We start from the raw sequence: 53,988 nt of genomic DNA on the forward strand, positions 1-53,988 counted from the left end.
CGACCATGCCTGCAAAGGCTGTTCGCTGGTGGCCGATCAGGTCGCCCACGTCTCGCATCTGAACGCCCGCGACACCACGCTGGCCTTCGCCTCGCGGGGCACGCAGCCGGACATCGCGCGGCTGAAGGCGCGGATGGGCTGGACGATGCCGTGGTACACGATCACCGGCGGCTTCGACGCCGACTTCGGGGTCCGCGAATGGCACGGAACCAACGCCTTCATCCGCGAAGGCGACCAGGTGTTCCGGACGTACTTCATCAACGACCGCGGTGACGAGACGATGGGGAGCACGTGGAGCTACCTCGACATCACCGCGCTGGGGCGGCAGGAGACGTGGGAGGACTCGCCGGAGGGATACCCGCAGAGCCCGCCGTACGAGTGGTGGGACTGGCACGACTCGTACGAGGGATCCTGTTCCTCGGGCGGAGGGTGCTGCTCGGGGTCGTGAGCCTGGGTTAGGGTCCGGCCGGTGGAGAGTCTGTTTCTGACCCGGGTGCTGGACGCGCTGCGCTCGGGCGGCGAAGAGGTCCTGTTCGTCCAGGACGGTGCGGAGACCGGGTACGGGCAGGCGTTCGAACTGCTGCGCCGGCTGTACGCGGGATTGCCGGAAGGCGGGGTGGTCGCCATCGACGCCGGTAACCGGCCTGAAACCGTCCTCCTGCAGATCGCCGCACAGCTCCGGGGTTCGACGGTCCTGCTCGTCGCCGCGTCGGCGAGTTCGCCGGATCGCCTCGCCGCGGTCGGGATGGCCGGTGTCACCACCCTGGTGGCGGAGAACCCGGAAGACTGGCCTGCCGGCGACGCGAGGGTGACCACGTTCGGCGAGCTGGTGGACCGCGACGGTACCGACCCGGCGGGGCTGCCGGGGTCGGTCACCGTCGTCTTTCCCTCCGGTGGCACCACCGGAACGCCGAAACTCATCCGGCACAGCGGGATCTACGACGGGATGGCCCATATCTTCGCGCCGGATCCGGCGGGGCCGGGGCGCACACTGCTGATCGCGCCGATGACGCATATGACCGGCAACGCCACCGTGCTGGGGGCGATCCTGCGGCGGGAAAGCGTGGTGCTGCTGCGGGGCTTCGACGCGGGCGCCGTGCTGGACGCGATCGCGGAACACCGGATCACCACGTTGTCGCTCACCCCGGCGCGGCTGGCCGCGGTGCTCGATCATCCGGCGATGACGTCGTGCGACGTCAGCAGTGTGCGCGGGCTTTCGCTCGGTGCCGCACCGCTTTCGCCGCGGCGGCTGGCGCAGGCACTCGACGTGTTCGGGCCCGTGGTCGGGCAGGGCTACGGGCTCACGGAGGCGCCGATGATCGCGAGTATCTCCGCGGCGGAACTCGACGGCAGGCCGGAGCGGCTCGAGTCCGTGGGGCGGATCGTCCCGGGCATGGAGGCCCGGATCGACGACGGGGAGGTCCTGGTGCGCGGACTGTCCATGATGGACGGCTACCACGGGGTGGAGCCGATCGGGGACGGCTGGCTGCGGACCGGTGATCTCGGGCGGTTCGACCGCGAAGGGTACCTCTACCTCCTGGACCGGGCGAACGACGTCATCGTCACCGGCGAGCATGGCACCAAGGTGCACTCGACCGTGGTCGAGAACGCGCTCGCCCGGCATCCGCTGGTCCGTTCCGCGGCGGTGTTCGGTGTGCCGGGCGACGACGGCGAGCTGGTCCACGCCGTGGTGGTCCCGGCCGCGTCAGGGGCGCTATCGGCCGACGAAGTCCGGGCACACGTCCGGGAGTTCTTCGGGCGGGAGCATTTCGTACCGTCCGATGTGGACTTCGCCGAGGCACTGCCCCTGACGGCGATCGGCAAGGTCGACAAGCGGGCGCTCCGGGCGCCGTTCTGGGCCGGGCGTCGCCGCCACATCGCCTGAGTCAGTACATGAAGGCCCCCTTCCTTGCGTCTAGCGCAAGGAAGGGGGCCTTCATGTACTCGGGGACCGTGACGTGTCAGTGCGCGTGCACCGACTCCCACGCCGGAAACGGATCCACGCCGGCCGAACCGGTGGCCAAGCAAGCCCGAAGCGAGTCCATCAGGGCGTCCTTCTCCAGCCCCACCCCGATGAACACCAGTTCCTGCCGAGGAGCGTCCTCGACACCCTGCGGCTCGAACCGCGCGACCGACCCGGCCTGCGACCACAACCCGGTCACCCCGGGCCGCGACGTCAGCGAGAAGAACCCCTTCGACCGCAGCACCGTCCCGAACTCCCCGGAATCGAGCCTGCCGACGAAGTCCCACAAACGCTCGGGATCGAAAGCGAGCGACGCGCGGAAGACCACGCTGGAGATCCCGTACTCCTCGGTCTCCGGCACGTGATCGCCGTTGAGTTCGGCCACCCAGCCGGGTGCTTCCTGCGCCCGTTCGACGTCGTAGCGGCCGGTGCCGAGCAGCTTGCCGAGCGGAACACGACCGTGTGTCGAGACGACGACCTCGGCGGCCGGGTTGAGCCGCCGCAGCACGGCGGTCAGCCGGTCCAGCGAGTCGGCCGAGACGAGGTCCGCCTTGTTGAGCAGGAGGACGTCCGCGAACTCGATCTGGTCCATCAGCAGATCGCTGACCGTCCGCTCGTCGTCCTCGTACTGGTCCAGCCCGCGTTCGGTCAGCGCGTCCCCGGACGCCAGTTCCCGCTCGAAGTTCACCGCGTCGACCACGGTCACCATCGTGTCGAGCCTCGCGGAGTCCAGCAGTGTGGCGCCGTCCTCGCGGGCGAAGGAGAACGTCGCCGCCACGGGCATCGGTTCGGAGATCCCGCTCGATTCGATGAGCAGGTAGTCGAACCGGCCGTCCGCGCAGAGCCGCGAGACCTCTTCCGGCAGGTCGTCGCGCAGGGTGCAGCAGATGCACCCGTTGGTCATCTCGACGAGCCGTTCCTCGGTGCGGGACAGGCTGTTCCCGTCCCGCACCAGCGCGGCGTCGATGTTGACCTCGCTCATGTCGTTCACGATCACCGCCACCCGCAGCCCGTCGCGGTTGGCGAGGACGTGGTTGAGCACGGTCGTCTTGCCCGCGCCGAGGAACCCGGACAGCACCGTGACCGGCGTCGTCATTCCCCACCCTGGTGGAAGTGCTTCATCAGCTTGCGGGGCACGAGTTTCGTCTCGCCGTTCACCTTGATCGGCACCAGATCCGGCACGGCCGCCTTCCATTGCGACCGCCGGGACCGGGTGTTGCTGCGCGACATCTTCCGCTTCGGGACGGCCATTACTTCGACCCTCCGCGACGGCCGTAACGGCGGTGGAACTTCTCGACCTGGCCCGCGCTGTCCATGATCCGCTGGTTGCCGGTCCAGAACGGGTGCGACCACGAGCTGATCTCGACGTTCACCACCGGGTAGGTGTTGCCGTCGCTCCACTCGATGGTCTGCTCCGACGTCGCGGTGGACCGCGTCAGGAAGGCGTCCCCGGTGGAGAGGTCCTTGAACACCACGGGGTGGTAGTCAGGGTGGATTCCCGGTTTCACTGCGTTTCGTCCTTTCGGTTCGACGCGTTCACGTCGTGCTTCTCGGGGTCGGTTTCCGTGTCCTCGCACGGCTCTTCGTGCCATTCGCCGAACGGATCCGGGTAGCGGAGCCATTCCTGTTCACCGGCGGCGAGTTCGTCCTCGGTCAGCAACGCCCCGTTCAGGGCGGCCTCGATCTCCTCGGGCGTGGCTTGATCGGTGACGACGACCAGTTCCTGCGCGCGGTCGCCGAACTGCGGGTCCCAGCGCAAGGAGGCGAGCGTGCGGCGTTCGGGGGAGACGGCGGCCCAGTCCGGTCCGCCGGGGGCGGCGAGCCACGCCCCGGCGTGCCCGACGCCGAGACCGCCGCCCGCGGACTCGATCCACAGCGCCATGTCCGGTTGGCTCGCCACCCACAAGCGTCCCCGGGTGCGGAGGACGCCGTCGAGCAGGACGTCGATCGCGTCGTGGAGCCGCTCCGGGTGGAACGGGCGCTGCGAGGTGAAGGTGAGCAGCCCGATGCCGCAGTCGGTGTGCAACGGCGGTTCACCGCGCAGCAGCGGTCCGTGCATGTCGGTGACCTCACCGCGCCGGGCGTCGGCCGGGACGGCGTCGAGCACGGTCTTCCCGTCCACGGCGGACAGTTCGACGCGGGGGATCGACGGCGCGACCCGGTCGAGCACCGCCGACGCCTTGGCCGCGGACCAGGCGTCCGTCGCCGCGCCGGCGAGGACGAGCAGGTCGGCGAACTCGACCTGGGAGAGCGCGACCTGGGCGACCGTGCGCTCGTCCTCGGGGCTGGCCCGCAGGTCGCGTTCGGCCAGGGTGTCGTCGCCGGTGCTGTCGGCGAGCCAGGTCGCACAGTCGACGACGGCCAGCACGGCCTGGAGATCGACGTCCTCGATCACCGGCCGCTCGCCGACCAGGACGTGGTGCAGCGCCCAGCTGACCGGCTCGGGCTCCATGGCCTCGTCTAGCCGCACGACGATCCGCCGCACCTGCGGCATCTGCGCAAGCTTGCGCAGCAACGGCAGGAGGTCTTCGCGCAGCGTGCAGGAGACACAGCCGTGCGCGAGTTCGAGCACCGTCAGCTGGTCGCGGTCGCCGAGCCGGATCCGCCGCCTGACCACGCCGGAGTGGATCTGCCGCAGGTCGTGGTGCACGACGGCGGTGCCGGGTCCGGCCAGGCGAAGCCGCTCGGCGAGGTCGGCGTTCGGTCCCGGTGCGAGGCCACTGATCAGGACGAGGGGCACGCGGGGGTTGTCGGTCACTGAAGCTCCGGGGCGTCGATGGCGGTCTGGTTCGGCTGTGTACAGTAAATGAAAACGACTATCGATATCAACTCGGGAGGGTGTATGTCCGCCGTGTGCCAGGTCACCGGCCGCAAACCGGGCTACGGGAAGCAGGTGTCGCATTCGCATCGGCGCACGTCCCGGCGCTGGGAGCCGAACCTGCAGGCCAAGCGGTACTTCGTGCCGAGCGAAGGGCGCTGGGTCCGGCTGCGGGTCTCGGTGAAGGGCATGAAGACCATCGACAAGCGCGGGATCGAGGCCGTCGTGGCCGAGCTCCGCGCGAAAGGGGTGAAGCTCTGATGGCCAAGAGCACCGACATCCGGCCGATCATCAAGCTCCGCTCGACGGCGGGCACCGGCTACACCTACGTCACGAAGAAGAACCGCCGGAACGACCCGGACCGCATGGTGCTGCGCAAGTACGACCCGGTCGCGCGCAAGCACGTCGAGTTCAAGGAGGAGCGCTGATGGCCAAGAAGTCCAAGATCGCCAAGAACGACCGGCGCAAGGTGATCGCCACCCGCTACGTCGAACGGCGCCGCGAGCTGAAGGCGGTCATCGCGTCGCCGTCCGCCTCGCCCGAGGAGAAGGCGGCCGCGGTGTCGGCTCTCCAGGCGATGCCGCGCGACGCCAGCGCGACCCGGATCCGCAACCGCGACGCCGCCGACGGGCGTCCGCGCGGCTACCTGCGGAAATTCGGGCTCTCGCGGGTCCGGATGCGGCAGATGGCGCACAACGGCGAACTGCCCGGCGTCACGAAGTCGAGCTGGTGAGCGCGATGGCCAAGCCGAACCGGGACCGCCCCGCCAAGCGCAAGACGAACCTGTTGCACGCCAACAAGATCACCGAGGTCGACTGGAAGGACGCGGACCTGCTGCGGAAGTTCATTTCCGATCGCGGCAAGATCCGTGCCCGCCGGGTCACCGGGCTGACGCCCCAGCAGCAGAAACAGGTCGCCACCGCGATCAAGAACGCCCGTGAGATGGCGTTGCTGCCCTATCCCAACGCGGGCCGCTGACACCGCCGGTCCGGGCGGTGCGACACGCCGCCCGGACCCCGGTTCCTGTGGAAGAATCGACCACATGACGGAGAACCCCGGACAGGCCGAGGAAATCGATCCCGAACTGCTGGAGCTGTGGGCGAAGGTGTTCGGCTTCGCCCGCTCGGGGGCGACGGCGGAGATCATCGCCTACGTCGACGCGGGCATCTCGGCGAACCTGACCAACGACCGGGGCGACACCCTGGTCATGCTCGCGGCCTACCACGGGCACGCGGACACGGTCGCGGCGTTGCTCGAACGCGGCGCCGACGCGAACCGGGAGAACGACCGCGGTCAGAGCCCGCTCGCCGGGGCGGTCTTCAAGAACGAGCCCGAGGTCGTGAAGGCGCTCCTCAAGGGCGGCGCGGACGCGACGGCGGGGGAGCCGTCGGCGATCGACGCGGCCAGGATGTTCGGCAACACCGAACTGCTGGCCTTGCTCCAGGGCTGAGGCGGTTCTCACTCGGATCGCGGTCCGGGCCGCTGAATCCTTACACTGCCCCGCATGGATGACCCGCATTACCTCTCCGGCCTCGACCTGGCAGGCCGTCGTGTCGTGATGATCGGCGGCGGGACGGTCGCCCAGCGCCGCCTGCCGCGACTGATCGGCGCCGGCGCGCGGGTCGAACTGGTCTCGCCGCACACGACGCCGTCGGTGAGCGCCATGGCCGACGCCGGGGAGATCGTCTGGCATGAGCGCCGCTACACCGAGGGCGACCTCACCGACGCCTGGTACGCGCTGGCCTGCACAAACGATCCCGAGGTCAACGCCGCCGTCTGCGCCGAGGCCGAACGCGCGCGGGTGTTCTGCGTCCGCGCCGACGACGGGGACCTCGGCAGCGCGGTCACCCCGGCCTCCGGCAGGCACGGCGGACTGCTGGTCGGCGTCCTCTCCGGCGGCGAGCCGCTGCGGTCGGCGTCGGTCCGGGACAGCATCCTCGACGGCCTCCGCGCCGGCACCGTCGCCGACGGCCGAGTGCCGGACGCGCACGACGACCTCCCCGGCGTCGCGCTGGTGGGCGGCGGCCCCGGCGACCCGGAACTGATCACCGTGCGCGGCCGCCGTCTCCTCGCCAGGGCGGACGTCGTCGTCGCCGACAGGCTGGCCCCGCGCGAACTGCTCGACGAACTCTCGCCCGAGGTCGAGATCGTCGACGCCGCGAAGATCCCGTACGGCCGGGCGGCCAGCCAGGACGTGATCAACTCGACGCTGATCGAGCGGGCCAAGGCGGGCAAGTTCGTCGTGCGGCTCAAGGGTGGCGACCCGTACCTCTTCGGCCGCGGCTTCGAGGAAGTCCTCGCCTGTGCCGAGGCGGGCATCCCGGTGACGATGGTCCCGGGCATCACGAGCGCGTTCTCCGTACCCGCGGCCGCGGACGTCCCGGTGACCCATCGCGGTGTCGCCCACGAGGTCGTCGTGGTGTCCGGCCACGTCGCGCCGGACGACGAGAAGTCGCTGGTGGACTGGGGAATGCTGGCGAAGATGCGCGGCACCATCGTGCTGATGATGGGTGTCGAGCGGCTTCCGCTGTTCACCAAGGCGCTGCTGGAGGGGCGGTCGGGGGACACGCCGGTGGCGATCGTCGAGGACGGCACGATGCGCACCCAGCGGGTTCTTCGCTCCACTTTGGACAGTGTGGTCGAGGACGCCGCCGCGGCGGGTGTGCGCCCGCCCGCGGTGATCGTCTTCGGTCCGGTGGCCGGGCTGGCTCAGCCTTCGTCGCCGGCGACGTAGAGCCAGTCGATCCCGTCGTCGCCGGGGGTGTCGAGATGCGGGGCCCGGATCAGGCCCGCCCGCAGCGCCACCCGCTGTGAGGCGACGTTCTCCGGCCGGACCCGGGCGATCACGAGGTCGTCCGGGCGGTGGGCGCGCGCCCAGTCCACCGCCGCGCCGGCGGCCTCGCTGGCGTATCCCGAACCCCAGGTCGACGGGAAGAACCGGTAGAAGAGGTTCAGGACGGGACCGCGCCGGAAGCCGACGATCTTCACCCCGCAGACGCCCAGCGTCTCCGCGGAGTCGTGCCGCCGGACCATCCAGTACCCGAATCCGTACCGGTTCCACTGGTGCGACCAGCGGAGCAAGAGCAGCTCCGCGTCCTTGTGCGTTTCCAGCAGGTCCGACGGATTGTGCGCACAGGCCTCGGGATCGGTGTGGAGGGCGACGATCGCGTCGAGGTCTTCGGGTCCGGGACGGCGCAGGAGCAGCCGTCCGGTCCGCAGCTCCTCGGCGCCCGTGTCCCGGGTCGGCGCCGGTTCAGCGGTCATGGCACCGCGTCGCGAAGTCGGCGATGGCGTCGGTCAGGCGAGTCGGGTCGAAACGCAGCTCGACCGGGCTGCGGGCCTGGACGAACTCGGCCGCCGGCATGTCCGCGGCCAGCGTGTCGGCGTCGCCGAACGGATGGATCGGATCGCCCTCGTGCCCGATGACCAGGGCCGGGGTCTCGATGGCCCGCCGGATCGACTTGGGCGGCGCGATCCGGCCGAAGAGCACGCCGTGCAGGAGCGCGGCCATCGGCGCGGGCTCCTGGGACAGGGTGTCGGTGACGACGTCGACCCACTGGTTGCCGTGCGGGACGAGCTTCGCCGCCAGCGCCACGCCCTGCACGGTCACCGGCAGGAACCGGGCGGCCATGAGCAGCGGGGCGAAGGTGATCAGCCCGGCGACGATCGCGTTGTCCAGCACTGGCATCTCGACGACCAGGCCGAGCGCGCGATCCGGCGCGGAGACGCCCACTTCGAGCGCGACGTTGGCGCCCAGTGACGTCCCGCCGATGACGGCGGTGTCGATCTCCAGATGGTCGAGCAGCGCGACGGTCTGCTCCGCGAACGCGGGCATCGAGTACAGCCACGAGTCGGTGGGCCGGTCGGAATCGCCGTGTCCGAGCAGGTCGAGGGTCACGGCCCGGAATCCCGCGCGGGCCAGCCTGCGGGCGAGCGGCGCGTGCATCCGCCTGGTCAGCATGATGCCGTGGGTGAGCACGACGACCCGGTCGCCGGAGCCGAACTCGGTGTAGGCGAGCCGGTGACCCTCATGGGTGAAAGACCCCGACAGCTCGATCGGCCGGGAGGATCGCTCTCGCCGCCGCCCCGGGATGAGTGCGGGCAGGTCGGCGAGCGCGGTGGCGCTGCTGGCCGGGCTCATATCCCACCGTCCTTCGTCGATCGTCGGTACTCGCCGGTAGTACTCGCTGGTACCAGGAAAGCATCTCAGGTGCGGCCGGGCACAGTGGCCGTTGGCAGCCTGTCAATCACATGAGTCAAGATGACCTCATGACCGCTACAGCTGACAGTCTTCCCGATCTCGTTTCGCTCAAGGTGGAGATCGACGGGCACGTCGCCGAAGTGACGCTGCTCGGCCCGTCCAAGGGCAACGCGATGGGCCCCGATTTCTGGCGTGAGCTGCCGATCGTCTTCCGCGCTCTCGACGCGGACCCGCAGGTCAGGGCGGTCGTGCTGACCGGGAGCGGCAAGCACTTCTCCTACGGGCTGGATCTGCCCGCGATGATGCCCGGCTGGGGCGAAATGCTCGGCGGCGACGCGCTCGCGGGCCCGCGGACGAAGTTCCTGGACGAGGTCAAGACCCTTCAGGCGAGTGTGTCCTCGATCGCCGAATGCCGCAAACCGGTCATCGCGGCCATTTCCGGCTGGTGCATCGGCGGTGGTGTCGACGTGATCGCGGCCGCGGACATCCGCGTCGCGAGCGCGGACGCGAAGTTCAGCGTGCGCGAGGTCAAGGTCGCGATCGTGGCCGACCTCGGCAGCCTGCAGCGGCTCGCGCCGATCATCGGCGAAGGACACCTGCGGGAGCTGGCCTACACCGGCAAGGACATCGACGCCGCCCGCGCGGAGAAGATCGGCCTGGTCAACGACGTCTACGCGGACCAGGACACGGTGCTCGCCGAGGCGCGCAAGATGGCGGCGGAGATCGCCACCAACCCGCCGCTGGTCGTCCACGGCACCAAGAACGTCCTTTCGGCCAACACCGAACGCCAGGTCGCGGAAGGCCTGCGCTACGTCTCGGCCTGGAACGCTGCGTTCCTCCCCAGCAAGGATCTCGGCGAGGCCGTGCAGGCGTTCCTCGAACGGCGCGCGCCCGAGTTCAAGGGAGAGTAGAAAGAACCGGCGGCCAATCAGGACCAGGAGGACGATCGTGAGCGCTTCGGAGGCATACCGCACGTTCCGCGAGGCACGGGACTATCTGCAGGCCCATCGCGAGGACTACGAGACCGCCTATCGCGACTTCACCTGGCCCCGGCCCGCCGAGTTCAACTGGGCGCTGGACTGGTTCGACGTCATCGCCGCCGATCCGGCCAACCAGGAGCGGTACGCGCTGTGGATCGTCGAAGAGGACGGCATCGAGAACCGCTGGACCTACCCGGAGATGGCGCGCCGGTCCAATCAGGTCGCGAACTGGCTGCGCTCGCTCGGCGTCTCCCGGGGCGACCGGCTGATCCTGATGCTGGGCAACCAGGGCGAGCTGTGGCAGACCATCCTCGCCGCGATCAAACTGGGCGCGGTCATCATCCCGGCCTCGACCCTGCTCGGCCCGGCGGACCTCGCCGACCGGGTCGAGCGGGGCGCGGCGAAACACGTCGTGATCCGCTCCGCCGACGCGCACAAGTTCGAGAACGTCGAGGGTGACTACACCCGGATCGTCGTCGGTGAACAGGTCGAGGGCTGGCGGTCCTTCGTGGACGCCTACGAGGAGGCGGAGGACTTCACGCCCGACGGCCCGACGGCGGCGGACGACCCGCTCCTGCTGTACTTCACCTCGGGCACGACCGCGAAGCCGAAACTGGTGCAGCACACGCAGGTCTCGTACCCGGTCGGCCATCTGTCCACAATGTACTGGATCGGCCTCGAACCGGGCGACGTCCACCTCAACATCTCCTCGCCGGGCTGGGCGAAACACGCGTGGAGCAACGTTTTCGCGCCGTGGAACGCCGAGGCGACGGTGTTCCTCTACAACTACGCGCGCTTCGACGCGGTCGCCCTGATGGCTCAGATGGAACGGTGCGGCATCACCAGTTTCTGCGCCCCGCCGACGGTGTGGCGGATGCTGATCCAAGCGGACCTGACCGTGCTGAAGACCCCGCCGGTCAAGGTGGTGGGCGCGGGCGAACCGCTCAACCCCGAAGTGATCGACCGGATCGAAAAGGCCTGGGGCGTCACGATTCGCGACGGTTTCGGGCAGACCGAGAGCAGCGTCCAGATCGCCAACACCCCAGGGCAGGACGTCGTGCCGGGGTCGATGGGCCGTCCGCTGCCCGGGTTCGCCGTCGCGCTCGTGGACCCCGTCACCGGAGAGCGCGCGCAGGAGGGCGAGATCTGCCTCGACCTCGAGAAGCGGCCGGTCGGGCTGATGACCGGCTACGCGGACGACGACGAGCGCTCCGCCGCCGCCTTCGCGAACGGCTTCTACCACACCGGGGACGTCGGCTCGATCGACGAACGCGGCTACATAACCTACGTGGGCCGCACGGACGACGTCTTCAAGGCGTCCGACTACCGGATCTCGCCGTTCGAGCTGGAAAGCGTCCTGCTGGAACACGACGCCGTCGCCGAAGCGGCCGTGGTCCCCGCGCCCGACCCGATCCGGCTCGCCGTGCCGAAGGCGTACGTAGTCCTCGCGAACGGGCACGAGCCCACGGCCGACACCGCCGTGTCCATCCTGGCCTTCGCCCGGGAGCATTTGGCCCCGTACAAACGGATCCGGCGGCTGGAGTTCACGGAGCTGCCGAAGACGATCTCCGGCAAGATCCGCCGCGTCGAGCTGCGAGGACGCGAGAACGACGCGGCCGAGCGGCCGGCGGGGGAGTTCCGCGAGGAGGACTTCCCGCAGCTGAAGGGCTGACACCCGGCCCGCCGCACTCGTGTGATCAGACGGACGACACGCGTGCCTTGACGGACGACACGTGTGATTGGACGGACATCTCGCGTGTCGTCCATCTGATCACACGACATGTCCATCTGATCACGCGTGATCGCCGCACCGGAGCGGGTGTGTGGGTCGAACGACCCACAGCGCGCCAGCAGGAACCGCGTTAGCATCCCGTGCAGTGAATCGTTGACAACCCGTGGGGGTCACGGGTCTCACCTTCCCTGCCTTGAAAGGTGTTCCTGTCATGCGCATTCGTATCCTCCTGCCGATGCTCGCCCTCGTGGCCGGGCTCGGTACCGCGGTGGCCACCCCGGCCGCCGCCGATCCAGGCCCGGTGACGGCGGGCGACGTGTCCGCCGCCGACGCCTGCTACAGCTGGGGACGCACGTTGTCCGAGGGCGCGTCCGGTGAGGACGTCCGGCAGTTGCAGATCCGGGTCGCCGGTTATCCCGGTTACGGTGGCGTCCTCGCCATCGACGGCCAGTTCGGCGCGGGCACCAAGGCCGCGGTCACCCGCTTCCAGCAGGCCTACGGGCTGGGCGCGGACGGCATCGCCGGATCGGCCACGTTCACGAAGATCTACGCGTTGCAGGACGACGACTGCTCGCCGGTCAACTTCACCTTCGCCGAACTGAACCGGTGCAACTCCGACTGGTCGGGCGGCAACGTCTCAGGCGCGACGGCGAAGGCCAACGCGCTGGTGTCGATGTGGAAGCTGCAGGCGATGCGGCACGCCATGGGTGACCGGCCGATCACCGTCAACGGCGGCTTCCGTAGCGTCTCCTGCAACAACGCGGTCGGCGGCGCGACCAACAGCCGTCACCTCTACGGCGACGCGGTGGACCTCGGAGCGGGCTCGCAGGGCTTCTGCGGGCTGGCGAAGCAGGCCCGCAACCACGGGTTCAGTGAGATCCTCGGGCCGGGCTACCCCGGTCACAGCGATCACACGCACGTCGCCCACCGGTCCAGCCGGTTCTGGTCGGCTTCGGCCTGCGGGATCTGACCTCGTTACTCCCAGCGCCACAACGACGGCGGCCGTCCTCCTTTGGGGAGGGCGGCCGCGTGTTCCGTCGTACGCCGCAACCCGGGGACCCGCTCCATGGTCCGGCCCAGATTGGCCGGATACGGGCGGTCCCCGGTCAGCGCCTCGGTCGCGTCCAACGCCTGCGCGGTGGTGAAGATCGGACCCAGCAGCCCGGCGCTGAAGGGGACGTCCCGCCACAGTTTGTCCGCCAGCAGCGGACGGCAGTCCGCCACGATCCGGTCGTGGTCGAACGCCAGCGGGGGCACCTCGTCCAACGGCGCCCACACGACGTTCCCCGGATCGTCGAGCGCCGGGGAAGTGGTGGCCCACAAGGCGACCGACAGCGTCGGACCCCGGGGATCACGGTTCGGCTCGTCGAAGGTGGCGAGCTGTCCCGTCGCCGAAAGCGCGTCGGGCGGCAGCCCCAGTTTGGTGACCGCCGCCCGGCCCGCGGCGTCCCGCAGCCGTTCCCCGACCCCGAGCAGTACCCCGGGCAGGGCGAGTTCGCCCGCGAACGGCTCGGCGGCTCGCGGCGCGATTCCCAGCAGCACTGTGCGGGTGCTGGGGGCGAACCGCACCACGAGCACGTCCACGGACACCGGCGTCGACTCGATCACGCGTAGATTGTCGACCTTGCCTCCGCGACCCGGTAACCCGCCCTGTCCGGGCCGTACCCGGCGACGGCCACCGGCAGCCGCGCGCCGAACCACGCCAGTGGATCCGGCAGCTCGACGGCGGGGGAGCCCTCACCGGGCACGACCCGCAGGCCGGTCGCGTCGAGGTGGGTCACCGCGAGCGCGTCCACGCCGTCGCAGGCCGCGAGCGCGTAGTCCAGCAGCGCCGCGTCGAGGTGGCCCGCCCGCCACGCGCCCTGGAACTCGCCGGTTTCGTTGTGGACCTCAGGAAACCGGGCCAGCACGGCGGCGGACTCACTGGGAAGCGGCCCCGCGCCGTGCCGGGTGAGGTACGTCCGCGTGACCCCCAGTACGGCATGCGGACGCCCACCCAGCAGTGCGCGGGCGTTGTGCGGGGTGGTGGTGGACCAGGTCGTATGCGGATGGAACCCGTGGTGCTGGTCGAGGAGAACCCCCTGCGCTCCCTCGAAAACCAGCCGTCCGGCGTCCGCGAGCCGACCTGTTTCTTCCCCGTCGGTGATCCGCACCGCGCCCGCGAAGTCGCGGTACAGCGCCACCAGTTCGTCCACGCTGTGCGACGGTGTGGCGAGCGGCGCGTAGAACCGCGCGAGCGCGTCCAGTTTGCGCCGCAGCACCGACGGCCGAGCGCAGTCCGCGACCGTGGGCGCTTCCCCCGGCGTCCCGATCACCTCCTGGTTCTCCACCACCTCACCCGGCACGGCCCCGGCCAGCAGCGAGTACCAAACGGTCTCGCCGATGCCTTTCCCGCACGAGCCGTGCCGATCCACGCCACGAGCCTCCTCCCTGGCCCGGTTGGCGTGGATGTGGAACGGCGTCGTGAGCAGCGCCCGGCCGTCCACACTCAGCAGCGAAAGCGGATCCCGGACGCCGCCGGTTTCGAGCAGCCGGGCTTCCGCCGCCAGCGCGAACGGCTCGACCAGCACGAACCGCGACAGGTGGGTGGGCACGCCGGCGAACGTGCCCGCCCCGAACTGGCTGAAGGTGTGGTGGCGCCCGTCCACGACGACGTTGTGCGCGGCCTGCGCGCCCCCGTTGAAGCGGACGACGGCGGTGGTGGGCCGGGCGGCGCAGAGGGCGTCGACGACGGCGCCCTTGCCCTCGTCGCCGAAACCGAGCCCGACCACCACCACGTGCCCGTCCAGGAGGCTCACCGCAGCACCACGTCGCTCGGACCACCTGGCTCGGGGACCGCCGAGGTGACGACCGATTTGGTGCCCAGTTTCGCCAGCGCCTTGCCGACGGCCTTGCTCTCGGCGACCGAGCCGACGTCCGCGAGATCGGCGAGCGCCCTGTCGACGTCGACGACCCGTTCCTCCAGCCCGATCGTGGCCGCGATCAGCTCGCACACGGCGCCGGGGTCGTCGAGTTTGAGGAAGTTTTGGCCGAGCAGGCCACTCCAGTGCTCGCCGATCTGCGGGTCGTTGTAGTACGAGGACTGGTTCGGCAGGACGAAGTAGACGTGCCACTTGCGGGCCAGTTCCCGGTACACGGAGGCGGGGTCGATGTCTTCTCGCACGTCGTCGCCGATCACCCGGCGGATGTGGCGGGCCTCCAGTGCCGGCTTGTTCAGCTCGTCACCGATGAGGAACAGGTAACCCTTGCGGCCGCGGTTCTGCCAGGCGTCCGTGACCACGTGCCGCGCCATGAAATAGGCGGCCAGTTCGTAGGACTCGCTCTTCTGCCCGCCGCCACCGCCTTCGAGGAACATCGTGCGCAGCTGCTCGTCCATCCGGTTGTCCGATTCGAATTGCCCGACCTGCAACGGGACCCGGTCGCTGTCGGCGTCGCCGATCGCGCCGAACAGCACTTGCGGGTCGGCCAGGTAGCCGCGGCGTTTCAGCAGCCCGTGCAGTTTGCCGAGTTTCCCCTGCATGATCCGCGGTACCCGGCGCATCGAGCCGGTGACGTCGAACAGCACCGCGATCGGCGTCGAATCGCTGTGGTCGGCCGAATCCCGGCATTCCCGGACGGCGTTCTTCGGGTCGAGCGCGGGCGCGGCCTTCCAGTCCTTGGCGGGTTTGGCGCGAAGATCGGCGCTGTAGCCGAAATCGTCCTCGCCCTTGGCCGCGCGGAAGGTCTTCGCGGCTGCGTAGGCGTTGTCGTCCCAGTGTCCGTGTCCCATGGTCAGGCTCCTGTCTCGGGGATGGTGAACGGGCGGAAGGTGCGGGGGCCGTACAGCTCGCCGAGCAGGTCGTCGTACTCGTCGAGGAGGTCGACGGCGTCGGGTCGCTGTGCCGGGTCGTCCTGTGTGCACCACGTGGCGAACTCGCGTTGGCGGGTTTCCGCGGGCGCCAGCAGGGAAAGCATCAGGCGGTGGAGCATGTGGACGTCGGTGGCCGCGGTCATCGGCAATCCTTTGTGGACTTCCGGCGGATACTCGGCGGAGTTGTCCGCCGCCAGCGGAAGCGCCCCGGCCTCGACGGCGAACGACCAGCCGGCCAGGACGATCCCGTGCTGTCCGGGGTGGACGAGCACGTTGTCCGCGGTGAGATGGCCGTGAACGAGACCCGCGCGATGCGCGCCCGCCACGGCACGCAGCAGGCGACGGTGCATCCAGGCGTAATCGCGGCCGTCGAGCCCGTCCGGGAACGCCTCGCCGATGGCGGCGAGGGTGACGAACCCGTCGACGAGCGGATCGAGGACGCTGAACGCCCGGTCGCCCCGCGCCACCGGGCCGGACGTGTCGAGCAGCCGCGGGTAGTACGGCCGCAGCCAGCGGTGCCGTTCGGTGAAGCCGTCGAGCGTGCGCAACGCCGCCCACTCGGCGTGGATCAGCGGGTTGAGTGCCGGGTCCCGGACGAGTTTGACCAGATGCGGCCCGGTGGTCCGGTACGTCGTCGCGACACTGCCCACCGCGTGCGGAGCGGTCAGGGTGTAGCTCGACGTCGCCGTGGTGACGGTCTGGCGCCGGGCTCGTTTCCAGTCGTCGTAGCGGCGGTTGAGGGTCGCGGCCGCCTCGTGCGCCCGCGCGTCGCCGGGGTTGCGGTCGGGGTGGAGCGCGGCCGCGAGTTCGCGGTAGCGCCGGTGGGCGAGTTCGGGATCGGAGTCGAACAGAACCGCCGCGTCTTCGATCGTCTTCACGGCGTCGTCCCTGGTGAGCATAGTTTGAGTCTAGACGACTTTTACCTGGGATGGCAAGCGCGGGGTGGGCGCCGGTACAAATCCCATGCCGTTCCGCCGCTTCGGGAAATAGCCTGAAAAGATCGAACGGAGAGGAGATCCGTGCCGGGAAAACCGCGGTTTCCCAGGGTGCTTTTGGCGGTGCCTGCCGGGATCTCGTTCGTCGTCCTGTTGGTGGCCCTCGGGGGATTCCTCGGTGACCGCGTGGACAGACTGAACACCGGTGAGAACGTCACGGTCACCGGAATCTCGGGATGCGTCGGGGAGACGGCGCCGATGAGTGGCCAGATTCCTTACTGTGCGGGGAGCTGGCGGTTCGACGACGGGCGCGCCGGCCGCGGGAGGATCGAGGGCGAGAAGGCCGCGGTGGGTGACAGGGTCTTCGCCGGCGATGGCTTCGCCTACCGGTCGAAGTCCATGGTGATCTCGAGCCTGTCGGTGAGCGTGGCGATCGGCCTGGCGCTGCTGGGCATGCTGATCGGCCTTGGTGTCCTGTATCGGAAGGACCGGACCCGGCGGCGTCGCGAGAAGTGACGCCGCCGAGCAAGGCTCAGGAGCGAGTGGCTTCGATCTGCCGTTCGTCCTCGGTCGAGCAGCTCGTCACCGGATCGTTCGGCCCGCTTCCGCACGTCCAGGCGCCGATCACCACCGGACCGGGGCCCTGCGGCGACGCGACCTCGTCGGGCGTCAGTTTGGTGAAGTAGTCCTTGAGTACCTGGCCGGCTTCGGCGCAGTCGGTCTTCCCGCGCGTCACGACCTTGTTCTTCGCGCCTTGAAGCCCCGCGACCTCGCCGCAGGGCGTCCCGGCGGGAAGCTGTGCGACGGCGGGGGAGGACGGCGGCGGAGCGGCCGCGGGGGCGGGATCGGCGCCGCAACCGCTCAGCAGGACGACGGCGAACGCGGCGGGAACGATGGCGAGGCTCTTCATGGGCCCTTCTTCTCGAGGATGGTTCATTCGACGGGGACTACGGCGGCGAACACGTTCTGATCGCCCTTGCTGCAACTGGTGCCGCCTTGCGCGGCGGGGGCGCCGGAAACGCACAGCCAGCCGTCGACGGTCTCGCTGACCGGTTCGTCCGAGCCCGCGGACTGGCGTCCGGCGATCCTCTTGTGGAACGAGCCGACGATCCCGGTCGCGTCCGCGCAGGAGACCCCGGGCCCGTTGAGCACCTGCAGGGTCAGGCCACTCGCCGCGGTGACGGTGCCGCACGAGCCCTGTACCGGTTCAGCGGGTTTCGGCTGAGTCGTGGGTTTCGGGGCAGTGGAAGGACTCGGCGCGGTCTGCGACGGAATCGGGGGCAGCGACGTGACGGGCATGGCCGACGAGGGCGTGGGAGGCAAGGCCGTCATCGAGGTGACGGGCGGTGGCGGATCTTCGCCCGAACAGGCGGCGAGCGTTGCGACGATCGCGCAGACCGCGAACAGGCGCCGGCGCGTTCCCGTGGTCGTCGAGACGGGCAAGGCGATCCTTTCGTCGGCCGGTCGTGACCGGCCCATTCTGACCCGGCCGGGCCCGTTGTCGTGGCATTGAGCCACGTTCGATTCGCGGGAGGTTATCGCGCCTGCCGCGCGGCGATACGCGAGGACCGCCCAATCACTGTCCATTGTGGACGATTAACATGCCGTTCACAGGAAGACAACACCCCGTCGCCGCGGAAATCCGATCGGACGAATCCGGCGCCGGACCGTTAACACGCGGCCCCGTTCTGCCGAAAACAAAGGTAGCGCTCCGGCGTGTCCCAGTCCCCGTCACCGAAACCGTGAGAGCGATGAAGACCGACGAACAGACCGATCCCGCGTCACCCGAGGCCACCGCACCGGCGAACACGGAGCTGCCACCGACGGCACCGTGCACCGTCGTCTGGTGTGGCGGCCGCCCGTACGTCCTCGAAAGCTCGGCCGGCCACACGCGCTGGATGGGCACCGACCACCGAGGCAGGCCCGTGGCGCTGACCAGCGCGGACCTGCAACGCCGCGGCTGGACCCACACGCGGGCCAGCTGACGCGGGAGGACCTGCCGCCGCTGGATAGGCTGAGCGGGTGAGTACGCCCCCCGAACCGAGCGTGACCAGCGAAGAGCCTTCTCTGCTGCGGCAGGCCCTGAACGTTCCCAACATGCTTTCGATCCTCCGGCTCGCCGGGGTGCCGGTCTTCCTGTGGCTGCTGCTCGGCCCGAAGGAGGACGGCTGGGCGCTCGCGCTGCTCGTGTTCAGCGCCCTCACCGACTGGCTCGACGGCAAACTCGCGCGCTGGCTCAATCAGATGTCGCGGCTCGGTCAGCTGCTCGACCCGGCCGCCGACCGGCTGTACATCCTCGCGACGCTCATCGCCTTCCTGATCCGCGACATCATCCCGTGGTGGCTGGTGGTCCCGCTGGTCGTCCGGGAGGCCGTGCTGGGCGTCTGCGTGCTGTTGCTCCGGCGCCGCGGGTTCGCCCCGCCCGAGGTCACCTACATCGGCAAGGGCGCCACCTTCGTGCTGATGTACGCCTTCCCCTTCCTTCTGCTCACCCAGGGCGGCTCCGACATCGCCGCCATCGCCCGGCCGATCGGGTACGCCTTCACGGCCTGGGGCGCGGTCCTGTACGTCTACTCGGGCGTTCTCTACGTCATCCAGACGACGCGGGCACTGCGAACGGCCGATCCGGCGGGCTCGCGGGAGGCGCCGGGCGCGTGACCCGGCGGGATGCGAAACTGCGCGCGACGGTTTCGAGTGAGGGCATCAGAAAGGGGAGCGGCGTTGTCCACTCCAGAAGAACTGCGGTACACCGAGGAACACGAGTGGGTCTCCGTGCGCGACGGAGGGCTCGTGCGCGTGGGTATCACGGAGTACGCCCAGGACCAGCTCGGTGACGTGGTGTTCGTCGAACTGCCCGAGGTCGGCAAGCAGCTCGGCTCCGGCGACACGTTCGGCGAGGTCGAGTCGACCAAGAGCGTCTCAGAGCTGTTCGCCCCGCTCGACGGCGAGGTGGTCGCGGTCAACGACGCGGTGACCGATTCGCCCGAGCTGATCAACAGCGACCCCTACGGCGAGGGCTGGCTGATCGAACTCCGTCTCGACGACGCGAGCTCGGTGGAATCCCTGCTCGAAGCCGAGGCCTACCAGGCGCTGATCAAGGAATAGCCGCAGGCAGCGGCCCTTCGGGAAGAGTAGGGGGAGCCGCGGGCCGGAGTTTCGATCAGGCACGGTACGTTTGACCTCCACACGTTCTTGAGTAGTGGCAACACACATGCGTTAGGAGAGCTCAGGTGAGCACGAACGACGGGCCCGGCGTTCCCCCGGAGCAGTCTCCGGAGCGGACTTCTGTCTTCCGGGCCGACTTCCTGGCCGACGTCGAAGGCACTGAGGCTCCTCCGGCTGCCGAGGCCCCCGTCCAGGGTGTGGACGCGCTGCCCGCGGGTTCCGCGCTGCTGGTCGTCAAGCGGGGACCGAACGCCGGTTCGCGCTTCCTGCTGGACCGCGACACCACCAGCGCGGGACGGCACCCGGACAGCGACATCTTCCTCGACGACGTCACGGTTTCCCGGCGGCACGCCGAGTTCCGCCGTGAGGGCGGCGAGTTCGTCGTCATCGACGTCGGCAGCCTGAACGGCACCTACGTCAACCGGGAGCCGGTCGACCAGGCCGTCCTCGCCGGTGGCGACGAGGTGCAGATCGGCAAGTTCCGCCTGGTCTTCCTGACCGGCCCGGGTCACGGGGGCCAGGGGGCGCGGTGACGGCGGCCGGGCGGCCTGATCGGGATGCGTCGCAGCGCGATGGGTTGAGCATCGGGGCCGTGCTGGCACAGCTGCGCGGCGAGTTCCCCGATGTCACCATCTCCAAGATCCGGTTCCTCGAGGCGGAGGGTCTGGTCCAGCCGGGCCGGACCCCGTCGGGATACCGGCAGTTCGCCCCGGCGGACGTGGAGCGGTTGCGGTTCGTCCTGTCCGCCCAGCGGGATCACTACCTCCCGTTGAAGGTCATCAAGGAACAGCTGGACGCGGCCGATCAGGGTGCCGCGCCCTCGGCGGCGCTGCCCAAGCCGCCGCGGAAACTCGTGTCGCTCGAAGCCCCCGGGGAAAACGGCGGACTGCCGTCCCCCGGGGACTTCGAGACCGATCGCGAGATCAGGCTGACCGAGGAAGATCTGCTCCGCCAGGCCGGCATCGACGCCGCCACCTTGGCTGAGCTGCGGCAATACGGTCTCGTCCGGCCGGGAGCGGCGGGGTTCTTCGACCCCGACGCCGTCCTCGTGGCGAAGACCGTGAAAGCGATGACCGAATTCGGTATAGAGCCGAGACATCTGCGTGCCTTCCGGGCCGCCGCCGACCGCGAGGTCGGCCTGGTGGAGCAGATCGTGACCCCGGTGTATCGGCATCGTGACGAGGACGCCCGGGCAAGGGGCGACGAGGTCGTCCGAGAGCTCGCGGCACTGACCGTGGCGTTACATACGCTCTTGGTGAAGGCCGGAATACGGGCTGTCACGGGCGGTTGAACGGCTTCAGGAGCCGCGAACCCGTCGTGAGGCCACTTGTCAATGACTGAATGTTCGGCATCCAATGCCGTACCGTGGAGTTGGGTTTGCCACGGGCGAACCGAGAATGTCGGAGACAGCGAGCACAGCGCGCGGAAGACGGGTAGCGTCGGGACTGCCGTCGCTTGGTCGTCGAGACAAGCGTTGCAGCCCGTGCGCACGAGAGGGAGGCGAAGCCCGATGAGCGAGATGCGCGTCGTCGGCGTGCGGGTGGAGCTGCCCGCGAATCAGCCGATCTTGTTGCTACGGGAAACCGAAGGCGAGCGTTACCTGCCGATCTGGATCGGCTCGGTCGAGGCCACCGCCATCGCGTTGGAGCAGCAGGGAGTCCGCCCGGCCCGTCCACTCACCCATGACCTGCTCAAAGAGGTCATCGGAGCGTTGGGGCGCGAGCTGGAGCAGGTCGTCATCACGGATTTGAAGGAAGGCACGTTCTTCGCGGAACTGGTCTTCGACGGGGACATCCGGGTCTCCGCGCGGCCGAGCGACTCGGTGGCGCTGGCCCTGCGGGTGGGGGTGCCGATCCACGCCGTCGACGCGGTGCTGGAGGAGGCGGGCCTCATCATCCCCGACGAGCAGGAGGACGAGGTCGAGAAGTTCCGCGAGTTCCTCGACTCGGTCTCGCCGGAGGACTTCCGCGGCGCGGACACCTGATCACATCCCGGGAACTTGAAAGAAGGGGCGGCGCCAGTGGCACCGCCCCTTCTTCCTGTGCGCGGTTGGTCCTCTGAATGCGGGTTAGAGCCAACCGTCTTTCGGATACCTGCAGCCCGGTTTCTTGTGACCGGAGGGACGACACATGTGTCCAGGTGGACGACTCGCGGCGGACCCGGGCTGCGGGCGTGTCGTCCGTCTGATCACGCGAGTTCGCCGCTCAATCACGCGAGTCACGCCTTAAGGCCCGGCGATCAGGCTGGACACTCACGACCGTCCCCTCGCCCCGGCCCGCGTCTCAGGCCGCGGTCGCCTTGACGAACAGGTCCGCGAGTTCCCGGCCGTAGCGCTCCAGGTCCAGCTTCGGGTCCGCCGCGAACTTCGCGGCGACACCGTCGACGGCCTGCGCGATCGACAGCGCCATCACGTCCGCCGCGAAGTCGCCGAAAGCGCCTTCTCCCTGGCCCTGCTTCAGCTGGCGTTCGAGCCGCCCGGTCCGGAACTCCTCGACCATCGGCGCCGACATGAACCAGCCCTCGGCGTCGGAGCCGCTCGAAGCCATCTCGACCATGACCCGCACCAGTTCGGGGTACGAGCCGAGGAACGCGATCTCCGACTCGATATAGCCGCGCAGGAGCCCGGCCCGGTCGGTCGTGCCCTGGATGCGGTCCTCCAGGAACTTGTCCTTCATGCCGGTCGCGGTGGTGACCACGGCCTGCATCAGGCCGGCCTTGTTGGTGAAGTGGTAGGAGATGATCCGGGTGCTGGACAGCCCGGCCTTCTCCTTGATCTTCGCGAACGACGTCTTGTGGTAGCCGAGCTCGGAGATCGTGGCGATCGTGGCGCTGACGATCTGGGCCTGCCGCGCGGCCTCCGTGACCGACAGTCCCAGCTCCGCCTGAACCTCTTGGATGGCACTTTGGGTCGAGGGAGTTACTTGCATGAGTAAAAATTAACACGACTGAGTAAAATTGCCAAGCGTGCGGCCGAACGGGGGACTGTGGGCACGCAAGCCTCAAGAAGAGCTTGAGGCCGACCGCGCGTCGCGTTGACCGCTTTGCCGGACGCGCTTACCGTCAATGAAGGTGAATCGCCAAGGTGTGATTCGGATGTCTGGGGCATTCGTCTTGACGGTTCACTCCGGTGCGGACTCACGTGGGTCCGCGCGGCTTTGTTCGCCGGCCGCCAGGTCGGGCGAGGGGAGGCATGGCGTGGTCGAGGCTGGTAGCCCTCAAGAGCCGCTCGTTCCGGTCGCTGACGGCGAGCAGGGCGAGCTGTTCCCCGACTCTTCCCTCCCGGACGAACTCGTCGGCTACCGCGGTCCCGCCGCCTGCCAGATCGCCGGGATCACGTACCGGCAGCTCGACTACTGGGCCCGCACGAAGCTGGTCGCGCCGAGTATCCGGACGGCGCACGGTTCCGGTTCGCAGCGGCTCTACTCGTTCAAGGACATCCTCGTCCTGAAGGTCGTCAAGCGCCTGCTGGACACCGGTGTCTCGCTGCAGAACATCCGTGTCGCCGTGGACCACCTGCGCCTGCGCGGCGTCCGCGACCTCGCCAAGGTCACCCTGTTCTCCGACGGCACCACCGTCTACGAATGCACCTCGCCCGAAGAGATCGTCGATTTACTCCAGGGCGGGCAGGGCGTTTTCGGGATCGCGGTCAGCGGGGCGATGCAGGAGATCAGCGGCACCATCCACGAGTTCCCCGCCGAGCGGGCCGACGGCGGCGTGATCGAAACCGTCACGCCGGACGAGCTCACTCAGCGCCGTAACGCACGTCGCACCGGCTGATCATGAAGCCGCGCGCGCGGCAGGGTAGGCTCACTTCCGCGGTCGACGAATCCGCGCGGGAGAGACCGAGCCGATAACAGCTCGGCGCCGAAGGAGCAAGTCCTCCCCGGAACCTCTCAGGCACCCTGGACCGCGCGGACGAGACGCCTCTGGAAAGTGAGTCGCCAGGTCACCACCTGGCGGCCCCGCCGACGGTGCAAGCCCGAATCAACCCACGGGCGAAACTCTCAGGCGCCCCCGCGGGGGTACGGACAGAGTGGGGAGGGCCAGGACAATCCGTCCCGGCCCCACCCCCGCGTCTTGGGAGGTCCCCGATGGAGCCTGTTTCACTGGCCGCTCTCGAATCCGGAACCCCCTTCGCGGACCGGCACATCGGTCCCGGCGCCGAAGACCTCGCGCGCATCCTCGACGTCGTCGGCGTCGCCTCCCTCGGCGAACTCGCCGAGCGGGCCGTTCCCGCGTCGCTGCGGGAGTCCGCGATCCCGCCGGAGCTGCCGCCGCCCGCCACCGAGACCGGCGCGCTCGCCGAACTCCGTGCCCTGGCCGCGCGCAACCGGCCGATGGTCCAGATGATCGGCCTCGGTTACCACGACACCGTGACCCCGCCGGTGATCCGCCGCAACGTGCTGGAGAGCCCGGCCTGGTACACCGCGTACACGCCGTATCAGCCCGAGATCTCGCAGGGCCGCCTCGAAGCGCTGCTCAACTTCCAGACCATGGTCGCCGATCTGACCGGTCTCCCGATCGCCAACGCGTCGATGCTGGACGAGGCGACCGCGGCGGCGGAGGCGATGACGCTGGTCCGCCGCGCCGGCAAGGCGAAATCGAACCGGTTCGTCGTCGACGAGGACACCCTGCCCCAGACGATCGAGGTCCTGCGCACCCGCGCCGAACCGCTCGGCATCGAGCTCGTGACCGCGGACCTGTCCCAGGGCATCACCGGACTCGGCCTCGGCGGCGACTTCTTCGGAGTGCTGCTGTCGTATCCGGGGGCGTCGGGCGCCGTCCGCGAATGGGACCACACCATCGCCGAGGCCAAGGCGCTGGGCGCGGCCGTGGTGATGGCCGCGGATCCGCTCGCGCTGACCCTGCTCCGGCCGCCGGGCGAGCTCGGCGCCGACGTCGCGATCGGATCGACGCAGCGGTTCGGTGTCCCGATGGGCTTCGGTGGCCCGCACGCGGCGTACCTCGCCGTCCGGCAGGGGTTCGAACGCCAGCTGCCGGGGCGTCTGGTCGGGGTGTCGAAGGACGCGGACGGCGCGCCCGCGTACCGGCTCGCGCTCCAGACCCGTGAGCAGCACATCCGCCGTGAGAAGGCGACGAGCAACATCTGCACCGCGCAGGTGCTTCTGGCGGTCATCGCGTCGATGTACGCGGTGTACCACGGCCCCGAAGGACTGCGCGCCATCGCGAACCGCGCGCACCGGATGGCGACCGTGCTCGCGGCGGGACTCGCCGAAAGCGGTGTCGACGTCGTGCACTGCGAATTCTTCGACACCGTCCTGGTTTCCGTCCCCGGCCGCGCGGCGGGGATCGTCGGCACGGCCAGGGAACTCGGGGTCAACCTGCGGCTCGCGGACGCGGACCACGTCGCCGTCGCCTGCGACGAGACCACGACGCGTGAGCATCTTTCTCTGGTGTGGAAGGCGTTCGGGGTCGCGGTGTCCGATGTGGACTCCCTCGACGCGGACACCGCCGACGGCTTCCCGCCGGACCTGCGCCGCACGAGCGACTACCTGACCCATCCCGTCTTTCACGCGCACCGCTCCGAGACGGCGCTGCTGCGGTATCTGAGGGCGTTGTCCGACAAGGACGTCGCGCTCGACCGGAGCATGATCCCGCTCGGCTCCTGCACGATGAAACTCAACGCCACGGCGGAAATGGAGCCGATCACCTGGCCCGAGTTCGCCGCCCTGCATCCGTTCGCGCCCGCCGAAGACGCGGCCGGGCTGCTCGCGATCGTGCGGGACCTGGAACAGTGGCTGGCCGGTATCACCGGCTATGCCGCCGTTTCCCTGCAACCGAACGCCGGGAGCCAGGGCGAGTTCGCGGGGCTGCTGGCGATCCGGGCCTACCATCGCGAACGCGGGAACGCGGCGCGCGACGTCTGCCTGATCCCGTCCAGCGCGCACGGGACGAACGCGGCCAGCGCGGTGATGGCGGGGATGCGGGTGGTCGTCGTGCGATGCGACGACGAGGGCAACATCGACCTCGGCCATCTCAAGTCCACTGTGGACGAGCACGCGGACGACCTGGCCGCGATCATGATCACCTATCCGTCGACGCACGGCGTCTACGAGGACACCGTCCGCGAGGTCTGCGCGCTGGTGCACGACGCGGGCGGCCAGGTGTACGTCGACGGGGCGAACCTCAACGCCCTGATCGGGGTCGCGCAGTACGGCAGGTTCGGCGCCGACGTCTCGCATCTCAACCTGCACAAGACTTTCTGCATCCCGCACGGCGGAGGCGGGCCGGGTATCGGGCCGATCGGCGTCCGCGCGCATCTGGCGCCGTACCTGCCGAACCACCCGCTGCAACCGGATGCCGGACCGGCCACCGGAGTGGGCCCGATCAGCGCCGCGCCGTGGGGGAGCGCGTCGATCCTGCCGATCTCCTGGGCCTACGTCCGGATGATGGGGGCGGAAGGCCTCAGGCGCGCGACGCTGACGGCCGTCGCGAACGCCAACTACGTCGCCAAGCGCCTCGCGGAGCACTACCCGGTGCTGTATTCCGGGCACGACGGCCTGGTCGCGCACGAATGCATCCTCGACCTCCGCCCGCTCACGAAGCGGACCGGCGTCACCGTCGACGACGTCGCCAAACGGCTGGCCGACTACGGCCTCCACGCGCCGACGATGTCCTTCCCGGTCGCGGGAACCCTCATGGTCGAGCCCACCGAGAGCGAGGATCTCGGCGAACTCGACCGGTTCTGCGACGCGATGATCGCGATCCGCGGCGAGATCGAGAAGGTCGCCGCGGGGGAGTGGCCGGTGGACGCGAGCCCGCTGCGGAACGCGCCGCACACCGCGCGCTGTCTCGCCGGCGAGTGGGATCGCCCGTACAGCAGGGAGATCGCGGTCTTCCCGGCCGGCTTCGGGGCGGCGAAGATCTGGCCTCCGGTGCGGCGGATCGACGGGGCCGCGGGGGATCGCAACCTCGTCTGCGCCTGCCCGCCGCCGGAGGCCTTCGCCTGATGGTCAGCCGGGCATCTTGTCGAGAAAGCCCAGCACCTGCTTGATCCGCCCGTCCTCGACGGTGATGACGTCGAAGCCGATCGCCAGTGGCTCCTCCGCGCCCACCGGGGTGAGATACCACTGGAAACGCGCGATGTCGTGGTGCGCGTCAGGGGCCGCGGGGAGGCTGAACTTCAGTCCCCCGAACTGGGCCTGCGCTCCGGCGACCATGCCGTCGACGCCGTCGTGGCCGGTGACGGCGTTGAGCGGGTCGGTGTAAGCGGCGTCCTCGGTGAACACTTCGGCGATGAGAGCGCGGCGCTTGTCGGCGTCGATCTCGTTCCACACGGCGATGTACTGCTCGGCGACGCGCTGGATGTCCGACATGGTGTCCTCTTTCGTTGGTGGGTAACCGATGAGGTAACTCTGTCGGCCGGAGGCGGTGCCCGTCGATTACGCGTGAGGTAATGGCGGACCGGCGGGGTGGTGCGTAGGTTCGTGATCGTGACGACCACAGTGACCGCGAGCCGACCTGTCGGCGAACTCCTGCGGGAATGGCGCGATCGCCGCCGGATCAGCCAGCTCGATCTCGCCCTCTCCGCGGAGATCTCCACCCGGCATCTGAGCTTCGTGGAGACCGGGCGGTCCAAGCCCAGCCGCGACATGGTGCTGCGGCTCGGCGAACACCTGGAGGTGCCCTTGCGGGAACGCAATCAGCTGCTCCTGGCGGCGGGTTACGCGCCCGCGTACGCCGAGAGCGGCCTCGGCGCCCCCGAGATGGCGGCGGTCCGCAAGGCCGTCCGCCAGCTGCTGACCAGCCACGAGCCGTACCCGGCCGCCGTCGTCGACCGCTGGTGGAATCTGGTCGACGCCAACGAGAGCGTCTTGATCATGACCGACCTGGTCTCGCCCGCCCTCATGACGCCGCCGGTCAACGTCCTGAAGCTGACGCTGCATCCCGAGGGGATGGCGCCGCATGTGCTGAACCTGGGGGAGTGGCGCGCCCATCTGATCGGCAGGCTGCGGCGCCAGGTGGCCCAGACGGCCGATCCGGTGCTGACCGAGCTGCTGGAGGAACTGCTCACCTACCCGTGCGCGGATCCCGTCCCCGAGGTGGAGGTCCCCGGACCGGGCGACATCTTCGTCCCGTTGCGGCTGCGGCACGAGGGTGTCGATCTCACGTTCTTCAGCACGGTCTCCACCTTCGGGACACCGCTGGACATCACGGTCGCCGAGCTGGTGATCGAGTCGTTCTTCCCCGCCGACACGGCCACGGCGGAGTACTTGCGCACGTAGGCCGGGCGCGGGATGGGATGATGCCGGTCAAGAAGCCCTGCCACAGACCCCAGTGAGGATTCCGCTTCCATGGCCGTGCCTTCCGTCGTCCTGAACAACGGTGTAGCCATCCCCCAACTCGGTCTCGGTGTCTGGCAGGTGCCCGCGGGCGACACGGCCAAGGTCGTCCGGACCGCCGTCGAGGCCGGGTACCGCAGCATCGACACCGCCGCGTCGTACCGGAACGAAGCCGGTGTCGGCGAAGCGATCCGCTCGGCGGGAGTGCCCCGCGAAGAACTGTTCATCACCACGAAACTGCCGAACCCGGCGCACGGCTACGACGAGGCACTCCGGGCGTTCGACGCGAGCCTCGCCGAGCTCGGTCTCGACCGCGTCGACCTGTATCTGGTCCACTGGCCGATGCCGACGCGCGGGAAGTACGTCGAAACCTGGCGGGCGCTGGAAAAGCTCTACGCGGACGGCCGCGTGCGAGCCATCGGGGTGTCGAACTTCCACGTCCCGCATCTGCGGCGGCTGTTCGACGAAACCGGGATCGTGCCCGCGGTCAACCAGGTCGAGCTGCATCCGCGGCTTCAGCAGAAGGCGCTGCGGGAGTTCCACGCCGAGCACGGCATCGTCACCGAGGCGTGGAGCCCGCTGGCCCAGGGCTCTCTGCTTTCGGACGCGACGCTGACCTCGCTCGCGGCCAAGTACGGCAAGAGCCCGGCGCAGCTGGTGCTGCGCTGGCATCTGCAGCTCGGCACGGTGGCCATCCCGAAATCCGTGACACCGTCGCGGATCCGCGAGAACCTCGACGTCTTCGACTTCGAACTGGCCGACGACGATCTCGCGGCCCTCGCCGAGTTCGACGACGGCACTCGCACCGGCCCGGACCCGGACACCTTCGACCTGATCTAGCGCCCGACAAGCGGCAAGTCTGTGAAGGCCTCCTTGAGGGACTCAGAGTCCCTCAAGGAGGCCTTCACAGACTTGCGTGGGAAAACTCAGGTGGCCTTGATCCCCGCGGCGGCGAAGTCGGCCTGCTGGGCCGGCTGCTGCAGGAACTGGCGGAACGTCTGCGAGGCGCGCATCTGGACCTCGTCGATGGTCTTGCCGGCGAGCCCGACGAGCGGGTAGTCGGCCGAACGGGCCGTCGCGACCGACTGGGCGGGCGAACCGATCAGTTCGGGCTTCGCGGTGTTCAGCTCGGTCACCCAGTACGACGACTCGGGGATCCAAGCGGCGGGGAGACCGCCGATGGCGTCCAGGTTCGTCCGGCCGACGAGACCGTCGAGCACGGCCCCGGAGGACAGCGCGTCGACCTGGATGACCACGCAGTGATCGCGGACCACGGTCGCGGCGTTGTTCCACCGCTCGGCCGCGGCTCGGACCGGCTTCTCGATGCTGGGGGTGACGACCACCCGCATCGGGGTGTCGCCCGCGACGCAGGCCTTGGCCTGGGCCTCGGCGCGGGTGCTCAGCTCCCCGTCCGCCCAGTTCCAGCCGAACACGCCGATCGCGATCAGCGCCACCAGGACCACAGCGGCGATGGGCCACTTGGCGACCTTGCGCCGCGGTGCCTTCTTCCCGACGATCCGGTGCGAACCGGTCGCCTCACCGCGGCCCTGAGGCCGCTTCGGCGGGTCGAGGGGATGCGGCACCGGCTCCTCGGCCACGCTGTGTCGCCCCATCGTTGTCCTTTCGAAACGTGCGCGCTCGCGCTGCGTATGCAATCAAACCGTTATCACTCTAACAGGGGAGAGTGTTACGGGGAATGCGACGACTCACAGTTGTTTTCCGCGTGTCGCGGGCACCTTCATTAACCCGGCCAGAAGCCGTTGGCAATGCGCTATCAGGTGCTCACGCAGCGGCGCGGCCCGGCGGGCGAAACCCGCCTGCGCGCGGGCGTACTCGGCCCGGCCGTCCGGGGTCTCGATCCGCACGGGCGAGTACCCGAACGACGCGAGGTCGTACGGACTGGCCCGCATGTCGAGCTCACGGATGTCCGCCGCCAGCTCGAAGCAGTCCCCGACCAGCTCGGCGGGCACGAACGGGTCGAGCTTGTACGCCCACTTGAAGAGGTCCATGTTGGCGTGGAGGCAGCCCGGCTGCTCGAACTCGACCTGGTTCTCCCGCTCCGGCCGCAGCGTGTTGAGCGGCCGGGCGGGCTCGGTGAAGAACCGGAAAGCGTCGAAATGCCCGCACCGGATCTCCAGCGACTCGACGACGCCGTCCGTTCCGGCCGAACCCAGCCGGAGCGGAAGTTGTGAGTGACGCACCTCATTCGCCGATTCCCGGTAAACCATTGCCCATTCGTGGAGCCCGAAACAACTGAGTCTCGGTGCCCGGGACGCGGTCGCGGAAAGCAGCCCGAGGACGAATTCGGCGGTCCGGGCCCGGCCGTCGGTGAAGCCCGCCGGGTCCAGCATGACGCCGTCCGGCGTCTCGGCGTAGCCCTTCCGCTCCAGGAACCGGCGCGCGGACGCGCCTTCGAGCACGACTCCCGGCCCCGGCTGCCAGCGTTCGACATGTCCGGGGCGGTGCGAGTAGTAGGAGAAGAGGAAGTCGAGCACCGGATGCTTCTCGCCCCGCGAGCGGCGGCGCTGGTGCGGTGTCGTCCAGCGCCGCATCCGCGTCACGTGGTCGTCCTCCCGAGCCCGCCACACGGGCTCGGGAAGGACGATCGTGCCGGTCACGACATGACGTGGGTGCCGTCGCGGACAGTACCCACGTATTCCTCGACGAGGTCCTCCAGCGCGACGACGCCGACGGCGGCCCCCGCCGGGCTCAGTGCCCGCGCCAGGTGACTGCCTTCCTTGCGCATCGCCGACAGCGCCTCGTCCAGACGGGCGTCGGCGTGCAGTTCGGTCAGCGTCCGGGTCTTGTCCGAGGGCACCACGGTCGTCGGATCCTCGCCCACGAGGTCGAGGATGTCCTTGACGTGGATGTAGCCGGTCAGCGTCCCGTCGTCGGTGCACACCGGGAAACGGGAGAACCCGGTCGAGGACACCGCGCGCTCGACGTCGCCCAGGGTGGGGGAGCAGGGCAGCGTGGTCAGCTGCGCCGTCGGGACGAGGACGTCGGCGACCGTCTTCTCCACCGACGACAGCGTCTTGCTCAGCCGCTGGTGCTCGGAGTGCTCCAGCAGCCCCTCGCGCCGCGACTCGCTGAGCAGCTCGGCGAGTTCGTCGGAGGTGTAGGCGGTTTCGAGCTCGTCCTTCGGCTCGACCTTGAACAGCCGCAGCAGCGAGTTCGCCACGAAGTTCAGCAGCCAGATGAACGGGTTGGCGACCTTCACCCAGGCCACGTGCACCGGGACCAGCCACAGCGCCAGCCGCTCCGGCTCGGCGATCGCGAGGTTCTTCGGCACCATCTCGCCGATGAGGACGTGCAGGATGGTGATGAACGCCAGCGCGATCGCGAACGAGATCGGGTGCAGCAGGACCTCGGGAATCCCGAACAGCTCGAAGAACCCGGCCAGCCGGTGCGCGACGGCGGGCTCGCCCAGCCGTCCCAGCAGGAGCGAGCAGATGGTGATGCCGAGCTGGGCGCCCGCGAGCATCAGCGAGACGTTCCGGCTCGCGTTGATCACGATCTTGGCGCGGGTCTTTCCCTGTTCCAGCAAGGCTTCGAGCCGGTCGCGCCGCGACGAGATCAGCGCGAACTCGGCGCCGACGAAGAACGCGTTGGCCAGCAACAGGACCACGACGAGGAAGATGTTGAACCAGTCGCTCATCGGGCGGGCTCCTGCTCGGCGGGCGCGGGGCTTTCACTGACCCGGCGTACTTCGACCTCGGCGATGCGCAGCCGGTCCATCTTGGTCACCGTGAGCCGCCAGCCGTCGAGATCCGTGGCGTCGCCGGGGGAGGGGATCCGGCCGAGGCGTTCGAGGATCAGCCCGGCGATGGTCTCGTAGTCGCCGTCGGGCATCCGGAACCCGGTCTCGTCGGTGACCTCGTCCGCGCGCAGCTGCCCGGACACGAGCCAGTTGTCGGCGCCGACCTGCTGGGAGGAGGGCTCTTCCCGCTCGTCGTGCTCGTCACGGACGTCGCCGATGATCTCCTCGACGACGTCCTCCAGGGTCACCAGCCCCGCCGTGCCGCCGTACTCGTCGACGACGATCGCGAGCTGGAACCGGGAATCACGCAGCCGGTTGAGCAGCGAGTCGCCCGGCAGGGATTCGGGCACCGTCGGGATCGGCCGCATGACCGAGCCGATCCGCACCGTGGCGCGCTGCGCGACCGGGACGGTGAACGCCTGTTTGATGTGGACCGCGCCCTGCACGTCGTCGAGATCCTCGGTGTAGACCGGGAAACGCGAGAAGCCGGTGCGGCGCGAGATCTCGATGAGGTCGTAGATCGTCTCGTCCACGGTCAGGGATTCGAGCTGGACGCGCGGCGTCATCAGCTCCTCGGCCGTCCGCTCGCCGAAGCGCAGCGACTTGTCCAGCAGTTCGGCCGTCGAGGTGTCGAGCGTTCCGCTTTCGGCGCTGGAGCGCACGATCGAGCCGAGCTCCTGCGGTGAACGGGCCGACCGCAGTTCCTCCTGCGGTTCGACGCCGAACTTGCGGACCAGGAAGTTGGCGCTGTTGTTCATCAGGGTGATGAGCCAGCGGAACAGCGACGAGAACCGCGAGTGGTACCCCGCGACGGCGCGGGCGGTCTGCAGCGGCCGGGCGATCGCGAGGTTCTTCGGCATCATCTCGCCGAGGATCATCGACAGCGACGTCGCCAGGATCAGCGCGACCGCCAGCGACACGCCGTCCGCGACGCCTTCGGAGAACCCGATGGCGGTGAACAGCGGGTGCAGCAGGTCGCCGATCACCGGTTCCGCGAGATAACCGGTGATCAGGGTGGTGATGGTGATCGCCACCTGCGCGCCGGAGAGCTGGAACGAGAGGGTGCGGTGCGCCTTCTGCACGGTGTGCGCGCGCCGGTCGCCGACCTGGCGGACGTTCGCGTCGACCGTGCTGCGCTCGAGCGCGGTGAGGGAGAACTCAGCGGCGACGGCGAGGCCGGTGCCGATGGTCAGCAGAAGGAACAGCAGGATGCCGAGAACGGCCAGCAGGATTTCCATCATTTCCTGCCGGCGGGGACGGGGTCGGCAAGAAGGTCAGCGGAACAGCCGGGTGTGCCACCCGGCTCGATACTGTCACCAGGTGACTGCGCGTCGCGCACGAAAAGAGTCACTCCTCGATCGGAATCAACAGACACCGCCGCTGTACTGCGGCGATAGGACAATCCTAACGTGTTCCCCCGGTCGCGTGGGCACGGTGCCGCCGCACGCTCTCCTCGACCAGGTCGAGGACGGGACCGAGATCGTCCCCGGGCTGGCCCATCGCGAGGTGGGAGACGAGTCCTTCGAGGACCAGTTCGAGGTACGCGGTCAGGACGTCGACGTCGACGTCGTCGCGCAGGATCCCCGCGTCGCGCTGACGCAGCAGGCGGCGGCGGGTCGCGGCGGTCAGCTGGTGGGATCGCTCGGCCCAGCGGGCGCGGAACTCGGGGTCGGTGCGCAGCCGCCGGGAGACCTCCAGCCGCGTGCCGAGCCAGTCGGCGGGGTGCTCGCTGCGGTTCGACAGCAGCTCACGCATCACCTGGACGAGGCCCTGTTCGGCGACGATGTCCGCCATCCGGACCGCGTCGTCCTCGGCCAGGGCCAGGAAGAGAGACTCCTTGTCCCGGAAGTGGTGGAAGATCGCGCCGCGGGAAAGGCCGGTCGCTTCCTCCAGGCGCCGGACGGTGGCACCCTCGTAGCCGTAGCGTGCGAAGCACACGCGGGAGCCGTCGAGGATCTGGCGCCGGCGTGCGTCGAGGTGATCCTGGCTGACCCGTGGCATCCTGGAATCCTGTCACCGGGAACCCGGTTATTGCAATCCGTACGTACGTACTGTGACCAGTTCGCGTGCTGGTTGCTCCGTCCGGGAACCGGGCGGACTCGAAACACGTCCGATCTCTCGGCCGGATCGGCTGACACGCCGTCGGCCGCTTGGCTACTCTTTGTCCATCACGGTGAGTGAGTGCTGAGGGGAAGGTACGGGCGTGAACATCATCGACAACGCCGCGAGCGCGATCAAGGCCGTCTGGGGTGACCTCACCACGCCGAAGGAGCCGACCGTTTACGGCGGTGGGGGCGGCGGTGGCGGTGGGTTCGAGATGAGCCCTGAGGAGCTGAAGACGGTCATCGGGCTCTGGGAAGACGAGCTGAAGAAAGTCGTCGACGACGGTGACAAGATCCGCCGGATCTCGGAGGACCTGATGCCGCCGGGACAGGACGAAGCCAGCGCGAGCTATGTCGATTCCGGCATCAGCTCCGTGATCTCGCTGCAAAAACAGAACGATTCGATGAAGGCCTACATCGAGGGCTACATCGCGAAGCTCGAAGTCGCCCGTTCGAAGACCATGGCGACAGACCAGGCCAACACCATGCGTACTACCTGAGGATGCCGAACGTGTTGAGGAAACGCGCCGCGGTGGCGGCGCTCGTGCTCGTTTCCGTCGCGGTCGCGGGTTGTGCCGGGGAGACTCCCGGTAAGGCAACGCCGACCCCGGAAGCCTCGCCGTCATCTTCCGCCGCGCTGAACGACCCGAACGTGCCGAAGGTCGCGGAACCGCTGGACGCCTCGAAGTACGTCGGTGACGTGTGCAAGCTGCTTCCCGCTGCCACGACCGCGGAACTGGGATTCACCGAGCCCGGCGAACCGAAGAGCGACACCAGTAATCCCGCTTGCAGCTGGGGGATTCGCGGGAAGGCCGACAGCCTTCAGATCATCCTCGGCAGCGGTAACCGCGAAAAGGGTATGGGCGGCTTGGCCGGACTGCACAAGGCCAAGAAATCCGGACAACTGAGGTTCCTGGAGCCCGGTCCTGAGGTCGACGGCTATCCGACCGTGTACTACGGACTCGCGGACCGGCGTGCGAGCGGAAACTGCGATCTTTCCGTCGGCGTTGCCGATGATCTCACGATCAGTGCCCAAGCCGAGGGTTACCAGAGCGAACAAGATTCCTGCGGGAACGCGCAGAAGGCCGCGTCGGCCATGATCAAGACACTCAAGGGGGCATGAGGGTGGACGGCAAACAGATCTACGAGAACTTCACCCAGGGCGACACCCGCAACCTGCGCAGCGCGGCCGACCGCGTCGCGGAGCTCTCGGACGCCTATGTCGAGCGCGGCATGGCCATCAAGTCCTTGCAGTCGCGGATGACGGCGTCCTGGACCGGGTCCGCGGCCGACGCGGCCAACGCCGGGGCAGGCCCGCTCGAACAGGCCTTCAAGGAGACGGCGGACCCGCTGTTCACCACAAAGGACTCGGTCACCGCTCAGGCCGACAGCTTCGACGACTCCGGGTCGACCGTCGTCCCCGTGCCGCCGAAGCCGGACAAGCCCAACCCCTGGACCACCGGCCTCAAGGGCGCGATCCCGATCGCCGGGCCGTTCATGGTCAACAACGACATCAAGAACTACCAAGAAGGCGTCGCGAAGCACGAGGCGGCGAACCAGAACAACGTCCGCGTGATGGACCAGTACGACTCGGTCACCAGCAGCACGCGCTCAAGCCTGCCGACCGACTACGGCGTGCTGAAGAACGACGGCGCGAACGTCAGCGTCAAGGTCGGTGGCGGTCCGCCGCCGATCAAGCCGCCGCCGATCGTCCCGCCGGTCAAGCCGGGCCGCAACGGTGGCGGGGACGACAACGACGGCACCGACACCAGTGGCACGGACAGCAACGGGACCAACCAGAACCAGAACAAGCCGGGCGGCGACCACAACCAGACCAAGCCGGGCTCGACCGACGACCGTCCGGTCACCCCGAAGGACCGGCCGAATCCCCCGGACATCACCACGCCCACGAGGAAGCCGCCGGGTCAGGACGACACCACGCGCCCGTCCGGCGGTGGCCGGGGCAAGACCGGTGGCGGGACCACGGAGCTCCCGGGCCGGACCCCCGGACGCGGCACCGGTGACCTGGACAACGTCATCGGCCTGCCGAACAGCACCGGTCAGAACTACGGCCCCGGTGGCGGCGGTCCCAACCAGCCCGGTGGCGGCGGCGGACGCAACGTCCCCGGCCCCAACAGTGCCGCGGGCAGGCTTCTCGGCGGCGAAGGCGGCACCGGCGGCCGCGCGGGCGGTCCCGGTGGAACCGGTTCCGGCGGTCTCGGCGGTGGCCGGGGCTCCGGTATGGGTGGCCTCGGCGGCGGCATGGGCGGCGCCGACCACCTGGCCGGTGGTCGTGGCGCGGCGGGCCGCGGTGGCGGTCAGATGGGCCCGATGGGGGCAGGCGGCAGGCGAGCCGACGGCGAAGAGGACGACGAGCACCAGCGTCCCGACTACCTGATCGAGGCCGACCCCGACGCGATCTTCGGCACCGACCAGCGCACCAGCCCGCCGGTCATCGGCGAGTAGCGGATGACCGTCAGAACAGGCCGGGTGGACGTCCCGGTCGAGGCCTTGGCCGTGCTCGCCGAACGCGAACGCGTCGGCGACCTGCACATCACGCTGCGTCCCGAACCACGCTGGCTGTCCAGGACGGCCCGCGCGGAGGCGGACAAGCGAGTGGAAGCCGCGCTGGCGCAAGCCGGGCTGCTGGATTCGAGCGGCCGCGCGTCGGTCGACTTCCTGGACTGGCTCCCGGTGCTCACGAAACCAGCCATCGAGTACTACGGCTGGGTGAACACCGGTGGCGAGACGTACGGCCTCCTCGCCGCCTCGCTGGGATTGCAGGCGGTGCTGGCGGTGTCGTCCGGCGACTGGGTCGGGATTCAGGAGATCGACCGGCGGCGGCTGCCCGAGACGCTGATCGAGCAGCTGCCGCCCGTTCCCGCGGGCGGCGGCAGGCTGCGCACGATCCGCGCGTACGAGCTCGAAGAGGCGGCCCGGCGTGGCCCGGACACGCATTCGCTGCCGCCGGTGATCGCCGACATCGTCAGTCTCGTGCAGCGCCCGGTCGGGGGGAGCGGCGAGCTCTACGTCGGCAAGCGGGACGAAGTCGGCAGGCACGTGGCCGTCGAGGATCCGCTCCACTTCGCCGACACCGACTGGGGCCGGTACCTCAGCTACACGACGGGGCAGGGCAACGACGCGGTGGTCCACATCGGACCCGCCGGGCAACCGGAGCTCGCGGACGCGCTCCGGCACATCACCGGAACCCTGGGCGTCTAAGGCGTCACCACGGGAAGCTCGCCTGGAGGGCGGCCGAGATCGGCTCGAGATCGGTGACCAGACGGCCGAGCTCGCCGGCGTCCAGAGTGTTGTAGGGCGCCTCGGCGAGCCGGTCGGTCATCGCCTCGACGCGTTCTTTCGCGGACCGGCCGGCGGAGGTGAGCCATCCGTCGGCGCCGACGAGACCGCGGTCGCGCATGCCCTCGATGACTTCGGTCAGCTGCGCGGCGCGGAGGTGGCCGACCCGGCCGAACTCGTGCGCGGGCATGTCGATGGACAGGGCGTGGAGGACGTGGGCCTCGGTACCGCCGATGCCCTCGGCCACGAGAGCGACGATGTGGCCGTCGCCGCGGTGCTCGCGCAGCAGCGTGGCCGCGTGCCATAGCCGGGCCGGCGGTTCCCGCGGTACCGGAACCGTGCGGAGGGCGGCATAGAGAGCGCGTCCCTCCGCGGGCGCGCTGGTGGCGGCCTTCAGCAGGAGGTCGGCGGCGCGCTCGACACCGGCGTCGTCGGCGAGGTCACCGAGGATCCGCCGTATCCCCGCGACACATCCCCGCTCGCGGGCGGCGAGCGCCGCCTCGGGCGTGGTCAGCTCCCAGACCTTCGGGATGTGCCGCGCCACCTCGCCCGGGGCGAAGTTGTAGAACACCGAGTGGATCACCTCGGCGGGCACGGACCGGCCGAACGGAGCGGCGCGTCCGGCGAAGTAGGCGTCCCATTGGTTCCGCAGGCCGAGTGAGATCAGGGCCTGGTCCGACTCGTCGGCGAGGTAGGGCACCAGACCGAGGGGCTCGATCAGGCCGTACATGCGGCGGGCTACGGGTTCCGGGTGCGACATCTCATCCCCTGTGGTTCCTGGCGGCGCTCTCGTGGCGGCCGCTCACCCTCTCCACGAACGGCACTCGCCGGATCCGACACCCGGGTTTCGAAAGAATCGCCGGCGGCCGCGTGCTCGGTACAGCGGGTCGTGAGTGGCAAGTCGTGTTCTAACCCCACTTGCCACTCACGAACACCCCAGCCCACCGCTCGCCCCGCGCGACAAATCCAGCGCGCTGGGGGCTCTCTAGCGCTATTGTGACAGCGCTGTTGTATTTCTGGCGGGTCTGGGAGGACGAGAACGTGACACGGCTGTATCCGGAAATCGAACCGTACGACCACGGGATGCTCGACGTCGGCGACGGGCACCTCGTGTACTGGGAGGTCTGCGGGAACCCTGACGGCAAACCCGCGGTCACCCTGCACGGTGGCCCGGGAACCGGGTGCAGCATCGGTCTGCGCCGCTACTTCGACCCGGCCAAGTACCGCGTCGTGCTGTTCGACCAGCGAGGCTGCGGCCGCAGCACACCGCACGCGGGGGAGCCCGAGGCGGACCTCTCGGCCAACACCACCGACCATCTGGTCGCCGACATGGAGCGGCTCCGCGAGCATCTGGGCATCGAGAAGTGGCTGCTGTTCGGCGGTTCCTGGGGTTCGGTGCTCGCGCTGGTCTATGCCGAGCGGCATCCCGACCGCGTCTCGGAGATGGTCCTGATGGGCCTGGCCACCGGACGCCGGAGCGAGACCGACCTGCTCATCCGCGGCCTCGGCGGTGTCTTCCCCGAGGCCTGGGCCAAGTTCCGCGACGGCGTTTCCGAAGAGGATCGCGACGGGGATCTGGCGGCGGCGTACCTCAAGCTGCTGATGGATCCGGATCCGGCGGTGCACGGGAAGGCGGCCGCCGACTGGTGCGCCTGGGAGGACGCGATCATCCCGACTTCCCCGCCGTACAAGAGCTTCGAGACGGCGAAGTTCCGGCTGGCCTTCGCCCGGCTGGTCACCCACTACTGGAGCCAGGGGTCCTTTTTGGCCGAAGGCGTGGTGCTGCGGGAGGCCGGGAACCTGGCGCACATCCCGGCGGTACTCGCGGAAGGCTGTCTCGACCTGGGCAATCTGATCGGGACCCCGTGGGAACTGGCGCACGCCTGGCCGGGCAGCGAACTGATCGTCATCGACGAGGTCGGCCACAGCACCCAGGACGAGCCGATGCGTGAAGTCCTCATCGGCGCCACGGACCGCTTCGCCTCCTGAACCATCGAACGCGCGTGAACGCTCCCTTCCCCTGACTGAGCCGGGGGAAGGGAGCGTTCACGCGCGAACTGTCAGGGAATGACCAGAGCGGGGGCGGTTTCCGGAGCCGCGGCGGCGTCCGAACGGGTGGTTTCGGCGAGCCGCAGGCCGGTGGTGCGCGGAGCGATCCGGTCGAGGTTCCACGAGCTCAGCAGCAGCGCCACCTTCGCCCGCATCTCCGTCCGCAGCCGCTGGAACGAGTCGGCGGGGTCGGCGCCGACTTCGCCGAGCAGGAGCCACCAGGCCCACGCCGCCGCGCCGGCGTTGGCGACGAAGTCCGGGATCACCGGGATGCCACGAGCCGCGAGACCCGCCTCGGCGTCGGGGGTGGTCGCCGCGTTGGCCGCCTCGATGACGACCTTCGCCTTGACCAAACCCTGGTTCCCGGCGCGCAGCGCGTAGGAGATCGCCGCCGGGACGAAGATGTCGGCGTCCGTCGCGACGATCTCGTCGCGGGGGAGCAGTCGAACGTCGGCGGGGAGCCGGCTCCGGTCGATCTCGCCGTACTCGTCACGCAGGTCCAGCAGCGCCGGGATGTCGAGGCCCTCGGGCCGGTACAGCGTCCCGGCGGCGTCGGCGACCGCGACGACGGTCATCCCGGCTTCGTGCAGGTACCAGGCCGCGCCGCCGCCCATCGTGCCGATGCCCTGGATGGCGACCGTGGTCTTCCCGGCGGCCCACTCCCACGCGTCGGCCACCCCGAGACAGGCCTGCGCGACGCCATAGCCGCCGATGACGTCGCCGAGCAGGAGCCCGCCGGGAACCGGGGTGCTCAGCCCGGCTTGCACCCGGCGAAGGGTGTGCGCCGGATCGGCCGAACGGCGGATGGCGGCGTGGTACGACTGTTCGAGCCCCAGCTTCGCGAACACCTCGTCGATCAGGTGCTGCGGCACGCCGAGATCCTCGGCGGTCACCCAGTGGTTGTCGATCCACGGCCGCAGGAACGCGCAGAACCGTTCCAGCACACCGAAAGCGCGTTCGTCCTTGGGGTCGAAGTCGATACCGCCCTTGGCCCCGCCGACCGGCAGGCCGAAGGTGGCGGTCTTGTTCGCCATCCCCCTCGCCAGGTCCTCGACCTCCGTCATCGTGCAGCCCGCGCGCATCCGGGTCCCGCCGGTCGCGATACCGGAAACCAGGCTGTGCACAACGAGAAAGCCGGTGGCGCCGGTGACGGGGTCGGTCCAGATGAGCCTCATCAGCGGTTCGGCGTTCCTCGCGGCCATACGGCCACCTCCTTCGGGATCTGGGGTCGTCCTGCACCACTTCCGAGGGTGCTCCCGGCCCGGCGCGGACGTCCATTTACCGAATCTGAACGATGGTGTGCAGAAAAACTGGTGTAACGCCGCTCGCCGCGTCATCCGGCACCGGTCACCCGGCCCGATTACGTTGGGGTCATGGAGCTTTCGTTGCACCGCCTCCGGATGCTTCGCGAACTGAGCCGTCGTGGCACCGTCACGGCCGCCGCGGCTTCGCTGCATTACACCGCTTCGGCGGTGTCGCAGCAGCTGGCGCAGTTGGAACGGGACGTGGGCGCGAAGCTGTTCGAGAGATTCGGCAGACGGGTGCAGCTGACCGAACTGGGGTTGTTGCTCACCGAACACGCCGAGGAGATCCTGGGGTCGGTCGAACGGGCGACGCTGGCTCTGGAGGAGGCGCAGGAGACCGTTTCGGTCCGGCTCATGGCCGGGGTGTGGGCCTCGGTCGCTTCCGGACTGCTGCCGCACGCGCTGGCCGCACTGGCGGGCGAGCATCCGGGGATCCAGGTCCGGACCCGCGAACTGGCTCCCGAGGACACCGCCGACGCCGTACGTGACGGCGAACTCGACCTTTCGTTCGTGATCGACTACTCCGACGCGCCGATGCCGTGGGACGCCGGGCTGGAGCGCGCGGTGATCGCGGTCGAACGGCTGCACGCCGCCGTGCCCGCCGGCGCCGTGCCCGCCGGCAGCGCTTCGCTGACCGAACTGGCCGAGCATCCGTGGATCCTCGCCAGCCCGAAGAGCCACTTCGGCCGCGCGGTGCGCACCGCGTGTCACCGCCACGGGTTCGAGCCCAAGATCAACCACGAGGTCGAGGAGCAGTCGACGGCGATGGCGATGGTCCGGGCGGGGCTCGGGGTAACCCTCGTCTCGGATCTCGGGCTCGGTCTCCGGCCACCCGGGATCGACGTCGTCGCGTTGACCACACCGTTGCTCCGAACGGTTTCGATCGCCTACCGGACGACCACGTCGCGGCGACCGGCCCTGCAGCTGGTGATCGGGGCGGTTCGCGACGCCGCCGTGGCACTGGGCCTGGGAACCGAGCCCGCTTTGCCCTGATTGGTCCTGTCCTAAGAGGTGGTCCGCCGATCCTGCCCGGCAAGAACGCACCTGAATTTGTCGGACCCCGCGTGTAGCGTCCGAAGTCAAGGTTTCTCAGTTATCGGACAACCGACTGGACGGCGGAAAGATGACTACTGTTCATGATTTCCCCGAGAAGTCCGGGAGCGCGTCGAACGCGACGGCGAAGGTCCTCTCGGACCGCGCCGAGGGCGAGGCGTATGTGGCTTCCGTGTGCTTCAAACACGGGCCGCCGAGACTCCTCGGCGTGGAGCTGGAATTCACCGTGCACTACGCCGACGAGCCCGCCCGGCCCCTCGATCCCGACGATCTCGCCACCGCGCTCGGCCCGCACACCCCGCGGACGCTGCGCCCCGACAGCCCCGCCCTCCCCCTTCCGGCAGGTTCACCGCTGAGCCTCGAACCCGGATGTCAGGTGGAGATCTCCGCTCAACCACAGACCACTCTGCGCCACCTGGACGCCGTGGTCTCGGCCGATCTGGCCCACCTCGAAACCCTTCTCGCCGCCCGTGGCCTGTACCTGGGAGACACCGGGATAGACAGGTACCGGACTCCCGCCCGCAAGCTGGGCACACCGCGCTATGCCGCCATGGAACGCCGCTTCGCCCCGATGGGCGACGGGGGCGCGACGATGATGTGCAGCACCGCGGGCCTGCAGGTCTGTGTGGACACCGGCGAGGCGGGCGACCTGGCCGACCGCTGGGCCGCCGTCCACGCGCTCGGCCCGCCCTTGCTGGCCACCTTCGCCAACTCCCGGATCCACGCCGGACGCGACACAGGCCACGCGTCCGCGCGCTGGCTGGCCGTGATGGACACCGAAAAGGTCCGCACCCGGTCGGCGGAACCGACCCGGGATCCGGCGGGGGAGTGGGCGCGCAGGATCCTGGACACCCCGCTGATGGTCCTTCCCGGCGGCGACGGCCGTTGGGACGCGCCGGATTCCCTGACCTTCGCCGACTGGATCGACGGACGGGGCGAGGGCGCCGGACTCGGCAAGCCGACCGAGGACGATCTCGCCTATCACCTGACGACCTTCTTCACCCCGGTCCGTCCACAGGGGTATCTGGAAATCCGTTACCTGGACGCCCAGCCCGCCGCCCGGTGGCTGCACCCGGTGGCCCTGCTGGCCGCACTGCTCGCCCGCCCGTCCACAGTGGACAGGGTGCTCGAACTGTGCGAACCGGTCCTGGGCAGATGGGAGTGCGCGGCCCGGTTCGGCCTGGCCGACCGGGCGATCGCCACCGTCGCGAGCGAAGTGGTGGACCTCGGTTGCGCCGAACTCGGCACGACCGGTCTGCCGCCGGAGACCATCACCGAGATCAGCGAGGGCGTGCAGTCCCTCGTGCGCGGTTCGAGGAGCCACCAGTCATGAGCGTGGAAAGCACCGAGACCAACCCGCTTCGCGCGCTGAGCCCGCAAGACCTGCGGGCTCACGCGGCCGAGGCGCTCACCAGGGCCCGCGAGCGCAGTGTCGCGCTCACCGACGTCGACGACGAAGAGCTGGTCCGCCAGCATTCGAAACTGATGTCGCCGCTGGTCTGGGACCTCGCGCACATCGGCAGCCAGGAGGAGCTCTGGCTGGTCCGCGACGTCGGCGGCCGCGAGGCGCTGCGGCCGGACATCGACGACATCTACGACGCGTTCCAGCACGCCCGCGCGGACCGTCCCGAACTGCCGTTGCTGGGGCCTGAGGAAGCGCGCAAGTACGTCCGGGAGGTCAGGGAGAAATCCTTCGACATCCTGGAAAACGTGCCCCTGCAAGGCAGGCGGCTCACCGAAGACGCCTTCGCCTTCGGCATGATCACCCAGCACGAGCAGCAGCACGACGAGACGATGCTGGCCACCCACCAGCTCCGCAAGGGCGATCCGGTGCTGCACGCGCCCGCGCCACCGCCCTCGCGTTCCGGGCGGCTGCCCGCGGAGGTGTTCGTCCCCGGCGGTGCCTTCACCATGGGCACGTCCGCCGAACCGTGGGCGCTGGACAACGAGCGACCGGCGCACGAGGTGGCGGTCGAGGCGTTCTTCATCGACACCACGCCGGTCACCTGCGGGGCGTACATCGAGTTCCTCGACTCCGGTGGCTACGAAGACCCGAAGTGGTGGAGCGAACGCGGCTGGGCGTACCGCAGCGAGCACGGCATCCACGCGCCGCGCTTCTGGAACCGGGAACAGGACGGCTGGTGGCGGACGCGGTTCGGCGTCCACGAGAAGGTGCCCGCCGCGGAACCCGTCGTCCACGTGTCCTTCCACGAGGCCGAGGCGTACGCCGCCTGGACGGGCCGCCGGCTCCCGACGGAACCGGAATGGGAGAAGGCCGCCCGGTTCGACCCGGCGACCGGCCGTTCGCGCCGGTTCCCCTGGGGCGACGAGGAACCCACGCCCGAGCACGCCAACCTCGGGCAGCGGCACCTGCGGCCCGCGGAGGTCGGCGCGTACCCCGCCGGTGTCTCGCCGCTGGGCGTGCACCAGCTGATCGGCGACGTCTGGGAATGGACCAGCAGCGGGTTCGAGGCCTATCCGGGGTTCGCGGCGTTCCCGTACAAGGAGTACTCGGAGGTGTTCTTCGGCGGGGACTACCGGATCCTGCGCGGTGGTTCGTTCGGGACGGACGCGGCGGCCATCCGCGGCACGTTCCGCAACTGGGACCATCCGATCCGGCGGCAGATCTTCTCCGGGTTCCGCTGTGCCCGGGACGCGCGACCTGGTGAGGTGGCTTAAGCGGCATGTGCCGTCATCTCGCGTATCTCGGCGAGCCGCGTTCGCCCGCCGAGACGCTCTTCCACGCCCCTCACTCGCTGCTCGTGCAGTCCTACGCCCCGGCCGACATGCGCGGGGGCGGTTCGGTCAACGCGGACGGGTACGGCCTCGGCTGGTACGCCGAGGCCCCCGAGCCGCTGCGGCTGCGCCGGTCCGCTCCTTTGTGGACGGACGGTGACCTGCCCGCGCTGGCCGGGTCGATGCGGTCGCACGCGTTCGTGGCGGCGGTCCGCAACGGCACGACCGGGATGCCGGTGGTCGAGGCGGCGAACGCCCCGTTCACCGGCGGCGGCTATCTCTTCAGCCACAACGGAGTGGTGAGGGGCTGGCCGGAGTCGGTGGCCGAACTCGCCGCCAAGTTGCCGATCACCCGGCTCCTGACCCTGGAGGCGACCACGGACTCAGTGCTGCTCTGGGCTTTGCTGCGTGACCGGCTCGAAGCGGGTGAGGATCCGCTCGCGGCCATCACGTGGCTGACCGCAGCGGTCGAGGAGGTGGCGCCGGGTTCCCGGCTCAACTTCCTGCTGACCGACGGCCGGACACTCATCGGTACGGCATGGACGCATTCCCTGTCCTATCGGGATCTCGGTGGTGGTGTGCTCGTCGCGTCGGAACCGTGCGACGACGACCCCGGCTGGATCCCCGTTCCCGACCACCACGCCGTCCGGATCACCGGCGATGGCGTGCGAATCCTTCCCCTCGAAGCCGATCGGAGCCCTGAGGCACGATGACCGAAGTGGACCTCGACGTACACCACAGCGAGTCGGACATCACCGAACAGCTGCGCGCGGACGTCCGCGCCGGCCTGGAAGCGGACCAGAAATGGTTGTCGCCCAAGTGGTTCTACGACGCGCGTGGCAGCGAACTGTTCGAGAAGATCACCGCGCTTCCCGAGTACTACCCGACCCGCAGCGAACGGGAGGTGCTCGCCGCGCGCGGCGGCGAGATAGCGGAGAGCTCCGGCGCGCACACCCTGGTCGAGCTGGGCTCCGGGTCGAGTGAGAAGACCCGGCTCCTGCTCGACGCGCTCACGAGCCACGGCACGTTGAAGGAGTTCGTGCCGCTCGACGTGTCCGAATCCGCGCTCGCCGAAGCGGCGGAAGCCATCACGGCCGACTACCCGTCACTGGAAGTCCGCGGCGTGGTCGGCGACTTCACCCAGCACCTCGACCTGCTGCCGGGCGACCGTCCGCGGCTGGTGGTGTTCCTCGGCGGCACGATCGGCAATTTCCTGCCCGCGGACCGTGCCCTCTTCCTGCGCTCGGTCCGCGAAGTGCTCGACGAAGGGGAGTGGCTCCTTCTCGGGACGGACCTGGTGAAGGACCGCGAGACACTGGAACGCGCGTACGACGACGCGGACGGGGTCACCGCCGAGTTCAACCGCAACATGCTCCACGTGATCAACAACGGCCTCGGCGCGAACTTCGACCCGGCGGCGTTCGACCACGTCTCGTATTGGGACGAGGAGAACGAATGGATCGAAATGCGGCTGCGCGCCCGTGAGGCCTTGACCGTCGACATCCCCGGTGCCGATCTGCAGGTCAAGTTCGACGAAGGCGAATACGTGCGCACCGAGATCTCCGCGAAGTTCCGGCGGGAGGGAATCGCCGAGGAACTGGCCGAAGCCGGTTTCGCGGTCGAGAAATGGTGGACGGACTCCGCGTCGCGGTTCGGGGTGAGCCTGGCAAGATCTGTCCGTGACTAACCCTCTCACCTCGCTCGCTCGCGTGCTCGGCACGCAACCGTGGCTGATGGGGCTCGCGGGCGGGATCATCTGGGTGGACAAGAGACTCCACCGGCTGTTCAAAGGGAAGGTGAGCCTGGTCGCGCTGGCCGGGCTCCCTTCCCTGAGGCTGACCACGACGGGCCGCAAGAGCGGTCTGCCCCGTGGTACCAACCTTCTGTACTTCCCGCACGATGAGGGATTCGTGCTCGTCGGCTCCAATTGGGGGAGGCCGAACGATCCCGCGTGGACACACAACCTGCGCTCGGAACCCGAGGCGGTCGTCGCGCTGGCGGGCAAGGAAATCCCGGTCAAGGCCAGGGAACTGCTCGGCGACGAGTACGACGCGATGTGGAAACTGCTGCTGGACTTCTGGCCCGGTTACTCCATGGAGAAGCAAGCCGCTCGCCGTGTGTTACCGATTTTCGAGTTAAAGACAACCACTCGATAGGTTCGTACCATCCTTTCGGCCGGTGACTGGGTTACCGGCTTGTGCGAGGCTCGCTTGGTGTTACGCGCCGTGACATCGGCGGCGCATCGTGCGACGTGGTCTCTCACGTCGCCAGCCGAGGGAGGAGTCGTTTTGCCGAGATCCACAAGGAGGCCGGTGCGCGGTTTCGCACTGGTAGGGGCACTCGTGGCCGGCGCCGCGTTGACCGGTGCCTCCGGGACGGCGGTCGCCGCTCCGGAAGCCGGGCCGTCGGCCGCCCAGGTCGGCGCGACCGCGCCGGTGACCTGGGGTGCCTGCACGGCGGACCAGCTCCGCGGTGTTCCCGCCGACCAGGTCAAGTTCTACAGCTGCGCGCGGTATCGCGTGCCGATCGACCACGACAACGCGGCGCTCGGCACGATCGACATCGCGATGTTGAAGCGGGCGGCGAAGACGCCCGACAAGAAGGTCGGTTCGCTGTTCCTCAACCCGGGTGGTCCCGGTGGCTCCGGGTTCCGGATGCCGATCGGCGGGGCGAACTACTTCCAGCCGCAGGTGCTCGACCGGTTCGACCTGATCGGGTTCGACCCGCGCGGCGTCGGGGCCAGCAACCCGCTCAAATGCTTCACCACGCAGGAGGACGCGAACGACGTCTTCGCCGCGCAGATCCCCGTGCCGCTGTCGCGGCAGGAGATCTCCGGCACGCTGGCCTCCTACCGGGACTACGGCCAGTTCTGCAAGAACAACGCGGGCGCGCTGCTGAACCACATGTCCACCAAGGACGTCGTGCGCGACCTCGACAAGATGCGGGCCGCGGTCGGCGATCAGAAGCTGACCTTCGTCGGCTTCTCGTACGGGACCCTGATCGGGTCGACGTACACGTCGATGTTCCCGAAGCAGAGCCGGGCGATCGTCATCGACGGCAACGTCGACCCGGCGCTGCGCACCAGCGACGGCGTGCAGTACGACCGTGAGCGGGCCCGCGGGTTCGAGATCTCCCTGGACGGTTTCCTGCGCAAGTGCGCGCAGGTCGGTCCGAAGTGCTCGTTCAGCTCGGGCACGCCGCGGGAGAAGTTCGACGAGATCCGCGACTACCTGCGCCAGCAGCCGATCAAGCTGCCGGACGGCAGCAGCTACGACATCAACGCGTTCACCAGCACGGTCTCCGGTGTGCTGTACTCGCCGACGTCGTTCCCGCCGCTGGCCGACGATCTGCAAGCGCTGTACAACGTCGTCCACCCGCCGGCAGCGCAGACGCAGACGGCGCAGGCCGTCGAGCTGAAGGTGCTGAAGTCGGGGGCGAACGGGCGCGCGGACGTGGACCCGGACAGCCCGTACACCGGTGACGACTCCTACTTCGCCGTGAACTGCTCGGACAAGAAGATCACGGTCAAGCAGGAGAAGGTGCCCGAGATCGCCGCGAAGTGGGAGAAGGAATCGCCCACCTTCGGTCGCTACCAGGCGTTCTCGGACGTGGCGGGCTGCCCGGTGTGGCCCGCGAAGAAGCCGGACGTCTACCGCGGCCCGTGGCAGGCCAAGACCGACACCCCGGTGCTGGTCGTGGGCAACTACTACGACCCGGCGACCCAGTATCTGTTCGCGAAGCGGATGGCCGACGAGCTGGGCAACGCCCGGCTGCTCTCGGTCGACGCCTTCGGGCACTGCATCCTGGGTGACTCGCTCGGCGTGGACAAGGCCACGGCCGACTACCTGATCGACCTGAAGGTTCCGGCCAACGGCCAGGTGTTCCAGCCGAACGTCCAGCCGTTCGAAACCACCGCCTGACACTCAGGCACGTAACCACGAAGGCCACCGTCTCCGCGGTGGCCTTCGTGGCGTTTCGGGACCGGTCCCGAGCATCCGGCGCTACGTTCTCGGCGGGGAGGGCCGGATGTCCCGGGGCGAGATTCTCGCCCTGGTCGTCCGGGTGGGTGACCAGGGCACCGGCCGACACCGCCGGTGCACCTGGCACCTCTCCGGGGACCGGAAATCCCGTTCACCGCGGTGTGCCGTCCGTGGTCGTGGGCTACCGGCGAGACGCTCCTGCCGGTGTCAGACGTTGACGCTCGCGTAGGCGTCCAGCCCGTAGTTCGTGGCGTACGCGTTCTCGACCCCGACCAGCAGGTCGACGATCTCGAAGTAACGGTCCCAGAACGGCGTCTCGCGCAACGCCTCGACGAGCAGCTGGTAGGAGTGGTGGTCGTCGGCTTCCCACACCCACACGTCGGTCACTCGCGCGGAGTAGAACTCGGTGTCGAAGAACCGCGACCGGACTCCCTTCACCTTGCTTTCGATGGCCGGGAGGACTTCGGTCTTGAAGGACTCGACCCGCTGTTCGACGGTGAGGCCGAGCCATTCGGGGGTGGTCTTCACCAGCATGAACGCGGTCACTGCGGACATGGTGTTCCTTCCTTTCAGGCGTAGGCGCCGGCTTCGATGTCCTCGACCAGTGTCGGTCCGAACGGGGCCCACTTGAGCAGTTCGCGGGTGCGCTCATTGGACGCGGTCATGTCCAGTGAGAAGAACCTGCCGACGAAACCGAAGTGCTCACCGGCGTTCTCCGGCGGCACGGACACCACCGGGACGTCGAGCGTCCGCCCGATGGTCTCGGCGATTTCCTTGGTCGTGACGGCTTCTTCGGCGACGGCGTGGAGAAGCGAGCCGGTGGGCGCGCCCTCCAGCCCCAGGCGCACGAGGCGGGCCGCGTCGGTGCGGTGGATCGCCGCCCACGACGCGGTGCCGTCACCGAGGTAGCCGGAAACGCCGTGCTTGCGTGCTGCCGCGACGAGCGCGGCGACGAAGCCGTGGTCGCCGGCGCCGTGGACCGAAGGCGCGAAGCGGGCGCTGATTACCCGCATGCCCTTCTCGGCGTACTCGAGGGCGAGGTTTTCCGCGCCGCCGCGATGCGAGTCGGGCCCGACGGCGGGGGAGAGGTCGGTCTCGATGGCGGGGCGCCCGGTGGCCAGGGTCGAGAGCCCCGCTGCGAGAACGAAGGCCCGGCCTGTCCCGGTCAGCGCGTCGGCGAAGGTCTGGACCGCGGCACGCTCGGCCCGGTTGGACTCGGCGGGGTTGCCCCAGTCGTGTTTGTTCGCCAGGTGGAGGACGGCCTCGGCTTCCTCGGCGCCCGCGCGGAGGCCGTCGAGATCGTCCAGGTCGCCGCGACGGACCCGGGCGCCCTTTCGTTCCAGCGTGACCGCGGAGCCGTCGGAGCGGGCGAGGCCGGTGACCTCGTGCCCGGCGTCGAGCAGCTCGTCCACGACGGCCGAGCCGATCCAGCCGGTCGCTCCGGTGACGAATACGTGCATGGGAGTTACTCCTTCTCTGAGGTGGTGCGGGAAAGGCGTGATTGCAGGACGACGAGCGCCCCGAGGACGAGCACACTCACGCCGATGACCCGCAGGGCCGTGCTCGTACTGGTGACGAACGCGGAAATCACTTCGGGCGAGCGCCCGGGGGCCGTGGCCAGGGCTTGCGCCACGGTGTGCGGATCGTGGGCCGCGCGGACGTCGGCGGGCAGCGCCGCGACGAACCGCCCGGTGAGGACGGTGCCGATGACCGCTACGCCGAGCGCGCTGCCGAACTCACGGGTGGTGGCCTGGAGACCTGCGCCGACGCCGGCCTGGGCCGGTGGCAGCGAACCGGAGATCGCGGCGGACAGCGTCGGAAGGGCCAGCGTGACACCGACGCCGGTCACCACGAGCCAGGCCGCGTAGACCGGATACGGCGTCGAAGCGTCGCTTGTGGACAGTCCGACGAGGCCGCAGCCGCAGAAGACGAACGCGATGGCGACGGTGGCGTCGACGCCGGCGCGCCGGACCAGCTCGCCCACGTGCCGCGCGCCGAGGATGACCGGGACGGTCAGCGGGATGATCCCCAGCCCGGTGGCCAGGACGCTGAATCCCTTGCCGTATTGCAGGAAGGACGCGTTGACGTAGAACAGCGCGAACATCCCGAAGAAGATGGCGGTCATGCCGAGGCAGGCGCTGCGCAGCGCGGGCACGCGGAACAACCGGGGATCGAGCAGCGGGTGCTCGGCTTTCAGCTCCACGAAGGTCCACACGGCGAAGAGCACGACAGAACCGGCGAACCCGGCCAGGACGATCGGGCTGCCCCAGCCCTTTTCGGGTCCTTCGACGATGCCGAGCAGCAACGCGACCGACGCGCCGACGAGCAGGGCGGCGCCGAGCGGGCTGAGCGGGCGGTCGTGCCTCGCGGACACCGGCGCGATGCGGGCGACGAGCGCGGCGAGCACCAGCGAGAGCGGGACGGCGGCCGCGAACAGCCAGCGCCACGATCCACCGGACAGCACCGCGCCGCCGCCGACGTTCCCGACGACACCGCCGATCCCGGTCATCGACGCCCAGGTCGCGATCGTCACGCCCTTGCGTCCGGCGGGCACGGCGTGCAGCAGGACGGCGAGCGTGTTGGGCAGGACGGCGGCGGCCCCGATCCCGGTGATCGCCCGGCCCGCCAGCAGGACGGGCACGTTCGGCGCGACCGTCGACAGCAGCGCGCCGGCCGCGAACAGCGCCAGACCGGCGAGCAGGACGCCCTTGCGGCCGAAGCGATCCCCGGCGGCGCCACCGGGGATCACCAGACAGGCGAAGAAGACGACGTAGGTGTCGACGATCCAGATCAGCGCCGACGCGGACGGGTGGAGGTCGCTCGCGGCCAGCATCGGGACGGCGAGGTTGATCGCGGCGACCATCCCGACCACGAGCACGACACAGGCGCACATGGCGGCCAGCAGGCCGCGTCGCGAGACCGGGCGGCTCGCCGCCGCCGCGGGATCGTCGCGGAGTTGAAGTCGGAGTGGCATGTCCGCAAAGCTATTGACCAGTGCGATGTTCGTGCCACGCAACTTTGACAAAGACTAGTTGCGTACGATGCAACTATGGCCGATCAGCTGGACCTGAACCTTCTGCGGGTGTTCGACGCGTTGCTGCGCGAAGGCAGCGTGACGGCGGCCGCCGAGCGACTGCACCTGTCGATCCCGGCGGCGAGCCGAGCGCTGGGCCGGTTGCGGCGGGCGATGGGGGATCCGATCCTGGTGCGCGCCGGCCGGGGGATGGTGCCGACGCCGTTCGCGCTCCGGACGGCGCCGCGTGTCCGGTCACTGCTCGACGAGGCGTCCGCCCTCATCAGCGCCGACCGCGACCTGGCGATCGGCGACCTCGAACGCACCTTCACCATCCGCATCAACGACGGCGTCGCCGCGACACTGACGACCGCCGCCGTCGAGGCGACCGCCGCCGTCGCGCCGGGTGTGGTCTTGCGCTTCGTGGCCGAAGGCAGCGAGAGCACCGAGGCGTTGCGGGACGGTTCGGTGGATCTGGACATCGGCGCCGGCGACGTCACCGCTCCCGACATCCGCTCGATGCCGCTGTACCGCGAGCGCGTGGTCGGGATCGTCCGGGCGGACGGTCCGCTCGGTGACAAGCGGTACCCGACGCTGGCGCAGCTGTGCCGCTATCCCCACGTTTCCGCTTCCCGGCGCGGCAGGGGCAGGGGACCACTCGACGACGTGCTCGAAGCGGCCGGTCTCCAGCGCCGCGTCGCGGCGGTCGTCCCCACGTCCGCCGTCGCCGCTTTCCTGGTCTCGTCGAGCGACTACATCGGACTCGTCCCCTCGCGGCTCGCCGAGCGGTACGGCCGGTCGCTCGGCCTCCGCTGGTTCCCGATCCCCGCGGATCTCCCGGAGATCGAAGTCTGCCTGCTCTGGCACGCGCGACTCGACGCCGATCCGGCCCAGCGCTGGCTGCGCGACACGATCCGCGACGCGTTCGACGGACGGTGGTACAGTCCCGAAGGTTGATCATCACCGATCGAGTACGAAAGCGAGGTGAGCGGCACATGCCGGAAGACAGTTCTGGAACGACCGGACGTGGTCGCCGTTCACCCCTGTGCGCGGTGCGCTGACCTTTTCCGGTCTCCTTTCCCTGTCTGGCCTTGTGTACGCACGCCAGAAAAGAGCCGGAATCATGAACACCTTCGAAATGCTGCTCAGGGTCGGCACCGGCGTCGGTTTGGGCGCCGTCATCGGCATCGAGCGCCAGTACCGCGCCCGGATGGCCGGACTCCGCACCAACGCCCTCGTCGCCGTCGGCGCCACCCTGTTCGTCCTGTTGTCCGCCCACGGTTTCGGCGGGCTGAACACCAGCGGTGACGCGGACCCGACACGGGTCGCCGCGCAGATCGTCTCCGGGATCGGGTTCCTCGGCGCCGGGGTGATCCTGCGGGACGGGCTGAACGTCCGCGGGCTCAACACCGCCGCCACGCTGTGGTGCTCCGCGGCCGTCGGATCCCTTGCGGGAGCGGGACTTTACGTCGTCGCGCTCGCCGGGACCGCGGTGATCGTCGGGGTCAACGTGCTGCTGCGCCCGCTCGGCCGCGTCGTCGACCGCCGTCCGGAGAACCGGGACGAATGCCCGGAGCAGGAAGAGCCCGAGCGGGCTTAGCCCCAGAGACCTGGGTGGGTGAGCGCGGAGACGTGACACGCGTGATCAGAGAGCGATCTCGCGTGTTTGAAGGCGGATCTCACGTGCTTGGGGACGGATCTCGTGAGTTCCGCCGCCAACCACGCGAGATCCGGCTTCAAGCACGCGAGTTCGGTGCCGCGTCACGACCCGGCCAGGAAGTCCAGCAATATCTCGGAGAACTCGGCCGGTTTCTCCAGGTTGATCATGTGCGCGACCCCGGGGACGACGAGTTTCCGGGCGTCGCGCGCCTCGCTTTCGATCCGGTCGGCGATCTCGATGATGTCCGAAGAATCCAGATCACCCACCAGCGTCAACGTGTGCGGCGTCAGCTCACCGACCCGCTCGACGGCCCGCAGTTCGTCCATCAGCATGAAGCCGCTGCCGCGGTGCCGGGTGATCGTCTCCGTGTACATCTCCTGGCATCGCCGCCGGACGTCCTGGTCGACGACTCCCGGGGCACGGTGCTGACCGTCCACCCACATCCGCAGGATGCCTTCGATGGCGGCGGGCAGGTCACCCCGGGCGCCCGCCTCCTCGACTTTCTTGTTCTGCTCCAAGACGAAGGGGTCCTTCGTCACCATCGCGCTCAGACCGGTCGCCACGAGGACGAGATTCTCGACGAGGTCCGGATACGCCACCGCGATCCGCCCGCCGCTGGACAGCCCGGCCAGTGAGGCGCGGGGGAGTTCCAGCGCGATCAGCAGCGCGCGGAGGTCGTCGTGATGCCTGAACCGTTCAGTCGGCGTGGAGGACTCGCCGTGTCCGCGCGCGTCGTACCGGATGGCGGTGTGGTGCCGTTCGAGCGCCGTCATCTCGGTGTCCCACATCCGGGAATCGAGCATCCCGCCGTGCAGCAGGACGACCGGATCGCCCTCCCCGCGGAGCTCGTACGCCAATTCGCCGTTCTCGACCTGAATTCTCCCCCTCGGCATATCCCCAAGGTACCGAAAAACACGAAAGGCCCCTTTCCTCGAAGTGCGGGGAAAGGGGCCTTTCGTGCGCGATACCTACGCCTGGGTCATCTTCCGCAGGACGTACTGCAGGATGCCGCCGTTGCGGTAGTAGTCCGCCTCACCCGGGGTGTCGATGCGGACGTCCGCGTCGAACTCCACCTTGGTGCCGT

At 69.3% G+C, this 53,988-nt stretch carries 62 protein-coding genes, 1 pseudogene and 1 riboswitch (2 of these 64 running past the window's edge); of the genes and pseudogenes, 37 read left to right on the plus strand and 26 right to left on the minus strand.

The features are described from left to right. On the plus strand, positions 1-448 hold the 3' portion of the coding sequence (locus AB0N89_RS16275) for a DUF899 domain-containing protein (RefSeq protein WP_364205074.1). 254 nt of this gene lie to the left of the window's left edge; 448 of the gene's 702 nt are visible here — the last part of the coding sequence; the start codon falls outside the window, past its left edge; it ends in the stop codon at positions 446-448. A 21-nt stretch (positions 449-469) separates the two neighbouring features. Further along, positions 470-1,885 (plus strand): AMP-binding protein, encoded by a 1,416-nt coding sequence (locus AB0N89_RS16280; protein ID WP_364205076.1) that lies wholly within the window; start codon positions 470-472, stop codon positions 1,883-1,885. A 76-nt stretch (positions 1,886-1,961) separates the two neighbouring features. Here the strand turns inward: AB0N89_RS16280 and AB0N89_RS16285 are convergent, their stop codons facing one another. From AB0N89_RS16285 to AB0N89_RS16300, 4 genes are read right to left on the minus strand one after another with little or no spacing between them, the layout of a single operon-like run. Further along, entirely contained in the window at positions 1,962-3,059 is a 1,098-nt protein-coding gene (locus AB0N89_RS16285) for a GTP-binding protein (RefSeq protein ID WP_364205078.1), read from the minus strand. Continuing rightward, on the minus strand, positions 3,056-3,214 hold the full coding sequence (rpmF, locus tag AB0N89_RS16290; protein ID WP_005149940.1) for a 50S ribosomal protein L32: 159 nt from the start codon (positions 3,212-3,214) through the stop codon (positions 3,056-3,058). Before rpmF ends, AB0N89_RS16285 begins: the two co-directional genes overlap by 4 nt. Next, complete coding sequence (locus AB0N89_RS16295; RefSeq protein WP_020635049.1) at positions 3,214-3,471, minus strand: type B 50S ribosomal protein L31; 258 nt, start codon at positions 3,469-3,471, stop codon at positions 3,214-3,216. The genes rpmF and AB0N89_RS16295 overlap by 1 nt, the downstream gene beginning before the upstream one ends. Beyond that, positions 3,468-4,721 carry a GTP-binding protein gene (locus AB0N89_RS16300; protein ID WP_364205081.1) on the minus strand — a complete coding sequence of 418 codons (1,254 nt, stop codon included), beginning with the start codon at positions 4,719-4,721 and terminating at the stop codon, positions 3,468-3,470. The genes AB0N89_RS16295 and AB0N89_RS16300 overlap by 4 nt, the downstream gene beginning before the upstream one ends. An 84-nt stretch (positions 4,722-4,805) precedes the next feature. Between AB0N89_RS16300 and rpmB the strand changes: the two genes are divergently transcribed. From rpmB to cobA, 6 genes are all read left to right on the plus strand, one after another. Continuing rightward, complete coding sequence (gene rpmB / locus AB0N89_RS16305; protein WP_005149951.1) at positions 4,806-5,042, plus strand: 50S ribosomal protein L28; 237 nt, start codon at positions 4,806-4,808, stop codon at positions 5,040-5,042. Next, positions 5,042-5,209 carry a 50S ribosomal protein L33 gene (gene rpmG, locus AB0N89_RS16310; protein WP_005149953.1) on the plus strand — a complete coding sequence of 56 codons (168 nt, stop codon included), beginning with the start codon at positions 5,042-5,044 and terminating at the stop codon, positions 5,207-5,209. The genes rpmB and rpmG overlap by 1 nt, the downstream gene beginning before the upstream one ends. Beyond that, entirely contained in the window at positions 5,209-5,514 is a 306-nt protein-coding gene (rpsN, locus tag AB0N89_RS16315) for a 30S ribosomal protein S14 (protein WP_364205083.1), read from the plus strand. Before rpmG ends, rpsN begins: the two co-directional genes overlap by 1 nt. Further along, complete coding sequence (gene rpsR, locus AB0N89_RS16320; protein ID WP_191251392.1) at positions 5,511-5,759, plus strand: 30S ribosomal protein S18; 249 nt, start codon at positions 5,511-5,513, stop codon at positions 5,757-5,759. The genes rpsN and rpsR overlap by 4 nt, the downstream gene beginning before the upstream one ends. A gap of 64 nt (positions 5,760-5,823) precedes the next feature. After that, positions 5,824-6,231 carry an ankyrin repeat domain-containing protein gene (locus tag AB0N89_RS16325; protein ID WP_364205085.1) on the plus strand — a complete coding sequence of 136 codons (408 nt, stop codon included), beginning with the start codon at positions 5,824-5,826 and terminating at the stop codon, positions 6,229-6,231. Positions 6,232-6,285: 54 nt separating this feature from the next. Next, on the plus strand, positions 6,286-7,515 hold the full coding sequence (gene cobA / locus AB0N89_RS16330) for a uroporphyrinogen-III C-methyltransferase (protein WP_364205087.1): 1,230 nt from the start codon (positions 6,286-6,288) through the stop codon (positions 7,513-7,515). Here cobA and AB0N89_RS16335 read toward each other — a convergent pair. Next, positions 7,491-8,045: a GNAT family N-acetyltransferase gene (locus AB0N89_RS16335; RefSeq protein WP_364205089.1), complete on the minus strand. Its 555-nt coding sequence runs from the start codon at positions 8,043-8,045 to the stop codon at positions 7,491-7,493. The two genes, cobA and AB0N89_RS16335, sit on opposite strands and share 25 nt — an antisense overlap. Next, the gene (locus AB0N89_RS16340) at positions 8,035-8,922 is read right to left on the minus strand and encodes an alpha/beta hydrolase (protein WP_364205091.1); all 888 of its coding nucleotides are present in this window, start codon (positions 8,920-8,922) and stop codon (positions 8,035-8,037) included. The genes AB0N89_RS16335 and AB0N89_RS16340 overlap by 11 nt, the downstream gene beginning before the upstream one ends. Positions 8,923-9,050: 128 nt before the next feature. Here AB0N89_RS16340 and AB0N89_RS16345 point away from each other — a divergent pair, with 128 nt between their 5' ends. From AB0N89_RS16345 to AB0N89_RS16355, 3 genes are all read left to right on the plus strand, one after another. Then, positions 9,051-9,893, plus strand: coding sequence for a crotonase/enoyl-CoA hydratase family protein (locus tag AB0N89_RS16345; protein WP_364205092.1), 843 nt, complete (start codon positions 9,051-9,053; stop codon positions 9,891-9,893). 37 nt (positions 9,894-9,930) lie between these two features. Further along, entirely contained in the window at positions 9,931-11,634 is a 1,704-nt protein-coding gene (locus AB0N89_RS16350) for an AMP-binding protein (protein ID WP_364205094.1), read from the plus strand. Positions 11,635-11,905: 271 nt separating this feature from the next. After that, positions 11,906-12,664, plus strand: coding sequence for a D-Ala-D-Ala carboxypeptidase family metallohydrolase (locus AB0N89_RS16355; protein WP_364205096.1), 759 nt, complete (start codon positions 11,906-11,908; stop codon positions 12,662-12,664). 5 nt (positions 12,665-12,669) lie between these two features. Here AB0N89_RS16355 and AB0N89_RS16360 read toward each other — a convergent pair whose 3' ends face one another. The 4 genes from AB0N89_RS16360 to AB0N89_RS16375 are packed head-to-tail and all read right to left on the minus strand — an operon-like array spanning position 12,670 to position 16,443. After that, positions 12,670-13,302 carry an NUDIX domain-containing protein gene (locus tag AB0N89_RS16360; protein WP_364205097.1) on the minus strand — a complete coding sequence of 211 codons (633 nt, stop codon included), beginning with the start codon at positions 13,300-13,302 and terminating at the stop codon, positions 12,670-12,672. Then, on the minus strand, positions 13,299-14,492 hold the full coding sequence (locus AB0N89_RS16365) for an adenylosuccinate synthetase (protein ID WP_364205099.1): 1,194 nt from the start codon (positions 14,490-14,492) through the stop codon (positions 13,299-13,301). Before AB0N89_RS16365 ends, AB0N89_RS16360 begins: the two co-directional genes overlap by 4 nt. Further along, entirely contained in the window at positions 14,489-15,463 is a 975-nt protein-coding gene (locus AB0N89_RS16370) for a hypothetical protein (RefSeq protein ID WP_093938758.1), read from the minus strand. Before AB0N89_RS16370 ends, AB0N89_RS16365 begins: the two co-directional genes overlap by 4 nt. A gap of 2 nt (positions 15,464-15,465) precedes the next feature. Beyond that, positions 15,466-16,443, minus strand: a complete 978-nt coding sequence (locus AB0N89_RS16375; RefSeq protein WP_364205101.1) for an adenylate cyclase — start codon at positions 16,441-16,443, stop codon at positions 15,466-15,468. Between the two features lie 159 nt (positions 16,444-16,602). Between AB0N89_RS16375 and AB0N89_RS16380 the strand changes: the two genes are divergently transcribed. After that, the gene (locus AB0N89_RS16380; RefSeq protein ID WP_364205103.1) at positions 16,603-16,995 is read left to right on the plus strand and encodes a hypothetical protein; all 393 of its coding nucleotides are present in this window, start codon (positions 16,603-16,605) and stop codon (positions 16,993-16,995) included. 16 nt (positions 16,996-17,011) lie between these two features. On the opposite strand, the gene AB0N89_RS16385 is transcribed toward AB0N89_RS16380, so the two are convergent. Beyond that, positions 17,012-17,389: a hypothetical protein gene (locus AB0N89_RS16385; RefSeq protein WP_364205105.1), complete on the minus strand. Its 378-nt coding sequence runs from the start codon at positions 17,387-17,389 to the stop codon at positions 17,012-17,014. A gap of 23 nt (positions 17,390-17,412) precedes the next feature. Further along, positions 17,413-17,778 (minus strand): hypothetical protein, encoded by a 366-nt coding sequence (locus AB0N89_RS16390; protein WP_364205107.1) that lies wholly within the window; start codon positions 17,776-17,778, stop codon positions 17,413-17,415. Here AB0N89_RS16390 and AB0N89_RS16395 point away from each other — a divergent pair. From AB0N89_RS16395 to AB0N89_RS16425, 7 genes are all read left to right on the plus strand, one after another. Next, positions 17,777-17,992, plus strand: coding sequence for a hypothetical protein (locus tag AB0N89_RS16395; protein ID WP_364205109.1), 216 nt, complete (start codon positions 17,777-17,779; stop codon positions 17,990-17,992). The two genes, AB0N89_RS16390 and AB0N89_RS16395, sit on opposite strands and share 2 nt — an antisense overlap. Before the next feature lie 238 nt (positions 17,993-18,230). Continuing rightward, positions 18,231-18,464: a hypothetical protein gene (locus AB0N89_RS16400; RefSeq protein ID WP_364205110.1), complete on the plus strand. Its 234-nt coding sequence runs from the start codon at positions 18,231-18,233 to the stop codon at positions 18,462-18,464. Positions 18,465-18,501: 37 nt separating this feature from the next. After that, a complete protein-coding gene (locus AB0N89_RS16405; RefSeq protein ID WP_364205111.1) occupies positions 18,502-19,137 on the plus strand; it encodes a CDP-alcohol phosphatidyltransferase family protein in 636 nt (211 codons plus the stop codon). Between the two features lie 63 nt (positions 19,138-19,200). After that, positions 19,201-19,584, plus strand: a complete 384-nt coding sequence (gcvH, locus tag AB0N89_RS16410; RefSeq protein ID WP_364205113.1) for a glycine cleavage system protein GcvH — start codon at positions 19,201-19,203, stop codon at positions 19,582-19,584. A 125-nt stretch (positions 19,585-19,709) separates the two neighbouring features. Beyond that, positions 19,710-20,177: a glycogen accumulation regulator GarA gene (garA, locus tag AB0N89_RS16415; RefSeq protein ID WP_005150023.1), complete on the plus strand. Its 468-nt coding sequence runs from the start codon at positions 19,710-19,712 to the stop codon at positions 20,175-20,177. Beyond that, on the plus strand, positions 20,174-20,935 hold the full coding sequence (locus tag AB0N89_RS16420; protein WP_364205115.1) for a MerR family transcriptional regulator: 762 nt from the start codon (positions 20,174-20,176) through the stop codon (positions 20,933-20,935). Before garA ends, AB0N89_RS16420 begins: the two co-directional genes overlap by 4 nt. A 219-nt stretch (positions 20,936-21,154) precedes the next feature. Continuing rightward, complete coding sequence (locus AB0N89_RS16425) at positions 21,155-21,628, plus strand: bifunctional nuclease family protein (protein WP_005150031.1); 474 nt, start codon at positions 21,155-21,157, stop codon at positions 21,626-21,628. A gap of 298 nt (positions 21,629-21,926) precedes the next feature. Here the strand turns inward: AB0N89_RS16425 and AB0N89_RS16430 are convergent, their stop codons facing one another. Further along, positions 21,927-22,571: a TetR/AcrR family transcriptional regulator gene (locus AB0N89_RS16430; protein ID WP_364205117.1), complete on the minus strand. Its 645-nt coding sequence runs from the start codon at positions 22,569-22,571 to the stop codon at positions 21,927-21,929. Between the two features lie 268 nt (positions 22,572-22,839). Here AB0N89_RS16430 and AB0N89_RS16435 point away from each other — a divergent pair, with 268 nt between their 5' ends. Beyond that, entirely contained in the window at positions 22,840-23,421 is a 582-nt protein-coding gene (locus AB0N89_RS16435; protein ID WP_005150040.1) for a MerR family transcriptional regulator, read from the plus strand. A gap of 46 nt (positions 23,422-23,467) precedes the next feature. Then, positions 23,468-23,564, plus strand: a riboswitch (glycine riboswitch). Between the two features lie 171 nt (positions 23,565-23,735). After that, the gene (gcvP, locus tag AB0N89_RS16440; RefSeq protein WP_364205119.1) at positions 23,736-26,615 is read left to right on the plus strand and encodes an aminomethyl-transferring glycine dehydrogenase; all 2,880 of its coding nucleotides are present in this window, start codon (positions 23,736-23,738) and stop codon (positions 26,613-26,615) included. Between the two features lie 3 nt (positions 26,616-26,618). Here the strand turns inward: gcvP and AB0N89_RS16445 are convergent, their stop codons facing one another. Further along, positions 26,619-26,981 (minus strand): nuclear transport factor 2 family protein, encoded by a 363-nt coding sequence (locus AB0N89_RS16445; RefSeq protein ID WP_364205121.1) that lies wholly within the window; start codon positions 26,979-26,981, stop codon positions 26,619-26,621. A 111-nt stretch (positions 26,982-27,092) separates the two neighbouring features. Between AB0N89_RS16445 and AB0N89_RS16450 the strand changes: the two genes are divergently transcribed. Further along, positions 27,093-27,890: a helix-turn-helix transcriptional regulator gene (locus tag AB0N89_RS16450; RefSeq protein WP_364205123.1), complete on the plus strand. Its 798-nt coding sequence runs from the start codon at positions 27,093-27,095 to the stop codon at positions 27,888-27,890. A 69-nt stretch (positions 27,891-27,959) separates the two neighbouring features. After that, positions 27,960-28,787 carry an aldo/keto reductase gene (locus AB0N89_RS16455; RefSeq protein ID WP_364205125.1) on the plus strand — a complete coding sequence of 276 codons (828 nt, stop codon included), beginning with the start codon at positions 27,960-27,962 and terminating at the stop codon, positions 28,785-28,787. Positions 28,788-28,873: 86 nt separating this feature from the next. Here the strand turns inward: AB0N89_RS16455 and AB0N89_RS16460 are convergent, their stop codons facing one another. From AB0N89_RS16460 to AB0N89_RS16480, 5 genes are all read right to left on the minus strand, one after another. Then, positions 28,874-29,545 carry a hypothetical protein gene (locus AB0N89_RS16460; protein ID WP_364205195.1) on the minus strand — a complete coding sequence of 224 codons (672 nt, stop codon included), beginning with the start codon at positions 29,543-29,545 and terminating at the stop codon, positions 28,874-28,876. Between the two features lie 108 nt (positions 29,546-29,653). Further along, on the minus strand, positions 29,654-30,565 hold the full coding sequence (locus AB0N89_RS16465) for a 3-methyladenine DNA glycosylase (protein ID WP_364205127.1): 912 nt from the start codon (positions 30,563-30,565) through the stop codon (positions 29,654-29,656). Then, a complete protein-coding gene (locus AB0N89_RS16470; RefSeq protein WP_364205129.1) occupies positions 30,562-31,605 on the minus strand; it encodes a hemolysin family protein in 1,044 nt (347 codons plus the stop codon). The genes AB0N89_RS16465 and AB0N89_RS16470 overlap by 4 nt, the downstream gene beginning before the upstream one ends. After that, the gene (locus tag AB0N89_RS16475) at positions 31,602-32,948 is read right to left on the minus strand and encodes a hemolysin family protein (RefSeq protein ID WP_364205131.1); all 1,347 of its coding nucleotides are present in this window, start codon (positions 32,946-32,948) and stop codon (positions 31,602-31,604) included. The genes AB0N89_RS16470 and AB0N89_RS16475 overlap by 4 nt, the downstream gene beginning before the upstream one ends. Positions 32,949-33,111: 163 nt before the next feature. Continuing rightward, positions 33,112-33,708, minus strand: coding sequence for a helix-turn-helix domain-containing protein (locus AB0N89_RS16480; protein ID WP_364205133.1), 597 nt, complete (start codon positions 33,706-33,708; stop codon positions 33,112-33,114). Between the two features lie 202 nt (positions 33,709-33,910). Here AB0N89_RS16480 and AB0N89_RS16485 point away from each other — a divergent pair, with 202 nt between their 5' ends. From AB0N89_RS16485 to AB0N89_RS16500, 4 genes are read left to right on the plus strand one after another with little or no spacing between them, the layout of a single operon-like run. Further along, on the plus strand, positions 33,911-34,309 hold the full coding sequence (locus AB0N89_RS16485) for a hypothetical protein (RefSeq protein WP_364205135.1): 399 nt from the start codon (positions 33,911-33,913) through the stop codon (positions 34,307-34,309). Between the two features lie 2 nt (positions 34,310-34,311). Next, positions 34,312-34,932: a DUF3558 domain-containing protein gene (locus AB0N89_RS16490; RefSeq protein WP_364205137.1), complete on the plus strand. Its 621-nt coding sequence runs from the start codon at positions 34,312-34,314 to the stop codon at positions 34,930-34,932. Next, entirely contained in the window at positions 34,929-36,275 is a 1,347-nt protein-coding gene (locus AB0N89_RS16495; RefSeq protein ID WP_364205139.1) for a hypothetical protein, read from the plus strand. The genes AB0N89_RS16490 and AB0N89_RS16495 overlap by 4 nt, the downstream gene beginning before the upstream one ends. 24 nt (positions 36,276-36,299) lie before the next feature. Beyond that, positions 36,300-37,031, plus strand: coding sequence for an ESX secretion-associated protein EspG (locus tag AB0N89_RS16500; protein WP_364205197.1), 732 nt, complete (start codon positions 36,300-36,302; stop codon positions 37,029-37,031). A gap of 4 nt (positions 37,032-37,035) precedes the next feature. Here the strand turns inward: AB0N89_RS16500 and AB0N89_RS16505 are convergent, their stop codons facing one another. Further along, positions 37,036-37,869 (minus strand): MarR family transcriptional regulator, encoded by an 834-nt coding sequence (locus tag AB0N89_RS16505; RefSeq protein WP_364205141.1) that lies wholly within the window; start codon positions 37,867-37,869, stop codon positions 37,036-37,038. A 281-nt stretch (positions 37,870-38,150) separates the two neighbouring features. Here AB0N89_RS16505 and pip point away from each other — a divergent pair, with 281 nt between their 5' ends. Next, on the plus strand, positions 38,151-39,098 hold the full coding sequence (gene pip / locus AB0N89_RS16510; RefSeq protein ID WP_364205143.1) for a prolyl aminopeptidase: 948 nt from the start codon (positions 38,151-38,153) through the stop codon (positions 39,096-39,098). A 71-nt stretch (positions 39,099-39,169) separates the two neighbouring features. On the opposite strand, the gene AB0N89_RS16515 is transcribed toward pip, so the two are convergent. Continuing rightward, positions 39,170-40,360: a Glu/Leu/Phe/Val dehydrogenase dimerization domain-containing protein gene (locus AB0N89_RS16515; RefSeq protein ID WP_364205145.1), complete on the minus strand. Its 1,191-nt coding sequence runs from the start codon at positions 40,358-40,360 to the stop codon at positions 39,170-39,172. A gap of 171 nt (positions 40,361-40,531) precedes the next feature. Between AB0N89_RS16515 and AB0N89_RS16520 the strand changes: the two genes are divergently transcribed. The 7 genes from AB0N89_RS16520 to AB0N89_RS16550 all read left to right on the plus strand — a co-directional run bounded on the left by AB0N89_RS16520 (position 40,532) and on the right by AB0N89_RS16550 (position 48,171). Next, a complete protein-coding gene (locus AB0N89_RS16520) occupies positions 40,532-41,455 on the plus strand; it encodes a LysR family transcriptional regulator (protein ID WP_364205147.1) in 924 nt (307 codons plus the stop codon). 130 nt (positions 41,456-41,585) lie between these two features. Then, positions 41,586-42,848, plus strand: coding sequence for a glutamate-cysteine ligase family protein (locus AB0N89_RS16525; protein ID WP_364205149.1), 1,263 nt, complete (start codon positions 41,586-41,588; stop codon positions 42,846-42,848). Further along, entirely contained in the window at positions 42,845-44,194 is a 1,350-nt protein-coding gene (gene egtB, locus AB0N89_RS16530) for an ergothioneine biosynthesis protein EgtB (RefSeq protein ID WP_364205151.1), read from the plus strand. The genes AB0N89_RS16525 and egtB overlap by 4 nt, the downstream gene beginning before the upstream one ends. A gap of 5 nt (positions 44,195-44,199) precedes the next feature. Next, on the plus strand, positions 44,200-44,964 hold the full coding sequence (gene egtC, locus AB0N89_RS16535) for an ergothioneine biosynthesis protein EgtC (protein ID WP_364205153.1): 765 nt from the start codon (positions 44,200-44,202) through the stop codon (positions 44,962-44,964). Next, positions 44,961-45,938, plus strand: coding sequence for an L-histidine N(alpha)-methyltransferase (gene egtD / locus AB0N89_RS16540; RefSeq protein WP_364205155.1), 978 nt, complete (start codon positions 44,961-44,963; stop codon positions 45,936-45,938). The genes egtC and egtD overlap by 4 nt, the downstream gene beginning before the upstream one ends. Continuing rightward, positions 45,931-46,407 (plus strand): nitroreductase family deazaflavin-dependent oxidoreductase, encoded by a 477-nt coding sequence (locus tag AB0N89_RS16545; RefSeq protein ID WP_364205157.1) that lies wholly within the window; start codon positions 45,931-45,933, stop codon positions 46,405-46,407. Before egtD ends, AB0N89_RS16545 begins: the two co-directional genes overlap by 8 nt. Positions 46,408-46,563: 156 nt before the next feature. Then, complete coding sequence (locus AB0N89_RS16550; protein ID WP_364205159.1) at positions 46,564-48,171, plus strand: alpha/beta hydrolase; 1,608 nt, start codon at positions 46,564-46,566, stop codon at positions 48,169-48,171. Between the two features lie 267 nt (positions 48,172-48,438). Here AB0N89_RS16550 and AB0N89_RS16555 read toward each other — a convergent pair whose 3' ends face one another. The 3 genes from AB0N89_RS16555 to AB0N89_RS16565 are packed head-to-tail and all read right to left on the minus strand — an operon-like array spanning position 48,439 to position 51,124. Next, entirely contained in the window at positions 48,439-48,786 is a 348-nt protein-coding gene (locus AB0N89_RS16555) for a darcynin family protein (protein ID WP_364205161.1), read from the minus strand. Positions 48,787-48,800: 14 nt separating this feature from the next. Then, entirely contained in the window at positions 48,801-49,691 is an 891-nt protein-coding gene (locus AB0N89_RS16560; protein WP_364205163.1) for an SDR family oxidoreductase, read from the minus strand. A gap of 5 nt (positions 49,692-49,696) precedes the next feature. Beyond that, the gene (locus AB0N89_RS16565) at positions 49,697-51,124 is read right to left on the minus strand and encodes an MFS transporter (protein ID WP_364205199.1); all 1,428 of its coding nucleotides are present in this window, start codon (positions 51,122-51,124) and stop codon (positions 49,697-49,699) included. Between the two features lie 156 nt (positions 51,125-51,280). Here AB0N89_RS16565 and AB0N89_RS16570 point away from each other — a divergent pair, with 156 nt between their 5' ends. Next, the gene (locus AB0N89_RS16570; protein WP_364205165.1) at positions 51,281-52,201 is read left to right on the plus strand and encodes a LysR family transcriptional regulator; all 921 of its coding nucleotides are present in this window, start codon (positions 51,281-51,283) and stop codon (positions 52,199-52,201) included. Between the two features lie 166 nt (positions 52,202-52,367). Further along, a pseudogene (locus tag AB0N89_RS16575) lies at positions 52,368-52,799 on the plus strand (MgtC/SapB family protein); the annotation flags it as partial. A 206-nt stretch (positions 52,800-53,005) separates the two neighbouring features. On the opposite strand, the gene AB0N89_RS16580 reads toward AB0N89_RS16575, so the two are convergent. Together AB0N89_RS16580 and AB0N89_RS16585 are read right to left on the minus strand one after the other, a co-directional pair. Continuing rightward, on the minus strand, positions 53,006-53,797 hold the full coding sequence (locus AB0N89_RS16580) for an alpha/beta fold hydrolase (protein ID WP_364205167.1): 792 nt from the start codon (positions 53,795-53,797) through the stop codon (positions 53,006-53,008). Between the two features lie 75 nt (positions 53,798-53,872). Further along, positions 53,873-53,988, minus strand: partial view of an aconitate hydratase gene (locus tag AB0N89_RS16585; RefSeq protein ID WP_364205169.1) — the end only. It continues 2,692 nt past the right edge of the window; only the last 116 of its 2,808 coding nucleotides appear in the window; its start codon lies off the right edge, out of view; its stop codon occupies positions 53,873-53,875.

The sequence above is a fragment of the Amycolatopsis sp. NPDC089917 genome, from assembly GCF_040684635.1.
Taxonomy (GTDB): Bacteria; Actinomycetota; Actinomycetes; order Mycobacteriales; family Pseudonocardiaceae; genus Amycolatopsis.

Coding starts and splice junctions, on each gene's coding strand:
- rpmB (WP_005149951.1), top strand. CDS start 4,806: ATGTCCGCCGTGTGCCAGGTCACCGGCCGCAAACCGGGCTACGGGAAG.
- AB0N89_RS16335 (WP_364205089.1), bottom strand. CDS start 8,045: ATGACCGCTGAACCGGCGCCGACCCGGGACACGGGCGCCGAGGAGCTG.
- AB0N89_RS16475 (WP_364205131.1), bottom strand. CDS start 32,948: ATGATGGAAATCCTGCTGGCCGTTCTCGGCATCCTGCTGTTCCTTCTG.
- AB0N89_RS16345 (WP_364205092.1), top strand. CDS start 9,051: ATGACCGCTACAGCTGACAGTCTTCCCGATCTCGTTTCGCTCAAGGTG.
- AB0N89_RS16560 (WP_364205163.1), bottom strand. CDS start 49,691: ATGCACGTATTCGTCACCGGAGCGACCGGCTGGATCGGCTCGGCCGTC.
- AB0N89_RS16470 (WP_364205129.1), bottom strand. CDS start 31,605: ATGAGCGACTGGTTCAACATCTTCCTCGTCGTGGTCCTGTTGCTGGCC.
- AB0N89_RS16385 (WP_364205105.1), bottom strand. CDS start 17,389: ATGAAGAGCCTCGCCATCGTTCCCGCCGCGTTCGCCGTCGTCCTGCTG.
- AB0N89_RS16340 (WP_364205091.1), bottom strand. CDS start 8,922: ATGAGCCCGGCCAGCAGCGCCACCGCGCTCGCCGACCTGCCCGCACTC.
- AB0N89_RS16285 (WP_364205078.1), bottom strand. CDS start 3,059: ATGACGACGCCGGTCACGGTGCTGTCCGGGTTCCTCGGCGCGGGCAAG.
- egtC (WP_364205153.1), top strand. CDS start 44,200: ATGTGCCGTCATCTCGCGTATCTCGGCGAGCCGCGTTCGCCCGCCGAG.
- AB0N89_RS16525 (WP_364205149.1), top strand. CDS start 41,586: ATGACTACTGTTCATGATTTCCCCGAGAAGTCCGGGAGCGCGTCGAAC.
- AB0N89_RS16390 (WP_364205107.1), bottom strand. CDS start 17,778: ATGCCCGTCACGTCGCTGCCCCCGATTCCGTCGCAGACCGCGCCGAGT.
- AB0N89_RS16580 (WP_364205167.1), bottom strand. CDS start 53,797: ATGCCGAGGGGGAGAATTCAGGTCGAGAACGGCGAATTGGCGTACGAG.
- AB0N89_RS16400 (WP_364205110.1), top strand. CDS start 18,231: ATGAAGACCGACGAACAGACCGATCCCGCGTCACCCGAGGCCACCGCA.
- AB0N89_RS16355 (WP_364205096.1), top strand. CDS start 11,906: ATGCGCATTCGTATCCTCCTGCCGATGCTCGCCCTCGTGGCCGGGCTC.
- egtB (WP_364205151.1), top strand. CDS start 42,845: ATGAGCGTGGAAAGCACCGAGACCAACCCGCTTCGCGCGCTGAGCCCG.
- AB0N89_RS16495 (WP_364205139.1), top strand. CDS start 34,929: ATGAGGGTGGACGGCAAACAGATCTACGAGAACTTCACCCAGGGCGAC.
- AB0N89_RS16455 (WP_364205125.1), top strand. CDS start 27,960: ATGGCCGTGCCTTCCGTCGTCCTGAACAACGGTGTAGCCATCCCCCAA.
- AB0N89_RS16555 (WP_364205161.1), bottom strand. CDS start 48,786: ATGTCCGCAGTGACCGCGTTCATGCTGGTGAAGACCACCCCCGAATGG.
- rpmF (WP_005149940.1), bottom strand. CDS start 3,214: ATGGCCGTCCCGAAGCGGAAGATGTCGCGCAGCAACACCCGGTCCCGG.
- AB0N89_RS16445 (WP_364205121.1), bottom strand. CDS start 26,981: ATGTCGGACATCCAGCGCGTCGCCGAGCAGTACATCGCCGTGTGGAAC.
- rpsN (WP_364205083.1), top strand. CDS start 5,209: ATGGCCAAGAAGTCCAAGATCGCCAAGAACGACCGGCGCAAGGTGATC.
- rpmG (WP_005149953.1), top strand. CDS start 5,042: ATGGCCAAGAGCACCGACATCCGGCCGATCATCAAGCTCCGCTCGACG.
- AB0N89_RS16570 (WP_364205165.1), top strand. CDS start 51,281: ATGGCCGATCAGCTGGACCTGAACCTTCTGCGGGTGTTCGACGCGTTG.
- AB0N89_RS16515 (WP_364205145.1), bottom strand. CDS start 40,360: ATGGCCGCGAGGAACGCCGAACCGCTGATGAGGCTCATCTGGACCGAC.
- AB0N89_RS16395 (WP_364205109.1), top strand. CDS start 17,777: ATGGCCGACGAGGGCGTGGGAGGCAAGGCCGTCATCGAGGTGACGGGC.
- AB0N89_RS16430 (WP_364205117.1), bottom strand. CDS start 22,571: ATGCAAGTAACTCCCTCGACCCAAAGTGCCATCCAAGAGGTTCAGGCG.
- cobA (WP_364205087.1), top strand. CDS start 6,286: ATGGATGACCCGCATTACCTCTCCGGCCTCGACCTGGCAGGCCGTCGT.
- gcvP (WP_364205119.1), top strand. CDS start 23,736: ATGGAGCCTGTTTCACTGGCCGCTCTCGAATCCGGAACCCCCTTCGCG.
- AB0N89_RS16375 (WP_364205101.1), bottom strand. CDS start 16,443: ATGCTCACCAGGGACGACGCCGTGAAGACGATCGAAGACGCGGCGGTT.
- AB0N89_RS16325 (WP_364205085.1), top strand. CDS start 5,824: ATGACGGAGAACCCCGGACAGGCCGAGGAAATCGATCCCGAACTGCTG.
- AB0N89_RS16520 (WP_364205147.1), top strand. CDS start 40,532: ATGGAGCTTTCGTTGCACCGCCTCCGGATGCTTCGCGAACTGAGCCGT.
- AB0N89_RS16425 (WP_005150031.1), top strand. CDS start 21,155: ATGAGCGAGATGCGCGTCGTCGGCGTGCGGGTGGAGCTGCCCGCGAAT.
- AB0N89_RS16565 (WP_364205199.1), bottom strand. CDS start 51,124: ATGTGCGCCTGTGTCGTGCTCGTGGTCGGGATGGTCGCCGCGATCAAC.
- egtD (WP_364205155.1), top strand. CDS start 44,961: ATGACCGAAGTGGACCTCGACGTACACCACAGCGAGTCGGACATCACC.
- AB0N89_RS16490 (WP_364205137.1), top strand. CDS start 34,312: ATGCCGAACGTGTTGAGGAAACGCGCCGCGGTGGCGGCGCTCGTGCTC.
- AB0N89_RS16480 (WP_364205133.1), bottom strand. CDS start 33,708: ATGCCACGGGTCAGCCAGGATCACCTCGACGCACGCCGGCGCCAGATC.
- AB0N89_RS16505 (WP_364205141.1), bottom strand. CDS start 37,869: ATGTCGCACCCGGAACCCGTAGCCCGCCGCATGTACGGCCTGATCGAG.
- AB0N89_RS16370 (WP_093938758.1), bottom strand. CDS start 15,463: ATGGGACACGGACACTGGGACGACAACGCCTACGCAGCCGCGAAGACC.